This is a genomic window from Ureibacillus xyleni, assembly GCF_900217795.1.
GTDB lineage: Bacteria > Bacillota > Bacilli > Bacillales_A > Planococcaceae > Ureibacillus > Ureibacillus xyleni.
The window spans coordinates 57,672-115,342 of the sequence record NZ_OBMQ01000012.1; the positions used below are offsets into that span (position 1 = coordinate 57,672).

64 protein-coding genes, 1 riboswitch and 1 other annotated feature (2 of these 66 cut by a window edge) are annotated in these 57,671 nt (G+C 33.8%); of the genes, 51 read left to right on the plus strand and 13 right to left on the minus strand.

Going from position 1 to position 57,671, the window contains the following annotated elements:
- Both CRO00_RS15385 and CRO00_RS15390 read left to right on the plus strand, forming a co-directional pair.
- On the plus strand, positions 1–332 hold the final stretch of the coding sequence (locus tag CRO00_RS15385; RefSeq protein WP_097074551.1) for a Nif3-like dinuclear metal center hexameric protein. Its footprint begins 790 nt before the window's first position; 332 of the gene's 1,122 nt are visible here — the last part of the coding sequence; its start codon lies beyond the left edge, outside the window; its stop codon occupies positions 330–332.
- A gap of 26 nt (positions 333–358) precedes the next feature.
- Complete coding sequence (locus CRO00_RS15390) at positions 359–562, plus strand: hypothetical protein (RefSeq protein WP_097074552.1); 204 nt, start codon at positions 359–361, stop codon at positions 560–562.
- A 77-nt stretch (positions 563–639) separates the two neighbouring features.
- Here the strand turns inward: CRO00_RS15390 and CRO00_RS15395 are convergent, their stop codons facing one another.
- Positions 640–1,893, minus strand: a complete 1,254-nt coding sequence (locus CRO00_RS15395) for a dicarboxylate/amino acid:cation symporter (protein ID WP_097074553.1) — start codon at positions 1,891–1,893, stop codon at positions 640–642.
- Positions 1,894–2,163: 270 nt separating this feature from the next.
- Complete coding sequence (locus CRO00_RS15400; RefSeq protein WP_097074554.1) at positions 2,164–3,225, minus strand: DctP family TRAP transporter solute-binding subunit; 1,062 nt, start codon at positions 3,223–3,225, stop codon at positions 2,164–2,166.
- 89 nt (positions 3,226–3,314) lie between these two features.
- Here CRO00_RS15400 and CRO00_RS15405 point away from each other — a divergent pair, with 89 nt between their 5' ends.
- The 8 genes from CRO00_RS15405 (at position 3,315) to dacB (CRO00_RS15440) (ending at position 13,022) form a co-directional block, all read left to right on the plus strand.
- Positions 3,315–4,943, plus strand: coding sequence for an ATP-binding protein (locus CRO00_RS15405; protein WP_097074555.1), 1,629 nt, complete (start codon positions 3,315–3,317; stop codon positions 4,941–4,943).
- Between the two features lie 15 nt (positions 4,944–4,958).
- Entirely contained in the window at positions 4,959–5,651 is a 693-nt protein-coding gene (locus CRO00_RS15410; RefSeq protein ID WP_097074556.1) for a response regulator, read from the plus strand.
- 174 nt (positions 5,652–5,825) lie between these two features.
- Positions 5,826–6,407, plus strand: coding sequence for a VrrA/YqfQ family protein (gene vrrA / locus CRO00_RS15415; RefSeq protein ID WP_097074557.1), 582 nt, complete (start codon positions 5,826–5,828; stop codon positions 6,405–6,407).
- Positions 6,408–6,485: 78 nt separating this feature from the next.
- The gene (locus CRO00_RS15420) at positions 6,486–7,454 is read left to right on the plus strand and encodes a 4-hydroxy-3-methylbut-2-enyl diphosphate reductase (RefSeq protein ID WP_097074558.1); all 969 of its coding nucleotides are present in this window, start codon (positions 6,486–6,488) and stop codon (positions 7,452–7,454) included.
- A gap of 234 nt (positions 7,455–7,688) precedes the next feature.
- Complete coding sequence (locus CRO00_RS15425) at positions 7,689–8,987, plus strand: DEAD/DEAH box helicase (RefSeq protein ID WP_097074559.1); 1,299 nt, start codon at positions 7,689–7,691, stop codon at positions 8,985–8,987.
- Between the two features lie 15 nt (positions 8,988–9,002).
- Positions 9,003–9,890, plus strand: a complete 888-nt coding sequence (locus CRO00_RS15430; RefSeq protein ID WP_097074560.1) for a deoxyribonuclease IV — start codon at positions 9,003–9,005, stop codon at positions 9,888–9,890.
- Positions 9,891–9,967: 77 nt separating this feature from the next.
- The gene (gene dacB / locus CRO00_RS15435) at positions 9,968–11,395 is read left to right on the plus strand and encodes a D-alanyl-D-alanine carboxypeptidase/D-alanyl-D-alanine endopeptidase (RefSeq protein WP_097074561.1); all 1,428 of its coding nucleotides are present in this window, start codon (positions 9,968–9,970) and stop codon (positions 11,393–11,395) included.
- A 187-nt stretch (positions 11,396–11,582) separates the two neighbouring features.
- Complete coding sequence (gene dacB / locus CRO00_RS15440; RefSeq protein WP_097074562.1) at positions 11,583–13,022, plus strand: D-alanyl-D-alanine carboxypeptidase/D-alanyl-D-alanine endopeptidase; 1,440 nt, start codon at positions 11,583–11,585, stop codon at positions 13,020–13,022.
- Between the two features lie 32 nt (positions 13,023–13,054).
- On the opposite strand, the gene CRO00_RS15445 is transcribed toward dacB (CRO00_RS15440), so the two are convergent.
- On the minus strand, positions 13,055–13,306 hold the full coding sequence (locus tag CRO00_RS15445) for a DUF2624 family protein (RefSeq protein ID WP_097074563.1): 252 nt from the start codon (positions 13,304–13,306) through the stop codon (positions 13,055–13,057).
- Between the two features lie 129 nt (positions 13,307–13,435).
- Here CRO00_RS15445 and CRO00_RS15450 point away from each other — a divergent pair, with 129 nt between their 5' ends.
- The 11 genes from CRO00_RS15450 (at position 13,436) to CRO00_RS15500 (ending at position 20,631) form a co-directional block, all read left to right on the plus strand.
- Entirely contained in the window at positions 13,436–14,182 is a 747-nt protein-coding gene (locus CRO00_RS15450) for a metal ABC transporter ATP-binding protein (protein WP_097074564.1), read from the plus strand.
- Positions 14,183–14,198: 16 nt separating this feature from the next.
- Entirely contained in the window at positions 14,199–15,050 is an 852-nt protein-coding gene (locus tag CRO00_RS15455; protein WP_097074565.1) for a metal ABC transporter permease, read from the plus strand.
- A gap of 6 nt (positions 15,051–15,056) precedes the next feature.
- Complete coding sequence (locus CRO00_RS15460) at positions 15,057–15,467, plus strand: Fur family transcriptional regulator (RefSeq protein ID WP_097074566.1); 411 nt, start codon at positions 15,057–15,059, stop codon at positions 15,465–15,467.
- Positions 15,468–15,551: 84 nt separating this feature from the next.
- A riboswitch (cobalamin riboswitch) is annotated at positions 15,552–15,728 on the plus strand.
- 137 nt (positions 15,729–15,865) lie between these two features.
- Positions 15,866–16,792 (plus strand): ABC transporter substrate-binding protein, encoded by a 927-nt coding sequence (locus tag CRO00_RS15465; protein WP_097074567.1) that lies wholly within the window; start codon positions 15,866–15,868, stop codon positions 16,790–16,792.
- Between the two features lie 54 nt (positions 16,793–16,846).
- Positions 16,847–17,410 (plus strand): bifunctional adenosylcobinamide kinase/adenosylcobinamide-phosphate guanylyltransferase, encoded by a 564-nt coding sequence (locus CRO00_RS15470; RefSeq protein ID WP_237658441.1) that lies wholly within the window; start codon positions 16,847–16,849, stop codon positions 17,408–17,410.
- 13 nt (positions 17,411–17,423) lie between these two features.
- Positions 17,424–18,191 carry an adenosylcobinamide-GDP ribazoletransferase gene (gene cobS / locus CRO00_RS15475; protein WP_161946707.1) on the plus strand — a complete coding sequence of 256 codons (768 nt, stop codon included), beginning with the start codon at positions 17,424–17,426 and terminating at the stop codon, positions 18,189–18,191.
- On the plus strand, positions 18,164–18,763 hold the full coding sequence (locus CRO00_RS15480; protein ID WP_097074569.1) for a histidine phosphatase family protein: 600 nt from the start codon (positions 18,164–18,166) through the stop codon (positions 18,761–18,763). The genes cobS and CRO00_RS15480 overlap by 28 nt, the downstream gene beginning before the upstream one ends.
- On the plus strand, positions 18,715–19,143 hold the full coding sequence (locus tag CRO00_RS15485; protein ID WP_097074570.1) for a bifunctional adenosylcobinamide kinase/adenosylcobinamide-phosphate guanylyltransferase: 429 nt from the start codon (positions 18,715–18,717) through the stop codon (positions 19,141–19,143). Before CRO00_RS15480 ends, CRO00_RS15485 begins: the two co-directional genes overlap by 49 nt.
- The gene (locus tag CRO00_RS15490; protein ID WP_097074571.1) at positions 19,130–19,624 is read left to right on the plus strand and encodes an ECF transporter S component; all 495 of its coding nucleotides are present in this window, start codon (positions 19,130–19,132) and stop codon (positions 19,622–19,624) included. Before CRO00_RS15485 ends, CRO00_RS15490 begins: the two co-directional genes overlap by 14 nt.
- On the plus strand, positions 19,621–20,295 hold the full coding sequence (locus CRO00_RS15495) for a hypothetical protein (RefSeq protein WP_097074572.1): 675 nt from the start codon (positions 19,621–19,623) through the stop codon (positions 20,293–20,295). The genes CRO00_RS15490 and CRO00_RS15495 overlap by 4 nt, the downstream gene beginning before the upstream one ends.
- An 18-nt stretch (positions 20,296–20,313) precedes the next feature.
- Positions 20,314–20,631 carry a heme oxygenase gene (locus CRO00_RS15500; RefSeq protein ID WP_097074573.1) on the plus strand — a complete coding sequence of 106 codons (318 nt, stop codon included), beginning with the start codon at positions 20,314–20,316 and terminating at the stop codon, positions 20,629–20,631.
- 49 nt (positions 20,632–20,680) lie between these two features.
- Here CRO00_RS15500 and CRO00_RS15505 read toward each other — a convergent pair whose 3' ends face one another.
- Both CRO00_RS15505 and CRO00_RS15510 read right to left on the minus strand, forming a co-directional pair.
- Positions 20,681–21,277, minus strand: coding sequence for a hypothetical protein (locus tag CRO00_RS15505; protein WP_097074574.1), 597 nt, complete (start codon positions 21,275–21,277; stop codon positions 20,681–20,683).
- A gap of 330 nt (positions 21,278–21,607) precedes the next feature.
- Positions 21,608–22,984, minus strand: coding sequence for an L-cystine transporter (locus tag CRO00_RS15510; protein WP_097074575.1), 1,377 nt, complete (start codon positions 22,982–22,984; stop codon positions 21,608–21,610).
- Between the two features lie 199 nt (positions 22,985–23,183).
- Between CRO00_RS15510 and CRO00_RS15515 the strand changes: the two genes are divergently transcribed.
- On the plus strand, positions 23,184–23,819 hold the full coding sequence (locus tag CRO00_RS15515; protein ID WP_097074576.1) for an alpha/beta hydrolase: 636 nt from the start codon (positions 23,184–23,186) through the stop codon (positions 23,817–23,819).
- 51 nt (positions 23,820–23,870) lie between these two features.
- Here CRO00_RS15515 and CRO00_RS15520 read toward each other — a convergent pair whose 3' ends face one another.
- Positions 23,871–26,018: a putative bifunctional diguanylate cyclase/phosphodiesterase gene (locus CRO00_RS15520; protein WP_097074577.1), complete on the minus strand. Its 2,148-nt coding sequence runs from the start codon at positions 26,016–26,018 to the stop codon at positions 23,871–23,873.
- 134 nt (positions 26,019–26,152) lie between these two features.
- The gene (locus CRO00_RS15525; RefSeq protein ID WP_097074578.1) at positions 26,153–26,653 is read right to left on the minus strand and encodes a hypothetical protein; all 501 of its coding nucleotides are present in this window, start codon (positions 26,651–26,653) and stop codon (positions 26,153–26,155) included.
- 152 nt (positions 26,654–26,805) lie between these two features.
- Between CRO00_RS15525 and CRO00_RS20335 the strand changes: the two genes are divergently transcribed.
- Positions 26,806–26,946: a hypothetical protein gene (locus CRO00_RS20335; RefSeq protein ID WP_202615693.1), complete on the plus strand. Its 141-nt coding sequence runs from the start codon at positions 26,806–26,808 to the stop codon at positions 26,944–26,946.
- A gap of 38 nt (positions 26,947–26,984) precedes the next feature.
- Here CRO00_RS20335 and CRO00_RS15530 read toward each other — a convergent pair whose 3' ends face one another.
- From CRO00_RS15530 to CRO00_RS15545, 4 genes are all read right to left on the minus strand, one after another.
- Positions 26,985–27,560 carry a hypothetical protein gene (locus CRO00_RS15530; RefSeq protein ID WP_097074579.1) on the minus strand — a complete coding sequence of 192 codons (576 nt, stop codon included), beginning with the start codon at positions 27,558–27,560 and terminating at the stop codon, positions 26,985–26,987.
- A 37-nt stretch (positions 27,561–27,597) separates the two neighbouring features.
- Positions 27,598–28,680: a flavodoxin-dependent (E)-4-hydroxy-3-methylbut-2-enyl-diphosphate synthase gene (gene ispG, locus CRO00_RS15535; protein ID WP_097074580.1), complete on the minus strand. Its 1,083-nt coding sequence runs from the start codon at positions 28,678–28,680 to the stop codon at positions 27,598–27,600.
- Positions 28,681–28,887: 207 nt separating this feature from the next.
- Positions 28,888–29,226, minus strand: coding sequence for a hypothetical protein (locus tag CRO00_RS15540; RefSeq protein WP_097074581.1), 339 nt, complete (start codon positions 29,224–29,226; stop codon positions 28,888–28,890).
- A gap of 50 nt (positions 29,227–29,276) precedes the next feature.
- Positions 29,277–29,786: a DUF1189 family protein gene (locus CRO00_RS15545; RefSeq protein ID WP_097074582.1), complete on the minus strand. Its 510-nt coding sequence runs from the start codon at positions 29,784–29,786 to the stop codon at positions 29,277–29,279.
- A 122-nt stretch (positions 29,787–29,908) separates the two neighbouring features.
- Between CRO00_RS15545 and CRO00_RS15550 the strand changes: the two genes are divergently transcribed.
- Together CRO00_RS15550 and CRO00_RS15555 are read left to right on the plus strand one after the other, a co-directional pair.
- Complete coding sequence (locus tag CRO00_RS15550) at positions 29,909–30,388, plus strand: DUF456 domain-containing protein (RefSeq protein WP_097074583.1); 480 nt, start codon at positions 29,909–29,911, stop codon at positions 30,386–30,388.
- Positions 30,389–30,595: 207 nt separating this feature from the next.
- Positions 30,596–31,201: a superoxide dismutase gene (locus CRO00_RS15555; RefSeq protein WP_097074584.1), complete on the plus strand. Its 606-nt coding sequence runs from the start codon at positions 30,596–30,598 to the stop codon at positions 31,199–31,201.
- Between the two features lie 102 nt (positions 31,202–31,303).
- Here CRO00_RS15555 and CRO00_RS15560 read toward each other — a convergent pair whose 3' ends face one another.
- A complete protein-coding gene (locus tag CRO00_RS15560) occupies positions 31,304–31,549 on the minus strand; it encodes a YkuS family protein (RefSeq protein WP_097074585.1) in 246 nt (81 codons plus the stop codon).
- Between the two features lie 144 nt (positions 31,550–31,693).
- On the opposite strand from CRO00_RS15560, the gene CRO00_RS20340 reads away from it, so the two are divergent.
- The 7 genes from CRO00_RS20340 to CRO00_RS15590 all read left to right on the plus strand — a co-directional run bounded on the left by CRO00_RS20340 (position 31,694) and on the right by CRO00_RS15590 (position 37,681).
- Positions 31,694–31,867 (plus strand): hypothetical protein, encoded by a 174-nt coding sequence (locus tag CRO00_RS20340; RefSeq protein WP_237658442.1) that lies wholly within the window; start codon positions 31,694–31,696, stop codon positions 31,865–31,867.
- 145 nt (positions 31,868–32,012) lie between these two features.
- On the plus strand, positions 32,013–32,891 hold the full coding sequence (locus CRO00_RS15565; protein ID WP_097074586.1) for a patatin-like phospholipase family protein: 879 nt from the start codon (positions 32,013–32,015) through the stop codon (positions 32,889–32,891).
- 70 nt (positions 32,892–32,961) lie between these two features.
- Positions 32,962–33,381, plus strand: a complete 420-nt coding sequence (locus CRO00_RS15570) for a pyridoxamine 5'-phosphate oxidase family protein (RefSeq protein WP_097074587.1) — start codon at positions 32,962–32,964, stop codon at positions 33,379–33,381.
- A 194-nt stretch (positions 33,382–33,575) separates the two neighbouring features.
- The gene (locus CRO00_RS15575; RefSeq protein ID WP_337189422.1) at positions 33,576–34,802 is read left to right on the plus strand and encodes a M48 family metallopeptidase; all 1,227 of its coding nucleotides are present in this window, start codon (positions 33,576–33,578) and stop codon (positions 34,800–34,802) included.
- A gap of 250 nt (positions 34,803–35,052) precedes the next feature.
- The gene (locus tag CRO00_RS15580) at positions 35,053–35,283 is read left to right on the plus strand and encodes a hypothetical protein (protein WP_097074588.1); all 231 of its coding nucleotides are present in this window, start codon (positions 35,053–35,055) and stop codon (positions 35,281–35,283) included.
- Positions 35,284–35,526: 243 nt separating this feature from the next.
- Positions 35,527–36,624 (plus strand): 5-methyltetrahydropteroyltriglutamate--homocysteine S-methyltransferase, encoded by a 1,098-nt coding sequence (locus tag CRO00_RS15585; RefSeq protein ID WP_097074589.1) that lies wholly within the window; start codon positions 35,527–35,529, stop codon positions 36,622–36,624.
- A gap of 112 nt (positions 36,625–36,736) precedes the next feature.
- Positions 36,737–37,681, plus strand: a complete 945-nt coding sequence (locus CRO00_RS15590) for a hypothetical protein (protein ID WP_097074590.1) — start codon at positions 36,737–36,739, stop codon at positions 37,679–37,681.
- A gap of 41 nt (positions 37,682–37,722) precedes the next feature.
- Here CRO00_RS15590 and CRO00_RS15595 read toward each other — a convergent pair whose 3' ends face one another.
- Complete coding sequence (locus tag CRO00_RS15595; protein ID WP_097074591.1) at positions 37,723–38,328, minus strand: LysE/ArgO family amino acid transporter; 606 nt, start codon at positions 38,326–38,328, stop codon at positions 37,723–37,725.
- A gap of 118 nt (positions 38,329–38,446) precedes the next feature.
- Here CRO00_RS15595 and CRO00_RS15600 point away from each other — a divergent pair, with 118 nt between their 5' ends.
- From CRO00_RS15600 to CRO00_RS15690, 19 genes are all read left to right on the plus strand, one after another.
- Complete coding sequence (locus CRO00_RS15600; RefSeq protein WP_097074592.1) at positions 38,447–39,037, plus strand: histidine phosphatase family protein; 591 nt, start codon at positions 38,447–38,449, stop codon at positions 39,035–39,037.
- Between the two features lie 113 nt (positions 39,038–39,150).
- On the plus strand, positions 39,151–40,191 hold the full coding sequence (locus CRO00_RS15605) for a beta-carotene 15,15'-monooxygenase (RefSeq protein ID WP_097074593.1): 1,041 nt from the start codon (positions 39,151–39,153) through the stop codon (positions 40,189–40,191).
- 241 nt (positions 40,192–40,432) lie between these two features.
- Positions 40,433–41,383 carry a sensor histidine kinase gene (locus tag CRO00_RS15610; RefSeq protein ID WP_161946708.1) on the plus strand — a complete coding sequence of 317 codons (951 nt, stop codon included), beginning with the start codon at positions 40,433–40,435 and terminating at the stop codon, positions 41,381–41,383.
- Positions 41,384–41,393: 10 nt separating this feature from the next.
- Positions 41,394–42,035, plus strand: a complete 642-nt coding sequence (locus tag CRO00_RS15615) for a response regulator (RefSeq protein WP_097074595.1) — start codon at positions 41,394–41,396, stop codon at positions 42,033–42,035.
- A 153-nt stretch (positions 42,036–42,188) separates the two neighbouring features.
- Positions 42,189–43,121, plus strand: coding sequence for an ABC transporter ATP-binding protein (locus CRO00_RS15620; protein ID WP_097074596.1), 933 nt, complete (start codon positions 42,189–42,191; stop codon positions 43,119–43,121).
- An 11-nt stretch (positions 43,122–43,132) separates the two neighbouring features.
- Positions 43,133–44,389 carry an ABC transporter permease gene (locus CRO00_RS15625; protein ID WP_097074597.1) on the plus strand — a complete coding sequence of 419 codons (1,257 nt, stop codon included), beginning with the start codon at positions 43,133–43,135 and terminating at the stop codon, positions 44,387–44,389.
- A complete protein-coding gene (locus tag CRO00_RS15630; RefSeq protein WP_097074598.1) occupies positions 44,386–45,492 on the plus strand; it encodes an ABC transporter permease in 1,107 nt (368 codons plus the stop codon). Before CRO00_RS15625 ends, CRO00_RS15630 begins: the two co-directional genes overlap by 4 nt.
- 157 nt (positions 45,493–45,649) lie before the next feature.
- Positions 45,650–46,189 carry an RNA polymerase sigma factor gene (locus CRO00_RS15635; protein ID WP_237658443.1) on the plus strand — a complete coding sequence of 180 codons (540 nt, stop codon included), beginning with the start codon at positions 45,650–45,652 and terminating at the stop codon, positions 46,187–46,189.
- On the plus strand, positions 46,182–46,934 hold the full coding sequence (locus tag CRO00_RS15640) for a hypothetical protein (RefSeq protein ID WP_097074599.1): 753 nt from the start codon (positions 46,182–46,184) through the stop codon (positions 46,932–46,934). Before CRO00_RS15635 ends, CRO00_RS15640 begins: the two co-directional genes overlap by 8 nt.
- 208 nt (positions 46,935–47,142) lie before the next feature.
- Complete coding sequence (locus tag CRO00_RS15645; RefSeq protein ID WP_097074600.1) at positions 47,143–49,356, plus strand: penicillin-binding transpeptidase domain-containing protein; 2,214 nt, start codon at positions 47,143–47,145, stop codon at positions 49,354–49,356.
- 183 nt (positions 49,357–49,539) lie between these two features.
- Entirely contained in the window at positions 49,540–50,511 is a 972-nt protein-coding gene (locus CRO00_RS15650; RefSeq protein ID WP_097074601.1) for a PstS family phosphate ABC transporter substrate-binding protein, read from the plus strand.
- Positions 50,512–50,635: 124 nt separating this feature from the next.
- On the plus strand, positions 50,636–51,583 hold the full coding sequence (pstC, locus tag CRO00_RS15655; protein ID WP_097074602.1) for a phosphate ABC transporter permease subunit PstC: 948 nt from the start codon (positions 50,636–50,638) through the stop codon (positions 51,581–51,583).
- A gap of 3 nt (positions 51,584–51,586) precedes the next feature.
- Positions 51,587–52,465, plus strand: a complete 879-nt coding sequence (gene pstA, locus CRO00_RS15660; protein WP_097074603.1) for a phosphate ABC transporter permease PstA — start codon at positions 51,587–51,589, stop codon at positions 52,463–52,465.
- A 25-nt stretch (positions 52,466–52,490) separates the two neighbouring features.
- A complete protein-coding gene (gene pstB / locus CRO00_RS15665; protein ID WP_097074604.1) occupies positions 52,491–53,321 on the plus strand; it encodes a phosphate ABC transporter ATP-binding protein PstB in 831 nt (276 codons plus the stop codon).
- Positions 53,322–53,339: 18 nt separating this feature from the next.
- A complete protein-coding gene (gene phoU / locus CRO00_RS15670; RefSeq protein WP_097074605.1) occupies positions 53,340–54,002 on the plus strand; it encodes a phosphate signaling complex protein PhoU in 663 nt (220 codons plus the stop codon).
- A gap of 60 nt (positions 54,003–54,062) precedes the next feature.
- Positions 54,063–54,290 (plus strand) — a binding site (T-box leader).
- Positions 54,291–54,370: 80 nt separating this feature from the next.
- Positions 54,371–55,759, plus strand: a complete 1,389-nt coding sequence (trpE, locus tag CRO00_RS15675) for an anthranilate synthase component I (RefSeq protein ID WP_097074606.1) — start codon at positions 54,371–54,373, stop codon at positions 55,757–55,759.
- Positions 55,756–56,325 carry an anthranilate synthase component II gene (locus tag CRO00_RS15680; protein WP_097074607.1) on the plus strand — a complete coding sequence of 190 codons (570 nt, stop codon included), beginning with the start codon at positions 55,756–55,758 and terminating at the stop codon, positions 56,323–56,325. The genes trpE and CRO00_RS15680 overlap by 4 nt, the downstream gene beginning before the upstream one ends.
- Positions 56,326–56,436: 111 nt before the next feature.
- On the plus strand, positions 56,437–56,958 hold the full coding sequence (locus CRO00_RS15685; RefSeq protein ID WP_237658444.1) for an RNA polymerase sigma factor: 522 nt from the start codon (positions 56,437–56,439) through the stop codon (positions 56,956–56,958).
- Positions 56,945–57,671 carry the 5' portion of a hypothetical protein gene (locus tag CRO00_RS15690; RefSeq protein ID WP_097074608.1) on the plus strand. Its footprint extends 125 nt past the window's final position, so only the first 727 of its 852 coding nucleotides appear in the window; its start codon is at positions 56,945–56,947; the stop codon falls past the right edge of the window. Before CRO00_RS15685 ends, CRO00_RS15690 begins: the two co-directional genes overlap by 14 nt.

Below are 57,671 nucleotides of genomic sequence, written 5' to 3' on the forward strand. Positions count from 1 at the left end.
TTAAAAATAGATTAAATGTACCATGCGTGCGTGTTGTTGGAAATACAGAAGAAACTGTTTCGAAAGTAGCGGTTGTCGGAGGAGACGGCAATAAATATATACACGCTGCAAAAAGAGCAGGTGCTGATGTTTTCGTAACAGGAGATATGTACTTCCACGTTGCTCAAGATGCACAGAGTATTGGATTAAATATAATTGATCCAGGTCATCATGTGGAAAAGGTAATGATAAAAGGTGTTGCCGAAAAGATGGGGCAATTATGCAGTGAAAGGAAACTTGCAGTGCAATTTATTCAATCTGAAATTAATACAGAGCCGTTTATTTTCATATAAATCGGGATTGTTTAGGAAGTGATAAAGTGGGAAATAACGGAAAAGTTTGGGTTATGATTGGTGTTATAATGGTGATTGTTGGAATTGGATTTCAAATTTTCTTCTCCATTGTTTCAGAAAAACAAATTGATCAACTTATTAAAGAGTGTGAAAATGATGGAGGGGAAGCAGTTGTTGAAAAAAACGGCTTCATCATTACAACATCCTATGAATTTAAATGTAATAAATAATAAAAGCAACTTGTCATCCTCTAAAATGACAAGTTGCTTTTTATCTTCTCGAAAGCTGTGCGAACTCTGTTTTTATATTAATGTGCGCGTTCTGCTTTTAATGAATCATATTGCGCTTGATCAAATTCTTTTTCTGATTTTGATACAACAACTGTTGCAAGACCGTTACCGATTAAGTTTGTGACAGCACGAGCCTCTGACATGAAGCGGTCAACACCGATTAATAGTGCGATACCTTCAACCGGAATCATTGGGAATGCTGCTAAAGTTGCTGCTAACGTGATGAAACCTGAACCTGTTACACCTGCTGCCCCTTTAGATGTAATCATTAAAATCCCTAAAAGCGTTAAAATTTGTATCCAAGTTAATTCAACATCATACGCTTGTGCAATGAAAAGTGCTGCCATTGATAAGTAAATAGCTGTTCCATCAAGGTTGAATGAATAACCGGTTGGAACGACTAGACCAACTGTTTGTTTCGAACATCCGAAGCGTTCTAATTTACGCATTAAAGATGGTAATGCTGATTCAGATGAAGATGTTCCTACAACTAGGAAAATTTCATCTTTAATATAAGCGATAAATTTGAAAATATTGACACCGTAATATTTTGCAATTGAACCTAAAACGAACACGATAAATAAGAACATTGTAGTATATACTGCCGCCATTAATAGACCAAGGTTACCTAAAGATTTTAAACCGAAGTTACCAATTGTATATGCCATCGCTCCGAAAGCACCGATTGGAGAGAATTTCATAACCATTCCAACGATTTTGAAGAAAATTTCAGAGACCTGTTCAAAGAATGTAATGACTGGTCTAGACTTTTCACCTAGTGCTGCTGCTGCCATACCGAATAATACTGCTGCAAATAATGTAGGTAATAGTTGTCCATTTGCGAGGGCACCTACAAAATTATCAGGAATAATACTAGCTATGAAAGCACCAATGCTATGGTCTGTTTCAGTAGCTGCAGTTGTGTATTTAGAAATATCTGCATCTCCAGCAGATGATGTATCTAAACCATCACCAGCATTTACAATTAATGCAACTGCAATACCAATTGCAAGTGCGATAGTAGATACGATTTCAAAGTATAGTAAAGCCTTACCACCGATTTTACCGACTTTTTTCATGTCACCCATGCCACCGATACCAATTACAACTGTTAAGAAGATAATAGGTGCAATCAACATTTTAATTAATTTAATAAATAAATCCGCTAATACTTTTAAACCTGCTCCAAACTCTGGCCAAATAGCCCCAACAATAATACCTAAAATAATTGCTACAATAACTTGAAATGTTAAATTTTTTAATAACTTCATATTCTCACATCCTCTTTTTATATAATGTAAGCAATCTATGTTATCGCTTTCACTTGAACCTATCATAACGAAAAGTTTTCTGAAATTGCTGTTTAGTTTTTAAAGAATATATCGTTCATTTTGTTCATTTACTTGTGATTAACATCACAAAGAAGATAACATCAATGTTTTTACTGTTATATTACTGTTCTAGCAATTCTTTTAGTTGTTATAGAACAAGTGAAAAGGAGCTACCTATTTTCATAGATAACTCCTTTTTGTTCGTTTTGTTCATTTTTTGATAATATGTTCTTTATTTAGTTCTTGTAAAAGTTCATGTAGATATTGTTTATTGACTTGATTTTCATAAATTTCATATATAGGTTTGATTTTTTTCTTCCATTGATTTCTATCGGATTCTTGTAATTCGTAAATTTTAACATTATTCATTTGTTTTAGATCGTTTAAATCTTTCTCATTCATTAGTTGAGCCTGATCAAATTGCCAATCTTGAATTTCTTTTAAAGATTCTATAATGATTGTTTGTGTATTCTCATCTAAACTATTCCAAAAACTTTCATTCATCATAACAGCATAGCAAAGTATACCGTGATTTGAGAGAGTAATATGGTTTTCCATCGTGTAAAAACGTTTCGAATAAATATTCGAGATTGTATTTTCCTGTGCGTCTATATGTTTATTTTGCAAATCATAATAAACATTACCAAAGGATGTGGGGATAGGGTCTGCACCTAAAAGTTTAAATTGCTGTTTTAGTATATTACTTGGCATCATACGAACACGTTTTTCGTTAAAATCCTCTACATTTAATATCGGGGAAGTGGAAGCAACTTGTTTAAAACCATTATTCCAAAATGTTAATCCTTTAATTTCAATATTATCTAATTCTTGTAATAATTTGTCACTTAAAGAGCCATTTAAAACTGTTTTTAGTTGTTCATTATTATCAATAATAAAAGGAAGATCGAGTACTTGCCAATTTGGCAATGAAGCAGTCAATTTCGAAAAAGTTGGAGCAATCATTTGAATTTCATTTGCCTGAAGTGCTTCGAGTTCGGTTTCATCGTTGTAAAGCATACCGTTTGGATAAATTTTTACAATAACACGACCATTGCTCTTTTCTTCAACTAGCTGAGCAAATTTCTCTGCCGCCATTCCCTTTGGCGTGTTTTCTGCCACTACATGACTAAAGTGAATAGTAATTTGGTCATCCAATCCTTGCTGTTCATCATCATAGGGCAAGCTAGTAGATGAAAAAATATTTTGACGATATCCAAATAGTACGATTAATATTATGATGGTAACGAAAGAACCAGATAAAAAATATTTCATAATGTTTCACCACTAAATTTTTTTTGTATTTATTTATTATAAACAAAAAAAGAAAGATAGAGACAGATAAAAATACGAGGAGGAGTAAAATGAATAAACGTAAACTATCGATGAATGGAAAAATTATGTTGTTAACGTTTTTCATTATTGCTTTTTCCTTTTTGATCGCTGGAACTTTTGTCATTGGAAGTGTGCTAAAAAAACAGGAGGAAAATATCGGCCAAGAAGCAATGTTAATTGCTCGTACAGTTGCAAATTTACCAGAAGTTAAGAGCAGTTTAGCACATGACAACTTTAAAACTGCATCAACAAAAATTAATGAAGTAGTTGAAGATATACGTTTTATTAATCGAGCTGATTATATTGTTATCATGAATATGGAGCGGAAGAAATTTTCACATCCATCAAAAAGTGAAATTGGTAAAATAAGCAAATCAACCGATCTTGACGCGGCCTTTGCAGAACACTATTACATTTCAAAAGCTAAAGGTGAAGAAGGGACAACATTACGAGCTTTTGTGCCAATAATGAACGAAAAAAATGTCCAAATAGGAGTAGCATTAGTTGGTTTCACAATCCCATCTTTTACAAAATTTATTTTACAATTCCAAAATGAATTACTTATTACAATTGCATTGACGATTGTATTTAGTATTTGGGGAGCTCATACATTAGGTAGGCATATAAAAACGCAAATGTTCGGATTAGAACCACATGAAATTTCAAGGTTATATGTAGAACGTGCTGAAACCTTTAACGCAATGCATGATGGGATTATAGCAGTGGATAAAGATTTAAATATCACTGTCTTTAATAAAAAAGCGAGTGAAATATTAGGCGTTACGGGAGACCCTACTGATAATATCGGGAAAAATATATACGATGTTTTACCTGATACAAGATTACCAGAAATCTTTTTTTCAGGAAAACCTGTATATGACCAAGAACTCTATGTTAATGAACATAGTATTTTGAGTAACCGTGTCCCCATTTTAGTTAATGGGAAAAAAGTAGGAGCAGTTGCAGTATTTAAGGATTTAACGGCTGTTAAACTACTTGCAGAGGAGTTAACGGCTGTTAAACTACTTGCAGAGGAGTTAACGGGTGTTAAAGCATTTGTACAAGCTTTGCGAGTGCAAACTCATGAATATAAAAACAAACTTCACACAATTGCAGGTTTACTTCATTTAGGTCATACAAAACAAGCTTTAGAGTACCTTTCACAAGTAAAAGAAGAGCATGAAAATGTTACAAAATTCTTAAATGAAAGAATTTATAACGAAAATATATCCGGCTTATTATTAAGTAAAATAAGCAGAGGAAAAGAATTAGGGATAACAGTAACTATTGATAAAGAGAGCAGATTTACAAAGTTCCCAGAAAAGCTAGATCACCATGATTTTGTTATACTCTTTGGGAATCTAATAGAAAATGCCTTTGATTCTTTAGTTTTGGTGGACAAAGAGGATAAAGAAATAACAATCTCCATCGATGATAACGATGGGTTATTAGCGATATTAGTAAGCGATAATGGTACGGGTATGCCCGATGAAGTAAAGTTGAAACTATTTGAAAAATGGTTTTCAACTAAAGCGAAAGAAAATCGAGGTATCGGTTTATACTTGGTGAATGAAATCGTCAATAAAGGAAATGGGACGATTGAAGTCATTAGTGAGCTAAATAAAGGTACAACATTCTTAATTACATTTGAACTCTAGGAAGGAGGGAATGCTATGATTAATGTTTTGCTAGTAGAAGACGATCCAATGGTGAGAGAAGTGAATCGTCAATTTATTGAACGGGTTGAAGATTTTAAAGTGATTGCTATGTGTAGCAATGGAGTTGATGGCTATAACAAAATAGTAGAGTTAAAGCCAGACCTCGTCATTATGGATATTTTTATGCCTGAACAAGATGGATTAATTACCTTACGAAAAATTCGTACAGATAATTTTCCAGTTGATGTGATAACCGTTACGGCAGCAAATGATATGCAAACCATTCAACAGATTTTGCATCTAGGCGTGTATGATTACATAATGAAACCTTTTACTTTTGAAAGAATGCAACAAACACTTTTAAATTATAAAAACTTCAAACGGCTAACAACTGGTGCACACGATGTTACTCAAAAAGAACTGGATGAGATGATACATCCATATCGTGATGTAGAAGATACCAATGATAATGAATTAAATATGATGATGGAACTACCAAAGGGTTTTAATCGTTCTACCTTAAACAAAGTTTTAAAATTTATTAAGGATTCAAAGGAAGGTGCTTCTGCAGATGATGTTGCAGCAGCAATTGGTGTAGCGAGGGTAACTGCTAGAAGATATTTAGACTTCCTTGAAAAACAAAACTTTATTAAAGTAGATGTTCATTACGGTGGTGTTGGACGGCCAATTAATCATTACTTTGTTTAAAATTTTCAATACTACGCGATAAAAGTATTCGTACCATTAGTTAAGTGGTTGCGAATACTTTTTTTGACTAGCATTTAATTCATCTCCACCTGAGAAATCCGTACATTTATCAGCCTGCTTGCATATGATAGCTTTTAGAACAACTACGTTTAAGTTGCAAGAAAGGAGATATGTATGCGTCCTTCTAGTTTTAACCATAATATGCCACGTGGTCATAATTTTCCTCCATTCCCTAGACAAGGACCAGCACCAATGCCACGTGGACCGATGCCAAACTTCGGATATCGACCACCAGGACATTTTCAGCCAGGAATGATGCCACCACCAGGATTTCAACCAAGGTCTGGGCCTGGTTTTCAGCAAGGGTTTCAACAAGGTCCACAACAACCACCTTCTCAATCGCCTAAACTAGACTCTTTTATGAATACAGCAAATAAATGGTTAGCAACAGCACAAAGTTTTCAACCATTAATACAACAAGCGACACCGATGCTACAAAATTTACCTGCATTGTGGAAATTATATAAAGGGTTCCAATCCACACCGAAAAATACAGAAGAAGAGATTTTTGATGATGAATTAGACGATGAGCCATACTACGAACCTGAACCTGAAAAACCGAAAAGAAGAAGAGAACGACCGTCTCAGCGTGTGCGTTCCGAACAAACAGAACAAAAGCATAAGCCAAAACCGAAACCTATAACTTCACAACCATCTATGCCACGTATATTCCAACCTCCCTACCATTTTGATTAGAAAAATAGAATGATGTTTTGTATTCAACGTGTCACTCCGTTATAATAAATCTATGTAACAACAAAAGGAGTTGGCATGATGCAAGTCATTAAAATAAATCCACGAGGCTATTGCTATGGTGTTGTCGATGCTATGGTGATCGCACGTAATGCCTCATTAGATAAAACACTACCGAGACCAATATATATACTAGGAATGATCGTTCATAATAAACATGTAACAGATGCTTTTGAAAAAGAAGGTATAATCACATTAGATGGTGACAATCGCAAAGATATTATTGAACAAGTTGAACAGGGGACGGTTATTTTTACGGCTCACGGTGTTTCTCCAGAAATTCGTGAAATTGCTAGAAAGAAAGGCCTTGTTGCAATTGACGCAACTTGTCCTGACGTTACGGTAACCCACGATTTAATTCGTGAAAAGTCTGCTGAAGGCTATGATATTATCTACATTGGTAAAAAAGGGCATCCCGAACCTGAAGGAGCTATCGGAGTTGCACCTGACCATGTTCACTTAGTTCAAAATGTTGAAGATGTTCATGTGCTAGATTTAAAGAATGAAAAATTATTAGTTACAAACCAAACGACGATGAGTCAATGGGATGTAAAACATTTAATGGATTTACTAAAAGACAAATTTCCACACATAGAAGTTCATGAGGAAATTTGCCAAGCAACACAAGTACGTCAAGAAGCGGTTGCTGACCAAGCTGGGCAAGCCGATTTATTGATTGTAGTAGGTGACCCACGCTCGAACAATTCCAATCGATTAACACAAGTGTCGGAGGAAATTGCTGGCACGCCATCATATCGAATTGCCGATTTATCTGAGCTGAAAATCGAATGGTTAGATGGAATTAATACTGTAGCTGTTACTGCGGGTGCTTCTACGCCAACGCCAATTGTGAAGGAAGTTATTACGTTTTTAGAAAAATTTAATCCTAAAGATCCGTCTACTCATGAAATTAACCGAACAGTTACTTTGGATAAAATTTTACCTAAAATTAAAGAACCGAAGCCTGTTGAAAAAATATTACCATTTTAATCAATTTAAAATTTACCAGGATGAATTTTATCCTGGTTTTTTTCTTTTCTTTAAAAAGGGGATAACTGTCCATGACACATTATTTTAATGAAGAACTTTTTAACTTTTTCAACTATTGATGTATTGTTTTGTGAATTTTCTAAAACCCTTGATATAAGTGGGCCATTCAGGTGGATTGTTGTGCTTTATATTTCCATAATGGTACAATATGAAACATATTAGGAGGTACGAAATATGTCGAAGTATACGGATTATGATTTTAAGCCATTTTTAAGACAGGCAGTTGAAAAACTTGGCTTTGTTGAACCAACACCTATTCAAAAGGAAATGATTCCTTTAATTTTGAAAGGTAAAAGTGCGATTGGACAAGCACATACGGGTACAGGGAAAACGCATAGTTTTTTATTACCAATTGTGCAAAGAATCGTTGAAGAGAAACAAGAAGTTCAAGCAGTGATCACTTCACCAACACGTGAATTAGCTCAACAAATTTTTGATGCATTAAACCAGCTTATTGAAGAAACTTCTATTCAATCGAAATTATTTATCGGGGGGACAGATAAGCAACGTACAATAGATAAATTAAAAACTCAACCACAAATTGTTGTTGGAACGCCAGGACGTATTCGTGATCTAGTGAAAGAAGGGGCATTACTAGTCCATACTGCATCCATTTTAGTTGTTGATGAGGCAGATTTAGCTTTTGATATGGGATTTATTGAAGATATAGATGGATTTGCTTCGGTTATGCCAGAAAATCTAGAAATGTATGTGTTCTCAGCAACTATTCCAGTAAAACTACAACCGTTTCTAAAAAAATATATGGAATCGCCAATCCATATTCAAATGAATGATAAACGTCCAGTGGCAGAAAATATTGAGTTTGTTTTAGTGCCAGTACGTTCAAAATCGCGTAATAAACGACTATTAGAAGTGATTGAAGCGATTAATCCATTTTTAGCTGTTATTTTTTGTAACACAAGAAAAAATGCAGAGGCCGTTGCTGCATTTTTAGCAGAAGAAGGAATTCGTGCTGGTCAAATTCATGGCGACCTTAGCCCACGAGATCGTAAAAAAATGATGAAACAAATTCGCGATTTAGAATTCCAATATATCGTTGCAACTGATTTAGCTGCACGTGGTATTGATATTCAAGGAATTTCCCATGTAATTAACTATGAAATTCCTGAAGACCTTGAATTTTTCATTCACCGTGTAGGTCGTACTGCACGCGCGGGAAATAAAGGAGTAGCAATCACTTTATTTGAACCAGAAGATGAAGATGCAATTGTTCGTATTGAAAAGATGGGCATTCCTTTTGAACAAAAAGATGTAAAAAAAGGCGAATGGATCGAACTAAAAGAACGTCATGCCCGCCAAAAACGAGTAAAGCACGAAAATGAAATTGACAAAATCGCAAAAGTCCGTGTTCATAAACCGAAAAAAGTAAAACCTGGCTATAAACGAGCGATGAAATGGGAAATGGAAAAAATTAAAAAGAAAGAACGCAGAAAACGTAATCGCACGAAGTAATAGGGGGAAAAGAGAATGTTGATTGGTTCACACGTTTCGATGAGTGGGAAAGAAATGCTTCTTGGTTCAAGTAAAGAAGCAACTTCCTATGGTGCATCCACTTTTATGATTTATACTGGTGCACCTCAAAACACTCGCCGTAAACCAATAGAAGACCTTAATATCGAAGCTGGTCTATCTCATATGAAGGAAAATGGTTTATCAAATATAGTGGTACATGCTCCATATATTATTAATATTGCAAACACAACAAAGCCTGAAACTTTCGCTTTAGGTGTAGAGTTCTTACAAAAAGAAATTGAACGTACTGCAAGCATTGGAGCTACGCAGATCGTGTTACATCCCGGTGCTCATGTCGGTGCAGGAGTAGAAGCTGGAATTGCCAAAATTATCGAAGGATTAAATGAAGTGTTAACGACGGAGCATCCAGTTCAAATTGCGTTAGAAACAATGGCTGGAAAAGGCACTGAAATTGGTAGAACTTTTGAAGAACTTGCTCAAATTATTCATGGTGTTACACATAATGAACGTTTATCCGTTTGTTTCGATACGTGTCATACTCATGATGCAGGTTATGATATTGTTAACGATTTTGATGGAGTTTTAGAGCAATTCGATAAAATTATCGGGTTAGACCGCATTAAAGTCGTACATGTCAATGATAGTAAAAATGTTTGTGGCGCAGGAAAAGACCGTCACGAAAACATCGGATTTGGCCATATCGGATTTGAAGCTCTGCACAGTATCGTTCACCATGAAGTACTGATAGATATTCCAAAGATATTAGAAACACCATGGGTCGGGTCTGATGCAAAAAATAAAAAAGCACCATATAAATATGAAATCGAAATGCTGCGAACTGGCCAATATAAACCAGAAGAAATTCAAAGCTTAAATGATTAATAACCAAATGCACTGAGCACATTAAGCTTAGTGCATTTTTTATTTTCAATTTTTTTAGTTGGACATTGGAGGTATAGATGAAAAAGAACATTATCATATTTTTCTTTTTACTATTTATGACTGTACCGATAAGTCAGCCACGTGCATCACTTAATCTAGAAAATGTTGTTCAAAATCGATTAGGAAATGACAATATAAGTGTTTCAGTACGAGACGTGGTAACAGGTGAAATTCTTTACGAAAAAAATGGAGAAATAGCAATGAAGCCTGCATCCACCTTAAAGCTACTTACTGCTGCAGCAGCGTTAGACATTCTCGGTTCAAATTTTCGTTTTCATACAAAGCTTTATATTGATGGAGATATTGAAGGACAAATTTTAGATGGGGATATTTACATTAAGGGTGAAGGAGATCCAACCCTACAAAAACGCAATTTTGAAGCCTTTGCAGATGCACTAAAACATTATGGTATTCAAAGTGTAACAGGAAACCTTTATGGTGATGATACGGTCTTTACTGGGTCTCAATTAACTCCAGGGGTTGCAACCTCAGATGAAAGTTATTATTATGCAGCGCGGACTACTGCCTTAACGATGTCTCCCGATAACGACTATGATGCTGGTTCAATAATTATTCATGTCACTCCATCTTCCATTGGGAAAGCACCAATAATTCAGGCTGACCCAAGTTTAAGTGGAATGACGGTTATAAATCAAGCCAAAACTGTAGCAGCACGTGAAGAGACGACAATCGAAATTGAAAGGCAACATCGATCAGATACAATTGTTATCACAGGCAATGTCCCAGTAGGAGAACCTTTTAAAGATTGGGTAACGTTATATGACCCAACAATCAACACGCTACATGCGGTTAAAGAAACCTTTGAAGATTCTGGAATATCTTTTGCTACTAAGAGTGAAATAAAAAGGAAAAAAGTACCCATAGACGCTCAAATGATTTATGCGAAACACTCGGTACCATTAAAAAACTTAATTGTACCATTTCTTAAGCTTAGTAATAATAGCATTGCAGATATACTTGTAAAAACAATTGGTAAAGAAACATATGGAAAAGGACGAACAGATTATGGTGTAAAGGCTTTAACATCATACGGTACGGCGATTGGACTTAAAATGGATCAATGGAACTTAGAAGATGGCTCCGGAATATCTCATGAAAATAGGGTAACAGCTAATGAACTTTCACACTTACTAATAAAAGTAAAGTATGAACCGAATTTTAAAATCTTTTATGAAAGCTTACCTATAGGAGGGAGAAAGGACCGTTTAATTGGTGGTTCTTTAAGAAAGAGATTCCAAGTCGAGCCATATAAAAATCATGTTGTTGCAAAAACTGGCAGCATATCTGGTGTTTATACATTAGCCGGATATGTGAAATCAAATAGTGGGAAAACATACGCTTTTACTATCATGACGCAAAATCAATCTATCCCTGCACTTAACTCTATTGATGAAGTTGTTAAAAATATCATTTCTAAATACTAATAGGCCTAAAGATTGTCTAAAATGCAATCTTTTAGGTCCTTTTTTATACCTTTTTTGCAATGGGAATTTATAGTCTATTAATTATGTTAATATTATGCTATAAAAATAATGGGATCGTTCTTATTAATAGAAGAGAAATTGTTTAAGAATTTGTCAGGATTCTACTATTAATTGATTGGAGGTAACTATGAAAAAGAAACTTACCATATACATACTAATTTTCGCGCTCTTTTTAAGTAACGTATTATTCGTCAATAATGCGAAAGCCGCATCTAGTTTAGACGCTACCGTTCAAAACTCGTTAGGAAACTCAAATATTAGTGTTTCTTTACGTTCATTGCAAACAGGGAAAGTGTTGTATGAAAGAAATGGAGAAATTGGTCGAAAGCCCGCATCCACAATGAAGCTTTTAACTGCCTCAGCTGCACTTCATACATTGGGACCCGATTTTCGGTTTAAAACGGAACTCTATATTGATGGTGAAGTAAAAAATAACGTTCTAAATGGTGATGTATACATAAAAGGTGGAGGCGACCCTACCTTAAATAAAAAAGATTTCTCAAGTTTTGCGGTTGCCCTTAAACGCCAAGGTATTCGAACGATAAATGGTAACGTTTATGGAGATGACACACTATTTTCAGGATCTCAACTTACTCCAGGTGTTGTACCTGAAGATGAAACATATTATTATGGAGCTCGTACATCAGCTTTAACAATGTCTCCAAATAGCGATTATGATTCTGGTACAATCATTGTTAACGTAAAACCATCTAGTGTTGGCCGTGCTCCAAACGTTACAGCAGAGCCAAATCTAAGTGGGATGCAAATTTTAAATAAAGCAAAAACTGTAAGAAAAGGTCAAAGAAATACGGTAAAAGTTATTCGCAAATATCGAACAAACCAAATCGTTATTACTGGTAATCTTCCTGTTGCTAGCTCTACAAAAGAATGGATTACACTACAAGATCCAACCATTAATACACTTCACGCAACAAAAATTACTTTAGAAAGTACGGGATTAAAATTTTCAAAGACTAGTAAAGTAACGAGAAAGGCAGTTCCGGAAAGTGCTACTTTACTTTATACGAAAAGTTCTATTCCACTAAAAACGTTAATGAATCCATTTTTGAAGCTAAGTAATAACAGTATTGCTGATATCTTAGTGAAAACAATGGGGAATGAAGTATATGGGAAAGGTCATATAAGCTTTGGCTTAAAAGTATTAAATGACTACGGAAGTTCGATTGGCTTAAATATGAATAATTGGAAATTTGAAGACGGCTCCGGCATGTCCCATCAAAATCGTATTTCAACGAATGAATTATCGTTATTGTTACTCAATGTTCGTAATGAACAAAACTATAATTTACTCTACAATGCATTACCTGTGGGTGGACAAAAGGATCGTTTAGTTGGAGGTACTTTACGAAAACGTTTTACGCAAGCACCTTATCTGAATCAAGTTCATGCCAAAACAGGTAGTCTTACAGGCGTCTATACTTTAGCTGGATATATTACTGCAAAAAGTGGACGTACATTTGCCTTTGCTGTTATGACTCAAAATCAATCTTCAAATCAAATAGACGAGATTGATGCAGTAGTAAGGAAGATCTACCAACTCTATTAAACAAAGTTGAGGTTTACCAATTTAGGTAAACCTCAATTTTGTTTGTAAAGGTCATAATATTGCAGAAGTTTTTTTAATTTTTTCTTTCCGATAATTTTCTCAACTTCTTTTAAAAAGGCTTTTGGAATTCCTGTAATAATCCAGGTAATGTTTGCTTTATTTACTAATGGACGTAATCTAACAACTTCTTCAATCGTCAATTCTACATCATATTGCCTAGCAAACTTTACAATCTCTTTATCAGACATTGATAAAAAAGCTTCAATTAATTCAAATTGCTTCACACTTTCATCCTTTCAAAATTAGCAATAGTCACAACAATTCCAAGGTTCTACTCTTTACTTTTACTCTATAATCAACTATACTATCAAAATGTAAATCGTAATGATTATGAATTAGAAAGAAGAGATCACATGAGCAAAACAATTATTGAAATGAAAAATGTATCTTTTCAATATGAATATACGCAAGTTTTAAACAATATTTCTTTCAAGGTGAATGAAGGGGATTTTCTTGCCATTTTAGGGCCAAATGGTTCAGGAAAATCAACACTATTAAAAATTTTACTAGGATTATTAAAACCACTTGCAGGCGAAATTAAACTTTTTGGTCAACCAAACGATACGTTCCGTCATAGAGAATGGATTGGTTATGTTTCACAAAAATCCAATGCATTTAATTCTGGTTTTCCTGCTACCGTTGAAGAAGTTGTTAAAAGTGGCCTAGCCAAAAAAGTTGGGTTGTTTAAACGTATGCCGAATGATGCTGCGAAACAAGTACAAGATGCATTAAAAGCTGTTGGCATGGAAAGTTTCCGTGGAAAAAATATTGGAGAGCTATCAGGTGGTCAGCAACAGCGTGTGTTTATAGCAAGAGCCCTAATTGCGAAGCCGAAAGTATTAGTATTGGATGAACCGACAGTAGGAATTGACCATGAAAATGTCCAATCGTTTTATGATATGTTGGTTTCATTAAACAAGGAACAAAATATTACAATTATTTTAGTTACCCATGATGTAGATACAGTTTCTAATCGAATTAGTCATGTTGCCTGTCTTAATCAGACAATTCACTTCCATGGGTATAAACAAGAGTTTGATGAAATTTCTCAAGAACAGCTAGACAAGTGGCAAGGTCATGCAGTAAGAAAGATTCATTAAAGAGGAGAAGGTAAAAATGATTGAAGCAATATTACAATATGAATTTTTACAAAATGCCTTTTTCTCAGGGCTTATTATTGGGGTCATTGCACCACTTTTAGGAGTGTTCATTGTTGTTCGTAGAATGTCACTCATAGCGGATGCACTATCTCATGTAACATTAGCAGGTATTGCAGGAAGCTTATATTTGAGTCAAACGTTTACAATGTTTTCTCTTCTAAATCCAATTTACCTAGGAATTGTAGCATCCGTAAGTGGATCAATTTTAATTGAAAGACTTCGAACTCTTTATAAACATTATGAAGAGCTTGCAATCCCGATTATTATGTCGGGCGGAATCGGATTAAGTGCAATCTTCATTTCATTAGCAAGTGGATTTAATACCGATATTATGAGTTATTTATTTGGATCGGTTTCGGCAGTCTCAAGGCAGGATTTATGGGTTGTTGTAGCGATTGCTTTCGTTGTTTTTCTTTTTCTTTTTACCTTTTTTAAAGAGATGTTCGTTTTATCCTTTGATGAAGAATTTGCAAAGGCAAGTGGTTTGCCAGCAAAATCGATCCATCTCTTATTTATGGTCGTTGTAGCACTAGTTATTGCAGCAAGTATGCGTATTGTAGGGATTTTGCTCGTTTCTTCCTTAATCACTTTACCAGTAGCAGCTAGTATGCGTGTTGCAAAGGGATTTAAACAAACCATCCTTTTTTCCATCCTTTTTGGTGAGGCTGCAGTGTTAATTGGGTTAGTAAGTGCATTCTACTTAAATCTTGCACCAGGAGGAACAATTGTCGTAACATCGATTGTTATTTTATTAATTGTGATACTTGGCAAGAAATTAGCATTAAAAATAAAAGCAGAAAGGGTCTAATTTACTGTGAATATTACACGGGCGTGGGAGATATTAAAAAATAGCGGGTATAAGAAAACCGACAAAAGAGAACTAATATTAAATATGTTTGACGAGTCCGAAAAGTATTTAACGGCACGCGATTTGTTAACTGTATTAAAAAAAGACTATCCTGGCATGAGTTTTGATACGATTTATCGAAATCTAACGACATTTGTTGAACTAGGGATTTTAGAAGAAACAGAGTTAAACGGTGAAAAAAACTTCCGTATGCAATGTGAATCAGAGCATCATCATCATCATTTTATTTGTATGGATTGTGGGAATGTAAAAGAAATACCAGTTTGCCCTATGGAAATGATGAGCGAAAAATTGCCGGACTATACCATTGAATCCCATAAATTTGAAATTTACGGAAAATGCCCAAACTGCCAATAAATACTCGAAACAACCTAAATACGATTAGTTGTGATAAAAGTATATTATTTTAAAAATTCGTATGTTACATTACTTTATAATTGAATATTCTTGCAGGGAAAAGATGCAAAATGATGCTTAATGGGGAATTCGGTGCGATGCCGAAGCTGTGTCCGCAACTGTATGTGTTTTAATTTGGGAGATGCCACTGTCGATAGGGGTGTAGAAGGTCTCAAAATGATAAACATGAGCCAGAAGACCAATCTTTTTCTTATCGTAACACACCTCTTCGGAAATAAAGAGAATGTACGGCAAATTTTTGAATATAAAATACTATTTAAATATTCCATAAGTTATTGCCATCCATTCTTGGGTGGCTTTTTTATTATTCAATTTTACTAGAAGAAAGAGGAATTATAATGAAAATTTATAAAAAGTGGTTAGCGGCATTCGTTTTTACAATTTTATTAGTAGGATGTAATAGTGAGGACTCGAATAAAGCAAAAAATGACACACCAAACGAAGCTACCTATACTGTAGAAGATGACCGTGGTGTTGAAGTAACGTTTGAGGCTATTCCACAATCTGTTATTTCATTACAACCGAGCAATACAGAAATATTATTTGAACTAGGTGTTGGAGATAAACTAATTGGTGCAACAGAATATGATACATATCCTGAAGAAGCAAAAAAGATTGAACGCGTGTCAGATACAATCACAGTTAATAATGAACGTGTTATAGAATTAAATCCAGATGTTGTTTTTGCCTTTACGATGGGCGATGAAACACAAGTAGAGCAATTAGAAAGTGCTGGCATTAAAGTATTTGTCATTAAATCTGCAGCTTCTATAGAAGATGTTTACGGAGATATTAAACAAATTGCTGAAGTAATGGGTGTAGAGAAGGAAGGACAAAAAGTAGTAGCAAACATCCAATCACAAATTACATCTGTTCAGGAAAAAATTGCTTCATTAGAAAAACAGAAAAAAGTTTATTTTGAAATTTCACCAGCTCCAGATATTTGGTCTGTTGGTTCAGGCACATTCCAACAAGAATTAATATATAGTGCCGGCGTTGAAAACTTATATATTGATCAACAAGGATGGTTTGCTGTAAGTGAAGAAGATTTACTACAACGTAATCCAGAAGCTATTATTACAACAGTTAACTCGGAAGATCCGATTGCTGAAATGTTATCTCGACCAGGTTGGGGTGTATTAACAGCAGTGCAAAATAAAGAAGTGTACCATTTGAATGCCGATATTTTAGATCGTCCAGGTCCTCGTATTGGTGAAGCAGTTGAACTTATAGCAACATCCATTTATCCGGATTTATTTAAATAATAACGTTTGAAGCAAATTCTTCCAAAGGGAATTTGCTTTTTTTAGGAGAATACAATGACAATTATTTTTATAACGGGTGGAGTTAGAAGTGGAAAAAGTGCCTATGCAGAAAAATATGCAATAGAACTTTACAAAAAATACCAACGTTCGTCTTTATACTATTTAGCATCAGGAGTAGCATTTGATGAAGAAATGTTAAAACGGATTGAACGTCACAAAGAGGATCGCTCCAAGTCTAATGTTCAGTGGAAAACTATTGAAGTCCAAGATGATTTTCCAGTTGAAATGTTGGATTTTAATCAATGTGATGTGGTCGTTTGGGATTGCATTACAACTTGGGTGACAAATGTCTTATATAAAACAGAGCAGTATAATATACAAGAACGTCAAACAAAAATTGTGGATTATCTTAATCGATTTAAATCTTTCATCACACAATGGAATGACAAACATTCGATCATCATCATTGTATCTAATGAAGTATTAGATGAACCAAAATCTAATTTTGAAGAAGTGGATTTGTTCCGTAAAATTCTTGGAGAACTTCATCAGTGGTTAGTATCAGTATGTGATGAAGCCTATGAAATGGATTATAGTATTACTAAACGTTGGAAATAAGGTGGTGTCCTCAATGAAAAATAGTTTGATAGGTCTACTACTTGCATTTCAATTTTTCACTTCCATCCCTGTTCGCAAGCAATTACCGATGAATCGCCAAACAGTAACTTCGATGTATTTCTTAATGCCTGTAATTGGTGTTTTGATGGGGGGTACTAGTGTCCTGATAGTGATTTTAAATGAAAGTTATTTTCAATTTTCAGGACTTTTTTTAGCAATTATTCTTGTAGTTGCCAACATTGTCATGACAGGCGGTTTGCATTTAGATGGCTGGATTGACCTTGGTGACGCCTTTTTCTCTTACCAAGATCAAAAACGGAGATTGGAAATTTTAGACGATTCACGAGTAGGGGCTTTTGGAGCAATTTGTTTAGTCGTGTTATTACTGCTTAAAGTAGCCTTTTTATATGAATTTTTTTTAAGAGCAGTTGAAAATCATCTAATCTATTTTGTAGTGATTCCTTTTATAAGTCGACTATCTATTTTGATTTATTTCTTAACAATGAAGAATGTAAAACAAACTGGGTTAGCTGCTTATTTTAAATCACAAGTAAACCATAAACAAGTATGGTTTGGAATTTGTTTATATTCGATCTTTTTAGTTTTTACATCTACGTCAATGTCAAATATCTTTCTGTTATTTTTTTCGATGATTGTTGTTGTTTTCTTTTATCGCTATTGGACATTGAAAAACTTTGGCGGAATGACGGGTGATTTAATGGGTGCATTGTATGAAGGAGTGGAGTTAGTGCTATGGGGGATTCTGTTATTGTTCATTTAATTCGCCATGAGAAAACTGAAGCAAATAGATTAAAAAAATATGTTGGGTGGACGGATGAACCCATTATAAAAAATTCACAGCCATTACAACTACCTTTTCAACCAAACATTGTGTATGGCAGTGATTTAAATAGATGTGCAGAAACTGCAAAACTGTACTTTCCCAATGCGCAATTTAAAGCGCTTTTTCCATTACGGGAGCTTAATTTCGGTGAATTTGAAATGAAAACGTATGAACAGTTAAAAAATCTACCCATATATCGTGAGTGGATCGATTATCCGGAAGAAATCACACCACCAAATGGTGAAAACTTCCGCCATTTTACATATCGAGTAACACAATGTTTTCGTCAAATTGTTGTTAAACCTACTACTTACACTTTTGTCGTACATGGTGGTGTAATTCGACTCCTATTATCCTTATTTGGACCTTCTGAAAAATCATTTCAAGAAATAGCTGTCAATCACCGCACAATTTATACATTAAAATGGCCAGATACTACATCGATAAAAGGGGGGCTACGATGCGAGTCATTATTGGTGGAGCCTATAATGGAAAAAGAGAATATGTAAAAAAATCGTTGTTACATGTAAATCAAAAGTACATTCACTTTTTCGAAGGAGAACTACCATTAAGCAATTTTTCGAAAAAAGACTATGTGATTTTAAGTAACTTTGAAAAAATGATTATGAAAAAACTCGAAGTTGATGAGGATAAAATTGCAAACGAACTAGCAGAGACAATCAAGAGGTTAGATACTCAAACAAACGTTATTTGTATTTGCAATGATCTCGGGCGAGGCATTGTACCAATGGATAAAGAACAACGTAAATTAAGAGATACGTGTGGAAGGCTATACCAAAAATTATTTGAAGAAAGTAGTCTAGTTGTTCGTATATGGTACGGCATTCCGCAAATATTAAAGGGGGACGTAGACAATGATCAATTCTAAATTAAAATTAATGACATTTACTGCTTTAATCGCAGCTCTTTGTGTAATTGGTAGCTTTATAAAAGTACCTGGTTTTATAACAACAGCCGCCTTGGACTCTGCTCCAGCTTTTTTGAGTGTAGCGTTTTTACCACCAATTTACTCTGGTTTTGCAGGAGGGTTAGGGCATCTCGCAACAGCTTACACATCAGGTTTTCCATTTGGGCCATTACATATTTTAATTGCTTTTGAAATGTTTATCATTGTTACTTTATTTAATGTTTTACATAAAAAAGGCTTAACCATACTGAAATGGTTCTTTTTAATTATTGCAAATGGAATACTATCTCCATTGCCATTTTATTTTATCATTTCTCCAGCATTTTATTTTTCAGCACTACCAAGTTTACTTGTTGCAACGGTTATTAATGTTATAATTGGTTTAATGATTATGCCAATTTTAGTTAAAATTTTGAATAGTGGAAAGGTAAAACATATATGAGAAATGCAATTAAAATTGATAAAGATACAATTATAACCATCGATAATTCGGGATGTATTGGTGAAAAAGAACATGACTATGTTAAAGTTTCAAATGAAGTAGCAGCATACTACTCTGCACGTGTGTCAATATTAGAGCAGTGGTGCGCGGGAGCACAGCCAACTCATTTATTTTTAGCTAACTTTACAAGTGAGGAAGCATGGGGGGATTATGAAAAAGGCTTTGCAAAGGTCTTTGAAGAAATAGGAGAAAAAATGCCACCACTTAACGGCTCAACAGAATCTAACTTTACATCTATGCAATCAGGTTTAAGCTTAACAGTAGTAGGGAAAATTGCTTTTGAAGTAAATGAGGAAAATTGTGATTGGTTTATTGTTGGAAAACCGTTAGTAGGGGAAGAAGTTGTGAACAACCTAAATGATGTGGCAAAGTTAAATGAACTCATTCTCCTTATAAAATTAGGTGTTGTTAAACATGTATGGCCTGTTGGTTCTAAAGGAATTAAGGCAGAATGTAAGAAAATCTTTAAAAATAATGAAATAGAATGTGCACTACCGTTAGAAAAATCAGGTGGTCCTTCAACTTGTGTAATTGTTGCAGTTGATCGAGAACAGTTGGAGCAATTTTACGAAATTGTTTCCGTACCAGTTGAACAACTAATTATTAAATAGTTAAAGGGAGAGAATATTATGTATTCAGTTACAAACCGTATCAATGTGAAAAAAGGAATGGCTCATAAAATGGCACCGAACTTCACAAAACCTGGTCCATTACAACAGTTTGATGGATTTATTAAAGTAGAGGTTCATGTAAGTACGCAATTTGAAGAATATGATGAATTGAGTGTTATGATGTTTTGGGAAAATTTGGAAGGTTTTGAAGCTTGGAAAAACAGTGATGCATTTAAACAAGCACATAAGCGTCCGTCAGATGAGCCAAACCCAAATAGTCCAGTTATCAGTAGTCAAGTTATTGTAGCAGAAATTGCTTCTGCTATTTCAAAGTAAGGACAATTAAAAAGGTCGTCTCAATATAATTTGAGGCGACTTTTTACATTTAAATTTTTTGTTTTGCGAAATTTTCTAAAAAAAAGAAATAAGCATCATCACAGCATTTCTTAAGCATTTGTGAGAAAGAATCCGTTTTCAATTCTAAAATCGCTGCTTTTACAAAAAGTGATTGGTCCTTTAAGAAGTCTTGAATTTCGCTTTCTGTTCCTTCTAGAGCATCAAAGTACTTCAATTCTTTGTTCTTCTCTACCATGTAGGATAAATCATATTTATTCATCACAGATAAAATCCAATCATTTAAACCAGATGCAAAAAATAGAGACGCTATGTAGAAAAATTCAGGTGAAGCCACTTTTCGTTGTTTTAAGTTTTGAAAATGATTATCTTTTCTTAACGCGTTGTAAATAATATAGTTTGAACTATAATAAAGAGATTTTTCGACAGATTGAATAATAATGTGATCGTCAGGAAGCAATAATAACCAAGCATTAAAGGCAACAACCCATGCATCCTCTTGAGTCATTCCTCCGTCCTTTACGATATAAGAGTAGTCTTTTAATTTCTCCGCTATTGATAGGAAAGTGTCAACATGATGTTGTTCAATATAAAATAGACTTCTATCAACAGTAATAACGTGATACATCATAAACACCCCTTTAAGTAATTAGTAATATATCTATAAAAATGTAATATTTTAGTATCTACTAAACAGTTTACCTAAACTAGACTATGGTTGACAATCAAAAAAAACAAAATATAGACAAAATAACTAGTTTGAAATTATGAACGATGTAAAATGTATTAAAATTAGTTAAATATAACTATGTGAAGGGTTATAGATAATATTTTTTTATAAAGTGTAATAATCCTTAGTAAAAAAATGCACATTCAACCCTTTTCCAATAAGAATAGGTAATAAAAAAGAGCTGCTCAAAGCCATTTAAGTAATGACGTTTGATGCAGCTTAAGTAATTTATGTTTCTCCAAGGTCCTTTAAGATTGGATCATGATAAACTTCTTTATTTATTTCGCCAGTAATTCGAGACGTTGTGATACCAGCAACCATAGAACCACTTACATTTAACGCAGTTCGGCCCATATCGATTAAAGGTTCAACAGAAATTAACACACCAGCGAGAGCAACAGGTAAATCGAGGGCAGATAGTACGATAATTGCAGCAAAAGTAGCCCCTCCACCTACACCTGCAACACCGAAAGAACTGATAGCAACAATAAAAATTACTGTAATGATAAATGTAGGATTTAGTGGATTTATACCGACTGTTGGTGCAATCATTATCGCTAACATTGCAGGATATACCCCAGCACAACCATTTTGTCCAATTGATAAACCAAATGAACCTGCAAAGTTTGCAATTCCATCGGGCACTCCGAAACGATCCACTTGTGTTTTCAAATTTAATGGTAAACTACCTGCACTTGAGCGTGATGTGAAAGCAAATAATAATGTTTCACCAGCCTTTTTCATATAAATTATTGGACTTAAACCAGATAGTAGAATAATTAAAAGATGTATAATAAAGACAACGATTAGTGCTACATACGAAGCTATAACAAATTTTCCTAAATTATAAATTGCACCAAAATCACTTGTTCCAACTGTGCGTGCCATAATTGCTAAAATTCCATAAGGTGTTAATCGTAAAACAATTGTGACTATCCCCATTACGAGAGAGTAGATTGCCTCAATTCCTTTTTTTATCATTTTAGATGTTTCTTCATCTTTACGTACAACACGTAAATAAGAGAAACCTAAAAATGCAGCAAAAATTACGACCGCAATTGTGGAAGTAGACCGAGCACCTGTTAAATCTAAAAATGGGTTTGCAGGGAATAGTTCAATTATTTGTTCAGGTAAACTTGTGACTTCAGTTGTTTTTTCTTCTAAAGATGCACCGCGTTCTTTCTCCGCTTCTCCTTGTACTAATTGTGATGCATTTAAGTTAAAGAGTGTTGCAGAGGTTATTCCAACTCCTGCTGAAATCGCTGTTGTACCAACTAAAATTAGTAAGATAAGGCCAGCGATTTTCCCTAAATTATTTCCTAATGTTAATTTCGTAAAAGCTGATAAAATTGAAATAAATACTAAAGGCATGGCCACCATTTGAAGCAGTTTTACATATCCTGTTCCTATGATGTTATACCATGCAACAGTATTAGTAATCTCTTCGGAAGTGGCACCATAAATAAGTTGGAGAACTAGACCTAAAACGATTCCCAATAGTAAACCAATAAAAACTCGGTTGGAGAATTTTACATGCTTTTTATTTAAATAGCGTAAAAATACTAATAAAATAAGTAAAATAATTACATTAATAATAGTAATCAATATCTTTTCCCCCTAAAATCAATTTATAATTAATTGGATTATGGTAAGGGATGATCTCTCAACTAATTATTCCTTTTTATATTGAGGAATTCATTGCTTTTTATTCATAATTTAAACTAGTATCTTTTGCGTCGCGCTAAATGAGTAATTTTGTTACAATAATTATTGGTCAAGTAATAAGTGAAAGGAAAGTTCGACAATGAATTCACCGTATACATTTAAACATTTACTACCTGAAAATAATGATGGAAATAGACCTGCTATTTTTTTACTTCATGGATTAGGAAGCAATGAGGAAGATTTGCTCCAATTAGTAGGACAATTTAAGGGGCATTGTCATATATTCAGTTTAAGAGGACCGATTACACATTCTCCTGGTTATGCATTTTATACATTTGCTGAGGAAGGAAAACCAGAAAGAAAAGTGTTTGATCAAATGATCGTTTTTACAAGAGATTTTATTTTAGAAGCGATAAAGGAGTTTAATTTAAATAAAGACAAAATCTACTTAGTAGGATTTAACCAAGGAGCCGTTGTTGCGGAAACTTTATCTGTAGTTATGGGAAATCATATTCGTGGAACAGTTGCACTTAGTGGCTTCATCCCTGATTTTGTAAAGTCTGATTATGTAAAAATGCCGATAGATCAATCAAAAATATTCATTTCTCACGGAGAATATGATTATGTCTATCCAATAGCTTGGGGAGAAGATAGCAAAAACTTTTTTGAAGAACAGAAAGCGGCAGTTACATATAAAACGTATCCGGACGGACATGGTGTTACACCGGATAATATTCAAGACTTAGTATCGTTTATTGCGGAAGATTTATATTAATTCACAAAGAAACCGTAGTGGGCTTGTCTTCTCACTACGGTTTTAAACATATTAAGCATCTAATAGTTTCTCAGCCTCTTCAATTGGCATAGGTTTATGGAAATAATAACCTTGTCCTGTACGACATCCCATTTTTTGCAATAACTTATATTGCTCCGCTGTTTCAATTCCTTCAGCAACTGCATGCATTTTTAAGTTGGAAGCTAGTTGAACAATTGTCTGAACCACAGCATGCATTCCATTATCCTCGATGCCGTTTATAAAACTTCGATCAATTTTTATTTCTGAGAAGGGAAGTTGCTGTAAATAGCTTAAACTTGAAAATCCTACTCCAAAATCATCAATTGAACTTTCATACCCATATTTTTTTAGCTCAATTAAGATTTCTTTTGCTTTCCGATGATCGAATAATTCAACGCTTTCTGTTACTTCAATTTTTATAAATTCCGGGCTTATTTCATATTTGTTTACAAGAGAAATGAAATCATCAACAAATGATTCACGGTAAAAGTGAACAGGTGAAATATTAACCGATATTGGCACCAATTTTAAACCTTTACTTTTCCGTTCATTTTGGAATTTTAGGACTTTCTGTAGAACGACATTATCTACCTGGCTAATTTTCCCTGTTTGTTCAGCGATCGGGATGAACTCAGCAGGAGAAATCGGACCAAGAACAGGAGAATACCATCTTGCTAGAGCCTCAAATCCCTCTATGGCAGCAGTAAGCAGGTTTACTTTTGGTTGCAAATGAATGGTGAATTCATCATTTTGAAGTCCATGTGTTAATTGGTTAACAATTTCAAGTTCTCGTTGAATTTTCTCATCTGTTTCTGCTTCAAAGTAAGAAACAACAGCACCTTTTTGATTACTTGATTTTGTAAGAGCAATATCCGATCTACGAATACTTTCATCGATTGAAATTGTTTCATCAAAATTTGCAATACCGATTTTTAATGAAATAAAAATTTCTCTCTCAGCAATTGAAAAGGGTGTGTTTGTAATTTCAAATAGTTTTTTAATTAAGTTATCAATCTCAAGAGATGGTAATTTCGTTGCAAGGATGAATGTTGAATTTGAAAAGCGTCCATAAATGATGTCGGTATTGAGATCGTAAATACTTTCTAAACGTTCAATTAACTGACCAATTAACTTATCGCCAATTTTTCTACCAAATAAATCAACAATACTTGCATATTCACTTGGTTGGGTTAATAAAATATATCCTTTAATATCTTGTTCTGCCCACTGTTTTAAATTTGTATAAAAATAGTTGTAATTAGGGATGCCAGAAGACAAATCAAAATAGGCTAACCTTTGAAGTTGTTGTTTTTGTTCAGCATATTTTATTGATAATCCTATAATTGGTGAAAGCTTATTTAAAAAATGAATATCAGGTTGCCTAGGTTCAGCATTATTTTTTAAATAAATTGAAACATAACCTATTAGTTGTTGATCGTTATTAAATATTGGCTTTGTCCAACAACTTTTAATAGTTGCATTAATCTTTTGACAAGATTCATGTGATAGCTGTTCAATATATATGGCTCGTTCATTGCATCCTTTTGTCGAATTAATGTCCATTTTATGAATGGCCTTTATCGATTCTAACGAGAGTGAACCACTTGCGATTGGTACAATTTCACTTATACTTTTGACAAAATGTATGGAACAGTAAATATCACGTATATAATAGCGTTCTACTTGTTTTGTAATTAGGTTACAAATATCAACTAACTCTACACCTTTTTCAAGTTCTGAATATACTTCATGTTCTAGTTTTGAAAGCATTTTTCCTAACATTAGTTCTGTAATATCGCTACAATGAAGCATTGCGTATTGTATTTGACCATTGTCATCTTTAATTGGTTCGCAGGAAATATGATTCCAAAAGGCAACTTGATCTTTTCGGTAATGCAATAAATTTAGACGGAAGGGTGTTTTATGTATTAAATGGTATTCAAATTCCTCTTGTGTTTCTTTATTAGTTCTTAGACCCTCTAATATAGTTATATTCCTTCCGATCAATTCATCCTTTTCATAACCAGTTAAGTGCAAAAATGCATCGTTAAGAAAAACGAATGGGTTGTTTGGTTCATTTATATCAACAATAGCTATACCAATATGATATTGTTCACTAATGTTACAGAGGAATGCAAATAATTGTTCCTTTTTTAAGGGCATATCTGAATTACCCATTATTCTTCCCCTCCCGAAAAACAGGTTAAACTATTGTACAGTAAGTATATCAGAAATGTTAATTAGAGAGGAGAATTATTTGAAAATAATTTAAATTTTTATAAAAAATAGAAATATAAAACAGTTAAATTTTATTATTTTGATAAATAAGAGTCATATAATAATTCTAGTGCTTTTATCCCTTTTTCATCCACTAATAGTTCTTTTTCTAATATTAACTTTACAACAGCTGAATCCGATGAAATTTGCTGATCAACTATTTCAAATTCAACTGTAACTTTGCCATTAGTAATTAGTTTAGATTTTTGAGCTTCTGAAAAATGATAACTTTCAAAAAGGCCTTCTTTCCACGTGCCTTTTACTTTTAATTTTTGTAGTTCATCAAAATTTTCATATTCCCACTGTATGTCGCGTAAAATAGATTCAAATAAATCATTGATTGAAAATACTTCATTATTATATTCAATTTCTATCGCACGAATTGTATGTGCATCCTTTGAAATTGCATTAGCAGCCTTACTTGCAGAAGAATCTATTTCTGAAACCGCTTTCTTAATGTCGGTTAGTTGGTCGGTACAGCCTGTTAGTAAAAATAAAAAAATAGATGCTAAAAGTAGTAATGGTAATTTTTGCATAACTAAAACCTCCAATGTATCTCTAGTTAATTTTATCTTATCGGAAATGTCCTTATTAAAAAGAAGCGAATTTACAATGATTATGAATTTTTTGTAACAGCAATTTGGACAAGCTTCAATGATTTCTGGAATGGTTTTGGGGGGAAGATAAAATGAAAATTGATGATGATGTTTTAGAAAGACTAGGTGTTTATTTTGTCTATTTTGATATTTACAACCTTTATGGCATTCCATTTGAAACGTTTGTAGAACGATGGAAGAAAGGGATTTTGGGAGAGTATTTAGAGGTATAGAAAAGGCAACATGTTCACTTTGGACATGTTGCCTTTTTTTAGAAATGTTGTTTGATCCATCTGTTCGCTTCAAGCCAATTATTAACTCGTACGACACTTTTCGGAACAGCTTTTCGATTATATGGTGTATCAAATAAGATGACAGGTATTTTTAACTCTTCTGCTAACATTACAGCATTATCATGTTTGTCTTCAAAAAAAACTTCGACTCCATGATTTTTAGCTGCTTCTAATTTGTCGTGACTACCAATTAAGTCAATGTGATGGAAGGGTACCTGGTTTTCTTCAAACCATTTATGTGTAATCCCATAAACACTTGTATCACGGGCTGAAATATAAATAAGTTCATATTGATGTTGCCATTGTTCTAGAATAGCTTTAGCATCTTTTGCGATATGACTTACAGAGTACATATATCCTTCATTTTCCTTAAACCATTTTGCAAATTCTTTTCGGTCAACAGGATGAGGAAAAGCACTTAAAAAATCATATTCAATCACATCGTCTAACACAATATTTGTATTATATTGTTTGTTAATATGTGGAATAAGTGTATCCGGTGTAGTTACAGTTCCATCAATATCGATGCCAAACCGTGTTTTAACTTGAGACATATTAAAACCTCCTTGTTCAGAGATTTTTCTTCTTCATCTATTTTTCAGCCATTTCTGCAGCTAATTTATCAATTTCTTTTTTCAATTCTTCTACCATTGTTGCTTCAGGAACTTTACGAACGGTTTTACCTTTCATAAATAATAGCCCTTCTCCGCGTGCACCAGCAATACCGATATCCGCTTCACGAGCTTCACCTGGTCCGTTTACTGCACAACCAAGTACAGCAACTTTTAATGGTACATTAAGTTTTGAAATATACTCTTCTACTTCATTAGCGATTGAAATTAAGTCAATTTCAATACGACCACAAGTAGGGCAAGAAATCAAAGTTGCCATATTTGAAGCTAGACCAAATGATTTTAACAGTTCACGTGCAACTTTTACTTCTTCCACTGGATCTGCTGATAGTGAAATACGTAAAGTATTACCAATCCCTTTAGATAAAATAGCACCAAGTCCAGCAGCAGATTTAACAGTACCCGCGAATAATGTTCCTGATTCAGTAATTCCTAAGTGTAGAGGATAATCAAACGCTTGAGCTGCTTTTTCATAAGCTTCAATTGCTAAGTTAACATCGGAAGCTTTCATTGATACTATAATATCGTGGAAATCTAAGTCTTCTAATATTTTAATATGGTGTAGTGCCGATTCTACCATTCCATCAGCAGTAGGGTAACCATACTTTTCTAAAATGTGACGCTCTAATGAACCAGCGTTAACACCAATTCGTATTGGAATATTTTTTGCTTTAGCAGCATTTACTACTGCTTCAACTTTTTCACGGCGACCGATATTTCCTGGGTTAATACGTACTTTGTCAATGCCGTTTTCAATCGCTTTTAAAGCTAACTTATAGTCAAAATGAATATCCGCTACTAACGGAATATGGATACGTTTTTTAATATCAGCTATCGCATTTGCAGCACGTTCATCAGGAACAGCTACGCGTACAATTTGACAACCAGCTTCTTCTAATCGAAGAATTTCAGCTACCGTTGCTTCAACGTCATGTGTTTTTGTCGTACACATACTTTGGATGAATAGTTCATTACTACCACCAATCGTTAAATTACCTACACGCACAGGACGCGTTTTTGAACGGTGAATTAGTTCACTCATGAAGATTCTCTCCTTTTATAAAGGTACGTATGTTAAAAATATTTCGTACCACACTCTAGTTATTTTATCAGTGTAGGTAAACAAGGACAAGGAAGAAACGCTTTTTTTTCTCGATGAAGGGGAAGTAATCGAAATTACACTTCACTTTATAACTACTTATAAAGCCAAAATTTAAGATGGTGACGGCATTTGTTAATGAAAGTTTCGTCATTTCGAGCAATGTTGCACAGTTTGTTGATAAATTGGAATTTTAACTAGTTCACCTGGTACCATCGCTTGCTTTTTAAGATGTGGATTTAATTTGTAAAAATGTGCCATTCGTTCAGGAAGTGAAATTTTCACTTCTGTTGGATAAGCAGCAAATAACCCTTGTACGGAATCACCTTCAGTAGTCATTACTGAAATGGATTGAACGGATATTTGGTCATTACATATAAGCTCCTCTGAATCATTAAAGGCTGCAAGAGGAACAGTTCCTTCAGTCAAATCTATTTTAATCACAGCTGCTACTAGAAAGAAAACAACTGTAAATATTAGAAATCTCATAAAATCCCTCCTTTCTCTCACTATATGAAGAGAAGGGGGATTCATGCATACTATTTTTTTGGTATTTTAGGATATTTGGTAGCAGCAATTATTAGTAGAAAAACTGTAATTACAATTCCAATTAAAGTTGGGATTGCACCGGTGAATTGTAATGTTGTAAATACAATTGATAATAATGTAGACCAAGTGACAGCGAAAGTAGCTGTTCGCCACATATGACGATATTCTCCTCGTTTATTCGTTACTTTTAATATGACTACCCCAACTAACGCGTATATACTAATTCGAACAAATAATAGGATGGTAGTAGTTAATATTAATAGTAACAAAGCAAAAGGATAGAGTAACCATTGAATATCTTCTATATATTCTGTTAAACCTTCTATATTATAAGAAACTTCTGAAACACCTGTTAAAAACTGAATAAACGAAAATAGTGTAACAAGTGCAACTAATAGAAAAACATATTGAATGGTTTTACCTATAGACAGTAAACGGTAGCCTGCTAACTTTTTTGGATGTAGTAGACTATCAATGAAAAGTTGTGAATGTTTAACCATAAATTCTCCTCCAAAGAGAAGTGTAACATGAACTTGTGCGATGGTTAAATAATTATTAATTAATGAAACTTTTCATATTTGTTTCCGTAAATAAGTGGAAAATTATAATAGGGGATGTTCTTTTGGAGATTTTAGCATGGAGTTTAATTATTGTTAGTTTCGTAATCGCTTTTGTTGGGTTAATATACCCGATTATACCTTCAGTGTTATTTATTTTATTAGGATTTATCGTATACGGATTGTTTTTCTCATTTACAGAGCTTGGCTGGTTATTTTGGTCAATTGAATTATTATTTGTAATTCTTTTATTTGCAGCAGATTCTATTTCCAATTTAATTGGAGTTAAAAAATTTGGTGGAACAAAAGCTGGGATGTGGGGAAGTACAATAGGATTGTTAGTGGGGCCGTTTATCATCCCAGTTGTAGGTATTTTAATTGGCCCTTTTTTAGGTGCAGTGATCGGGGAATTATTTGTCACAAAATCTGAGTTCAAATCTGCTCTAAAATCAGGAGTAGGATCCCTTGTTGGTTTTCTAACTTCGGTTGTGACAAAGGGAATTATACAAGTAATTATGATTGTCATATTCTTTATTGCAATTTAACGAGTAAAAAAGGTTTAAGTTTAGTGAAATGTGCCTAAATTATGTAGGGATATATCATTCATTGGCGCCACACAGTTAATAGACACCATGTTTTCCGTCAAAAGGCTGATTTGTAAATGTACGGTGTAAAATAATTGAATGGATTACCAAAGTTTGATAACCTAGAAAGGTAATCAACATTGAACTTTTTAAGGGAGGAAATATATTATGGCTTTTGAATTACCACAATTACCTTACGCATACGATGCATTAGAACCACATATCGATGCTAAAACGATGGAGATTCACCATTCAAAACATCACAACACATATGTAACGAACTTAAACGCAGCAGTTGAAGGAACTGAATTTGCTAGTAAAGATTTACTAGACTTAATTTCTAATATTGATGCGCTTCCTGCTGAAAAACAAACAGCAGTTCGTAATAACGGTGGTGGACATGCTAACCACACATTATTCTGGGAAATTCTTGCTCCAGGTGGATCAAACGCACCAACTGGTGAATTAGCTTCTGCAATCGAATCAAAATTCGGTAGTCTTGATGCATTCAAAGATGAATTTGCAAAAGCTGCAACTGGTCGTTTCGGTTCAGGTTGGGCATGGTTAGTAGTAGATGGTGGAGCACTTTCTATCACATCAACTCCAAACCAAGACTCTCCAGTAATGGAAGGGAAAACACCAATCTTAGGATTAGATGTTTGGGAGCATGCTTACTACTTAAACTATCAAAACCGTCGTCCTGACTACATCTCTGCTTTCTGGAATGTAGTAAACTGGGATGTTGTAGCAGAAAAATTTGCTGCTGCGAAATAATAAATAAGATTCAAGAGGCAAAACTTTAATCAAAGGGTTTTGTCTCTTTTATTAGGAACAAAAAATGCTGGCGAAAGTTATGAAACTTTGGCCAGCATTTTTTTAATGAAACATTTTTTCCACGCGTTCACATACCTCATCTGCAGAAAGGCCACGTGCATCGATTACTGAACCTTCAGTGACTACATTACTAATCCCCATCACATTGTGGTCTTGTCCAGAGATTACACAGCAATCACAATTTTTAGCGTCTTCTTCACTACGAAGCGTCTTTACTTCATATCCTTTTGCTTGTAAAGCTGCCTCAACATTTGATAAAGATTCTTCAACACCAATAATTTTAGACATTGTCATCCACCTCCTATAAGTAATGTGTCAAATAGCATTGTTATTTATTCACACTAACTATTATTAATTTGTTTAGGAATTTGGAAAATATCCCTTGCTATAAAATCGCATTTTTTGTGCAAATTATGAATGGAGGTGACCAACATGAATGATAAAAAAGGTAATAAATTAGATCGTGAAGAATATGGTCATGGATACGATTTAAGCCCAGATGATTTTGATGTGATTGGACAAAATAATTTGGCGAAAAAACAAAATAAAAATGAAAACAAAGACAAACCTGATAACAAGCATAATCCATCTAGATTAAATCAGTAACCAACAGAAAGTATTTGGAGGGTTAATTTTCCAAATACTTTTTTTCATATACAGTTTTTTGTTTGGCGAAAGTTTTTTCGACATATGTTCTATTTTACTCCCCTTTTTCTTAAAGTATAACGAGATACAATAAAGGGGAGAAACGATGCAAATTGATGGCGTGTTCTCTGGTGGTGGTATCAAAGGCTTTGCATATGTCGGTGCTTTACAAGTTTTAGAAGAAAAGAATTTTACCTTTAAACGTGTTGCCGGGACGAGTGCAGGAGCAATTTTTGCTTGTTTAATTGCAGCTGGTTACAGTGCTTCAGAAGTTGAAGAAATGCTGGATGACCTTAATTTAAAATCACTCTTAGATCCTCCAAAGCCTGCCCGTACACTCCCTTTTTTAAAATGGATCAATTTGTATTTCCGGATGGGTTTATACAAAGGAAAAGCTTTAGAAAAGTTGTTTTATAGAAAATTAGCAGCAAAAGGGGTCGTTACCTTCAATGATTTACCCCGCGGATCTTTAAAGCTAATTGCGTCTGACTTAACAAATGGGAAAATGGTAGTCATTCCGGATGATTTACAAAAGTATGGTTTTGAATGGCGAAAATTTCCAGTATCAAAAGCATTAAGGATGAGTTGCGGAATCCCTTTTTTCTTTGAACCAATCAAGCTACATGATAATAAAGGCGAATGTGTTTTTGTGGATGGAGGCGTCCTAAGTAATTTTCCACTCTGGGTTTTTCATCAAAATAAGGAACGGCCAATCCTTGGATTTAAGCTTAGTCATCCAGGTGAAGAAATGGAGCCTAGGAAAATTGCGAATGGTTTAGATTTGTTTGATGCCTTATTTAAAACGATGAAAACTGCACATGATGAACGATATATATCGAGAAAACATGAAAAAAGTATCGTTTTTATACCGGTAGAAAATGTTAGTTCTACACAGTTTGATATTGATGAAGAAATGAAACAACAATTAATCGATATTGGTAGAAAGAAAACAATGAAATTTCTAGAAACTTGGGATTGTAGTTAGTTTGTTTTATGGATAAATACAGCATATATCGAAATACTAATCATGAAAATATGTAAAGGAGTAGAGGACAGTGGCAAAAACACCAAGAGAAATAGCGGAGAAAATATTAGACGATAATTTGGTTGGAACAATGGCAACAATCGAAGGAGATAAGCCTCATACTCGATATATGACTTTCTTTAATAATAATTTCACTCTATATACTGTCACAAGTGATCACACACATAAAGTAGAAGAGCTATCAAAAAATCCATATACCCACATTTTAATTGGTTATGATGGGAAAGGTTTTGGTGATGAATTTTTAGAAATTGAAGGGAAAGTAGAAATTTCTTCTGAAGATAGTATGCGGGAGAAAGTTTGGAATAAGATGTTAAAACCTTGGTTTAGCGGTCCAGATGATCCGAAAATGGTTGTGTTAAAGGTAACACCATCGCAAATTCGATTAATGAACACAAAAGGGGAAGACCCGAAACTTGTGGAGTTTTAAAATTTGTCGGCTATCATTGTTAATTAAAGATTGAATTAAGTTGTCCTAAAAGGGCAACTTTTTTAATTGAAAAACGAAAGAAAACATTTGTAATTTAGTTCTATCTTGTCCTTTTTATCTTTAAACTAGAATATAGGAAATGAATCGAGGTGTGGAATTTGAAGAAGTGGGGAATATCGGCAATTGTTTTATTTATGATTTATAGTGTTTTAATGTACTTTTATATTTTCCATTGGAGCACAAATGGAATACCGGATGTCTTAAAGGGGACAGTTGCTGATCCAGCGACATTTATGACAGAACGTGAATTACTCTTAAGTGAAGAATATTCGAAAGTGAAAAATTTTATTTTCTTTATTCTTACCCCTCTAGAATGGCTCGTTTATTTATTTATTTTAGGGACAGGCCTATCGCATATTTTTGAAAAATGGTCAGATATAGGTCTAAAATGGAGAGTCATAAAAAATGGTGCATATGTATTCTTCTTATACTTATTTACAACACTTCTTTTTTACCCGGTTGATTATTATCGTTATAGTTTAAGTAAGAAGAATGGAATAAGTACGCAACACTTTTCTTCATGGATGCGCGACTATGTGATTGATTTTTGGGTAGGTTTTATTACAACCTTAATTATTGTAGTAGTTCTTTATTGGCTAATCCAAATTAGTAAAAAAAGATGGTGGTTGTATGCATGGTTACTTACAATACCGTTTGCCATCTTTATGATGTACATTCAACCAGTCATTATTGATCCACTGTACAATGAGTTTTATCCATTAAAAGATAAAGTATTAGAAGAAAAGATATTAGCCCTTGCAGATCAAGCAAATATACCGTCAGAACATGTTTTTGAAGTGAATATGGCGGAAAAAACAAATGCAATGAATGCCTATGTAACGGGTATTGGAGATAATTCAAGAATCGTGCTCTGGGATACTACGCTGAATCAACTAACGGAAAGTGAAATTTTGTTCATTATGGCACATGAGATGGGACATTATGTGGAAAAACATATTTACATTGGAATGGCTGCATATATACTTTCAACGTTAATCGGATTATGGTTAATTTCAAAAATAATGCCGTGGCTCATCGAACGGTTTGGACATGTACTAAAAATAAAAGATATGAAAGAGATAAACTCGTTACCATTATTTTTACTTCTTCTTTCATTCATGTTATTCATGTCAAATCCAATTTCGAATTTTGTATCGCGTTACCAAGAGAGCCGCGCAGATGAATATGCAATGGAGTTAACGAATAATCCAGAAGCAGCAGTTAGTAGCTTCCAAAAACTTTCAAAGACAGGGTTAAGTGAAGTAAATCCTCCATTTATTGTGAAAGTTTTCCGTTATACCCATCCACCAATGCTTGAAAGAATAAATACAGTAGCCGAATACACAAAAAAAGAAGAATAAAAAATACATGCAATGCCTGACTATTTTGAGTCGGGCATTTTTTGTGTTTACCAAACATTTTTTAAAGTAGACAAGAAAATAATTCATAAAAACTATAATTAATGAAGAAATAATATGTAAATTTCTCTGGATAGAAATGAAAAATCCGAACAAAAGCAGATAGGCACGAATATAATATAGTAAAATAGAAACGATATAATTTACCTATTGACAATTGGTGATACATATCTATAGATAGGTGGTGAGCAAAATGGATTTCTTCTTAGTTGCATTAACGTTCTGGTCACTTGTAATTTTGTCACTACTTCTTTTAATCCATGGATTATGGAAAAAATCATGGCAATCACTAGTTGTTAGTGGCTTTGCATTCCTTCTTCCAATGCTCTATTTTGCAATGGTCGATAAGTTGTTTATCGCCTTCGCACTATTACCTATTGTCCCGTTTATTTTGGCATACCATTTAAAGAAAAAAGAATTATAGTTTGCACGCTAGCATTACGTTGTTGTAATGCTAGTTTTTTTAATTATTGTATGCAGTTAAAAAATAGTAGGATTAAAACAATAAAAATGAAATTATATTAAAAATAAGAGAAAAATGCAATAATGAAAGAATATTGTATTCCGAATACTTCGATTATCGAAAAAACTTATGGTAGAATTATTATATTAAAAAATAAAAAGGTAAGATCTATCACTTACCTTTTACTAAGGGAGTAGTAAAATTATGACAGAACTTAAAGCACCATTTAGATATGACCATGTTGGTAGTTTTTTAAGACCAAAAAAATTAAAAGAAGCCCGCACACAATACCAAAATAACGAAATTACATATGATGAGTTAAAAAAGGTAGAAGATGAAGCGATTATCGATTTGATTAATAAAGAAAAAGAAATTGGCATATTAGCAATTACTGATGGTGAATTTCGTCGTAGCTGGTGGCACTTCGATTTTTTAGGTGCTCTTGTTGGAATGGAATATTATGAAAAAAGTCATGGTTTACAATTTCATAATGTTGAAACAAGTAAGAAAGGTATTCGTGTTGTTGGAAAAATAGATTTTGAAAATCACCCTTTTTTAGACCATTTTAAATTCATCCGAGAACACGTTGGGGATTCTACAGTTAAATTTACAATTCCAAGTCCAAATATGCTTCATGCACGCGCAGACAAAAATACAGAAATATACACTAATGAAAATGAACTTATTGAAGATACAATTAAAGCATATCAAAAAGCAATTCAAGCATTTTACAATGAAGGTTGTCGTTATTTGCAATTAGATGATACATCATGGGCAAGTCTTTTCTCTGAAGAAACACGTGAAAAACTAGTTGCAGAAGGAAAAAACCCTCAGGAATACTTAAAAACATTACAATATGTCATTAATGAATCAATCAAAAATAAGCCTCATGACATGACGATTACAATGCACATTTGTCGCGGCAACTTTAAATCTACTTTCCATTCAAGTGGCGGTTATCATTACGCGGCAGAAGTCATCTTCGGTGGTTTAAATGTTGATGGTCTTTTATTAGAGTTTGATGATGAACGTTCAGGAGGTTTTGAAGTTCTAAAACACGTAAATCGTCCAGATTTAAAGATTGTATTAGGGTTAATTACTTCTAAATTTGGGGAATTAGAAGACAAAGAAGCAATAAAAGCTAGAATACATGAAGCAGCAAAATACGTATCATTAGATCAATTATGTTTAAGTCCCCAATGTGGTTTTTCATCGACAGAAGAAGGAAATATTTTAGAAGAAGAAAACCAATGGCAAAAGCTTACTTTAATTAAAGAAATAGCAGAGGAAGTTTGGGGATAGTACTCTAAAAAAATGCTCTTAATTGGGCATTTTTTTTATGATTTTATTAGACTATGTTGCAACATTTTAATTTATGCTACAATTATATAGATATGGGAAAAGGAGGGTATAGATGAATATTTTCGCCACTCAACAAGTAAATGGAAATCGGGATTTTGGAATTACAACAAGTGTAAAAAATAATAATGGTACGACTTCCTTCAAAGCTGTTTTTGGAGATGAAGCAAGAAAAATTAATCCACTCCACGATGTTAATAATTCACGTAATAATTTAATATACGATGCTATCGAAACAAATGATTGGTCAAAATACTATGCATTTGAGGCAAAACAACAACCTGCATGGTATGAACAAGTAAACGGACAATATGTACCAAATAAAATGTATTATAGTTCATTAATTGAAGCGAATATGAATGCTGTTCAGGAAGCAAAATTAGATGGAGATAAAGAGTTAGCGGCTATTTGGGAGAATAATTTACAACAAATGATTAATAAATTCAACCAAGCTCCAGGAATCGTTCCTTATGTTGTAGGATTAAATCATCGAGAAGATCTTGCGGCACAGTATGGTGTTGCGATGGCAGATAAAAGCTTCTTTGATAGCAAGTACAATTCACAACTAGTAGCTACACAAGGGAAATTTGAACAAAATATGTGGTACGACAATACTTACTTTGCAGAAAATAAAGAACTAAAAGATCATGTTGCAGCATTAGTTTCTGAAAATGTACCGAAAGATTCTATGACGAATTCATCATCTTTAGTTGCAACAAGTGAAGAAATTAAAACTCCAACTTCAATAATTGAAGACTCGGTTTCAGATTCTACCGTTACCAAAAAACAAACAGAGGTTATTCAAAATATTGTCGCAAAAGGTGATATTGACACGGCTTCCATTAACTTAATAGAAGGAATACAAGAAAACCAACAAGATTCTAATGACCAATTAGAAAAAGAGTCAGCTAAAAAACAAGATTTACAAGAGTTGTATTTACATAATCTAAAGTTCGCCTTTCATCCGAACTTTAAATTAGTGAAAGAATCGTATATTTAATGGGTAAACGACGAGTCAACCTCGTCGTTTTTATTTTCGTTTTACTTTAGTAAACCATATACTAAATAAATGGCAGTACACCAAATAAAAATACTTGAGAACTTATTAAAAATGAACATTATTTTGCCTGAACCATCAAGTTTTTTCATCGTAGATCCAGCAACTGTTAACCCGATAAACCAAATCCAGGATACTACTACACATGCACTTGTGAATAAAATTTGGTTACTACCATCGTATTTTAATGCACTCGTACCGATAACCCCAACCGTATCAAGAATCGCATGAGGATTTAAAAGTGAAACGGATAAGGCAAACAAAATTTGCTTTGAACGTGTTAAGTTTTTACCTGTCTCAACAGATGCGGGTTTTGCCTTCCAAATCGAATAACCCATATACAATAGGAATACGACACCAACAATCATTAAACCAATCCGAAGACTTTCAAACTGTAAAACGATAATAGACAGTCCAAATACTGCAAGAATAATAAGAAGAGTGTCGCAGATTGCAGCAGTAATTGCAGCAGGGAACGCATGTAAGATTGAGGGTTGTGTTGCACCTTGTGAAAACACAAAGACATTTTGCACACCTAAAGGTAAAATTAACCCAAATGCTAAAATAATACCATGAATAATTGCTTCCAAATAGAAAACTCCTTTACAAAATCTTTAGCTATTATACAATAAAATGAATCTACTTTAATATGAATATGATTGTAAATAGGAATGATGAAATAGAAAAAAAGAAAGGAATGATAAGAAAATGACTTTAATTTGCTTTGTTCGTCATGGTGAAACAGATTGGAATGCACTAAAGAAAATTCAAGGTAGAGCAGATATTCCTTTAAACAGCAATGGAACGAAACAAGCTGAAGATTGTAAAAAGTATTTTAAAACTAACCAATGGGATGTGTTAGTTACAAGTCCACTAAAACGTGCTTCGCAAACAGCTAAAATTATTAATGAATCATTAAATTTAAATATACATACAATGGATGAATTTATTGAAAGAAATTATGGAGACATCGAAGGATTAACGATAAGTGAGAGAGCGTCTTTATATCCTAATTTAGAATGTCCAAATCAGGAAAGTGTAGAGGAAGTGAAGGAACGGATTTTTAACGGGATTAATCAATTACATCAAGACTTCCCTGATCAAAATATTATAGTTGTTGCCCATGGTGGCGTCATAAACTTAATATTATCAATTCTATCTAAAGGTGAAATAGGGACAGGAAAAACAAGATTAACCAATGGAAGTCTAAGTCAAATCCAATATAAAGATGGTGTCTGGAAAGTGATTGACTATAACCAGGCTCTTCATATTACTAAAAATATAGTGAACAAGTCGTAATATACTCGCAACGTTCGAAATGTTGTAAATGTTTCCTGCAATAAAACAAGTTATAATTAAGGTGATTTGAAACTTCCCTTTTAGGAATAGAAGGGAATCAAGGAGTGTTCACAATGAAGGTGGATGTGCAAAAAAGGCAAAATCTTTGGTTAGGTTTATTGTTATTAGTTCTGTGTAGTAATTTAATGTTATATCGTACAAATTTCGGAAAAGATATACTTGAAATTGGAACAAGTAGTGTTGCGTTAGGCTCATTAATTGATTTAGTCATTGTTGCCCCTATTTTAGTATTGGCTTGGAAAAGACAAAAGAGCATTAAACTATTCCTTCTATTAAGTGCTAGCGGCTTAGTACTATCTAGAATCTTAATACCTATAGAATATTTAAAACCATATGTAGCATTTACATGGGTTGGTATTGCAGTTGAACTAGGATTATTGGCGATAGAACTGTTATTACTTGTAACATTAGTTCGCTACTTACCAAAAATCATTAAAGACACAAAAGAGAGCAATCTACCAATATTATTTTCATTTTCTTCTGCAGTAGATCGTTATGTACAAAAGCATCAATTAATTCATATCGTTTGTTCTGAAATGTTAATGTTCTATTATGCGTTTGCTAGTTGGAGAAAAAAGCCATTATTAAATGCTAACACCGTTACATTACACAAAAAATCGAGTTATATTGCTTTTCAAATTATGCTCATACATGCAGTTGTCATAGAAACATTAGGTATTCATTGGTTCATTCATGAGAAATCTATGATTCTTTCAATTATATTATTAGTGTTAAACATATACACAGTTATTTTCTTCTTAGCAGATATAAGAGTAGTCCAACTAAACCCTGTTTTATTTACGAACGAAAAAATGTTCATTTCTCTTGGATTAATGAAAAGAATGGAAATAAATTGGGCTGATATTGAAGAAGTTATTACAGACCAAAACATATTAAAGCAAAAGCTAACTAAAGATACACTTGATTTTTTAGCTAGGGATTTTGATGAAGTTAAGCCAAATGTAATATTAAAGTTAAAAAAACCGACAGATGCTACATTAGCTTTTGGGATAAAAAAACAATACGAAAAAGTGGCAATTAAATTCGATGATTCACAACGTTTTATCGATGCTTACAACAAATATAATTCGTAAGTTAGTAAAGGGGAAGTTATTCTTCCTCTTTTTTTATTTCATCTATAGGAAACTTTCCCATATAATAATAGAATTAGGGATTGTTTATAGACTTGAGGTGAATGGATTGAAATCGTTTCTATTCCGAATATGTTGCTTAATGGTTAGTTCAGGGTTAATTATTATACATACTGTTACACAAAAAGGTAATATCACTCTAGCAATTTTTATCATAACAGGTGTGTTGTTGCTATATTTCGTTATGCCGCTTGTGAAGATTGCATTATTAAACTATCTATTAATACTATTATTAATTGCATTAACTATTTTCATTTCAAGTGATTTAACCTTTATTTTACCACTACTAGCATTTATTTTGATTGAAAGCGCATTTCGATTAAAGGAACGAAAATATCCCTTATTTATTGCAATTGCCTCAACACTATGTTTTTCTTTCTTTGTTTTCAACATGATTGCTCTTTATAGCTTTTTATTAATGATTGCAATCACTGTTTGTTGCTTCTTCCTTCATCAATATTTATCGCAAGTAGAGATGAAAACCACCCTTTACGAACAGCTTTTATCTCAGTTTCGGAAAATAAAAAGGGATTCGGTTGAACAGGAGGAATTAGTGCGATCAGAAGAGAGAACAAAAATAGCAAGAGATATGCATGATTCTGTTGGCCACAAATTGACATCGTTATTAATGCAGTTGGAAATGCTATCTATAGAAAATCAAACGCATAATTTAATAGAATTAAAACAGTTGGCAAGAGAAAGTTTGGAAGAAACCAGATTTGCTGTACGGCAGTTAAAATCCACTGAAACAACAGGTTTACAATCTGTTATTTTGTTAATAAGAAAGCTTGAAATGGAAAGTCATCTCCATATTCGATTTACAATTGAAAAAGGGGTGCTCTCCATTCCGATTTCAAATGAGCAGAGTGTCGTTCTTTATAGAGTATTACAGGAATGTTTAACAAATGCCATGAAACATAGTCAATCAAAGGAAGTAGAAGTAACTCTAACAGTTGATTCATTACACCATATCCTTTTTGAAGTGAAAAATAAATTAGTTTCAGACTTACCTCTTGTTAAAGGATTCGGATTAACGAATATGGAAGGAAGATTACAAGAAATTCATGGTCAATTACGAGTTTTGAGAGATGGAAAAAATTTTATAGTTAGAGGATCATTTCCTTTAAAACGGTAGGGGGGTTGAAATGAAAGTTCATATATTACTCGTGGAGGATCAAACCATTGTTAGAAATGGATTAAAAATGATTGTTGAGCAAGATGAACAATTTCAAATCGTCGCTGAGGCAAGTAATGGTCTTGAGGCACTCAAAGCACTAGAAAGGTTTCATATTGATCTCATATTGATGGATGTTCGAATGCCGGAGATGAATGGAATTGAAGCAACGAAGCGTATTCGAAATCTATACCCAGAAATGAAAATTCTCATTTTAACTACCTTCGACGACGAAGAATATGCATATCAAACGTTAAAAGATGGAGCAAGTGGATTTTTACTAAAGTCCTCAGAACCAAATAAATTACTTTCATCTATCCATAGTGTAGTAAATGGCGGCCTTGTAATACAAGAAGATGTTGCGGCAAAATTAATGCCAAAACTTTTACAACAACATGTTCCAAAAGAAAATGAAATCACAATAGATTTAACTCAACGTGAATTAGATATTGTCAAGTTGGTTGGGGAAGGAAAGACAAATAAAGAAATCGCTACAGCACTATTTTTATCAGTTGGAACGGTGAAAAATCATATTACACACATTTTACAGCAGTTAGATTTACGTGACCGCACTCAACTAGCCATTTATGCAGTGAAAAATCATTTAGTTTAAGTTGCCTGGTTAGATGGATTCTGGCTAACAGAATTCCATCTGTCCAGGTTTTTTCATTTTTCTTATGACCTGAGTCACTTTGGATTATGACGTCAGCTACTTAGAAAGGGTTTGTAAAATTGGTAAAGTATAGTTGAAAGGAAGGGGAAGTACATGATAGAAGTTGTCAATTTAACGAAAGCTTATAAAAAAGGAACTGCAGTAGATCATATAAATTTTTATATTGAACCGGGTGAAATTGTAGGATTACTCGGACCAAATGGCGCTGGAAAATCTACAACGATTGCAATGCTGTCAACGTTAATACCGCCTACAGATGGTGATGTATTGTTACAACAAAAAAGCGTATTGAAAGACCCGTCCTCTTTACGAAAAGTGCTAGGGGTTGTTCCTCAAGAAATTGCATTATATGGAGATCTTACAGCAAAAGAAAATCTTAATTTTTTCGGAAACCTATACAAGATGCCAAAAACTCAACTTAAGAATCGTGTTGAAGTTGTTCTTCAACAAATTGGGTTGGAGCAGGAATCGAAGAAACTTGTAAAACATTATTCTGGGGGAATGAAAAGACGGCTTAATATTGGGGTTGCTCTTTTGCACGAACCTCAATATTTAATTATGGATGAACCAACAGTAGGTATCGACCCTCAATCACGGAACCATATTCTCGAGACTGTTAAGAAATTAAATGAACATTCAAATACAGCAATTATTTATACAAGTCACTATATGGAAGAAGTGGAGTATTTGTGTGATCGTATCTATATTATGGATCAAGGGCGAATTATAGCATCAGGTACTAAAGAGGAGATAAAAGCAATTCTTTCTTCAGAAAATACGATTGTCGTCAAAGTTGAAAATTATTCAAATGATTTTATGAATGACTTGTTGAAGCAACCATTCCTTTCGAATATCAATTCAAGCGAAGGGGAAGTTGCATTTACCGTTGCAAAAGGAATGAATTTCTTACCTACTTTATTTTCATTATGTGAACATCATCGAGTACTATTAAAAAGTTTTCAAGTAGAAGAACCAACATTAGAAGATGTATTTCTACATTTAACGGGTCGTGCATTACGTAATTAGGGGGGATTAAAGTGTTCTTAGCACTGATACAAAAACAAATTAAATTATTGCTGCGAAGTCCTTCCGAATTGTTAATTTTACTAGTAATGCCTATTGGATTAATTTTTATATTAAGTTATGCGCTTGGTCCTTTAATGGAGGGCGATACAGAAATATCTAAGGTTGAAATTGCCCTCGTACAACATGGAAATCAAGAAGAGCAAGTAGAAGCATTTATTCAGATGGCAAAAGATTTCTTCCCGATTACTGATGAACTAAAGGGACAAATTACAGGGATGCTACCAGTAAAGTTACTAGAAGAACAAATCATGGAAAATGAAGAGTTAAAGGAATTTGTCCATATTACAAAAGTTAGTGAAAGTAAGATTGATGAAACTCGCAATGAAAAAGAGTTTTCAGCAATTATTGAAATTCCAGAAAACTTTACATTTGATTTTTTATCCTACCAATTTTTAAATGGTGAGAAACCATCATTTTCTGTTTACTTAAACGAAGGTGAACAAATTACAGCGAGTATCGTTCAAACGATTATTGATGATTTCCAGCATCAATATACGCTAAATAAAGTTTTAAGTGAAAATGGATTATTGTCACAAGGAATGATTGTTCCAACACCGGAAATCTCATCAACGATTAAAACCATTCAATCCCAAGGTGAGATTACATCGAAAATTTATTATACCTTTAGTATGGCGGTAATGTTTATTTTATTTATTGCAGGGACTATAGCAAGCCAATCATTTTTAGAAAAGGATACGCATATTTTTGACCGCATTTTACTTGCACGCATTCATCCTATCACATATTTATCTAGTATTATCGTATCTACTGTTATTCTCGCAATGTTACAAACAATGATTTTGTTTACCTTTGCTTATTTTATATTTGATATTACTTTTAACCATTTTGATCTGTATCTACTTTTAACTTTCCTATTGGCTATGGTAATCGGAGGTATCGCTGCAGTACTTTCATCCTTGAATTACCGCTATAACTCGGCAAGTGCTTCGAATGTTTTTTCAAATGCACTCGTTGCAATTTTAGCATTACTCGGGGGTAGTTTCTTTAATATAAGTAGTTTATCTCCAGGTATGGCTAAAATCGGTATGTGGACTCCAAATGGTGCTGCTTTAGACGGTTATTTAAAGTTAGCACAACAAGTATCGCTATCGGATCTTTTACCTAACATTACAAATTTAGCTATCTTACTGATTGCATTAATTGTTTTGGCCTTTCTGCTCTTCCCGAAAAGAGGAGGTCTTGAATGATAAATATTTTAAAAACAAAGTTAATATTATTAAAGCGGGAACCATTAAGTTTTATTGTAATAACAATCATTATTTGTTTATTTGCCTATATTTTAGGACTTGGTCAACAAGCAAAATTACCAATTGCTGTTTATTCAAATTTAGATAAAAATTTGACAGAAACGATGCTTCAGGAATTAAAAAAAATGCCAGATGTTGAATATCAACTTTATGATGAAGAAGAGGCATTAAAATTAGTGGAAGAAGGGGACGTAGAATTAGCCGTACATTTACAAGCAAGTAGTTTTGAATTAATTTCATCTCCTAACTTTTTAAATGCACCGTTATTTCAAAACGAGATTTCAACGATTTATCGTGAAGTCATGCAAAACGAAACGATTGTTACGGCTTATCCCGTAGAGCAACAAAAGAATATACAATCTATTCTTAATGAAGTAGAATCCAATGCTAGTTTTAATGTTGAATATACTAACTTTTCCAATGATGGTGATTTTATTTACGATTCTAAACTTCATAGCCTCTTTGGATTCACTCTATTTATGGTAATCTATACAATTGCTAACGGTGTTAACCATCTTGTAATGGAACGAAGAAATCATATTTGGTCGAGATTAACAGTTTCCTCCATTGGAAAGACCCAAATATATATCGCGAATCTGGCTTATAGCTTTTTGTTAGGTTATTTACAAGTAGTGCTAGTACTGTCAATTTTCCACTTTGGAGTAGGTGTGGACTTTTATGGTGGATTTTTCAAAACATTAATTGCAATCATACCATATTTATTCTGTATTGTAGCATTAACGATTTTTGTAGCATCCATCGCCGAAACTCCTGGTAAGTTTAATGCATTTATCGTTGTGTTAGCTGTTCCCTTTGCAATGCTTGGAGGAGCTTATTGGCCAATTGAGATCGTTACTTCCAAAGTTATCTTAACTCTTTCGTATATTTCACCGATTACTTATGGCATGCAAATACTAAATGGGGTAACAATTCATGGAGCTACAATTAATGAACTCTTTCAACCTCTTGGAATGTTACTTCTCATGGCTGTTATCTTAATGGGCATTGGAATTAACGTTTTAGAAAAAAAGGGTCATTCTTAACAAACCAATTGTACAAAATTTGACATGCGCGGCTTACGATTGTAAGCCGCGTTAAAATTTTAATTATGTAAATTTAAAGAAGGATTATGAAATTTTTGAAACTGTTTACGAGCGAGGTCCGTCTAAGGTGTGTAATTAAATATGGGGGTGTATCGTTGTGTTTGCAACTGATTTATTGTCTGAAGAAGACAATGTTTCAGAACTGTTTGAAGAACTTGTTGAAACTTATGCTGAAAGTTTAATTCAAGTGGCATATTCATATGTGAAAAATAAACAGATGGCTGAAGATATTGTACAGGATGTTTTTATTAAAGCATTCGAAAAGAAATCCCAGTTCCGCGGAGATTCTTCATATAAAACGTATTTGTATAAAATGACCATTAATCGAAGCTACGATTATTTAAGAAGTTGGTCGTACCGTAATTATCTATTAACAAATACATTTTCTAATTTGTTCGGAGTTCAAAATTCACTGGATGATTTTCTCGTATTAGAAGATGAACGGGCTATGATTGGAAATGAAGTACTAAAATTAAAACCGAAATATCGTGAAGTAGTCATTTTGTTTTATTTTAAAGAATTAAAAATAGAGGAAATTGCAAGTATCCTTGATTGTTCAATCAATACTGTAAAAACGAGACTTAGTCGTGCAAGAAATATGTTAAAAGAACGATTAGGAGGGAAACTAGATGAGTGAAAATCAAATAAAGAAAAGTATCCAGTATATTTTTACAGAGAATCAAGTATATGATCAAGGTACAAAACGAAGATTAATCAATAATATGGTAAAGCCACCTCAGAAGAAGAGAAATGTTGTATTTATGCCAATAGCGGTAACAATTTGTTTACTTTTAGGTTCAGGTATTTGGATTTCAAGCATTTTGCCTAAGACATCACAACAAGCAAATACGGAACTAGAGGCTCCAAACTTAGAAGAACATCCAGCAATAAGTAATGACAATGAGAAAATTGCAGAGTTAGAATATCAAGTAAGTACCTTTGAGGATGAAAGGGAATATTATCATGAAGTCATTCAACAAATCATGCCAAGTTTAACGGATGATGAAATGCTGCAACTTGCAAAGAGTCACTTTAAGTATGAACTATCCGTCAATCATAAACCGTTACCAACATCAGGGGTCATGGAAGTTGAACCAGGAGAAGTAAATGTGATGCTAACATTCTATATGGCACCCCATTACAATGTCTTAACTGAAGAATGGTACCAAAAGGGAATGATTAGTGGAGATTATTTTTCTCATATTGAAAAAATACAACCAGAAAATGCGGAAGTTATTTATGCTGATGGAGCGAATGTTACTGCTCAAGGATATAAATTTGCCAATCTGGTAGGCGGCTCTAAAATCTCATTAACAATTTCAGACGAACTGAGAGAGAGAATGTCGTTAGAAACAAATGAAATTGAAATATTAGTTAAATAGTGGATTACTGAGGATTCCGTTTCGGGTCCTCTTTTTTAATTAAGAATGTTTTCCCTCTATATGCAACCGTTTTAACGAATTATCCGTCACATCTTTAGAAAGTTTTTCTTTCTGAATGATACTTTTTTGTAAAGGTTTTTAATGTTATACTAGAATGTATGTATTTTATAAAATGAAGAATGCTAAACTTTAAGAAAGGGGAATAATAATGCGAAAAAAGCCAAAAAATAACCGTGCTTCCAGTGTAAAAGCAAAATACCGCGCGAGTCTTTCATTTCGTATGAATATCCTTTTCTTTTCCATCTTTCTATTATTTTCTGCACTTATTTTCCGGCTAGGGTATTTGCAAATTGTAAAAGGTGAAGATTATGTACGTGCGATAGAAAGAACAGAAGAAATTGCCGTGAATACTAGTGTGCCTCGTGGGCGAATTTATGATCGCTATGGAAGAATTTTAGTTGATAATGAGCCTGAAAATGCCATTACATATACGAAAATGCAAACAACGACAACTGAAGAAATGATAAATATTGCAGAACAATTGGCGATGTTAATTGAACAACCAATTGACCGTATTACATTGCGAGATCGCCTAGATTTTTGGATTCTAAAAAATAGAGAAATTGCTTATGAAAAGGTAACTGAAGAAGAAAAGCTAAAAATACAAGCAAACGAAGATTTAGAAGAAAAAGAAAAGCAACAAGAGATTGATCGCTTAGTACGAGAAAGAATAACGGATGAAGAACTAAATGGATTCACACCATTCGAGTTGGAAGTGTTGGCCATCTATCGTGAAATGGCATCAGGTTATAACCTTTCTCCACAGATCATCAAAAATGAAAATGTAACAGATGCAGAATTTGCCCGTGTTTCTGAAAGACTACCAGATTTACCTGGAGTCAATACAACAACAGATTGGAAACGAGTGAAACTTTCTTCTGTTGCTGTACTCGGAAGAACCACTGTACCGAGTAAAGGGATACCAAAAGCAAAACTCGATTTTTATTTAGCAAGAGATTATTCCCGAAATGACCGAGTTGGGGAAAGTTATTTTGAAGCGCAATATGAAGAGTTACTTCAAGGACAAAAATCGGTTGTGAAAAATATTACGAATAAACAAGGGGAAGTCATTGATACAGTAACGACGTATGCAGGTGAACCAGGTAAAGATTTAGTTTCAACGATTGATATCGAACTTCAAACTGAAGCAGAAAAAATTGTTGAACAAAAATTGCTTGAATTAAAATCCATGGGTCAATCTAAATTACTCGATCGTGCTTTCTTTGTGATGATGAATCCTAATACTGGTGAAATCCTATCTGTAGTAGGGAAGAAAATTGAAAAAGATCCGGAAACCGGCAAATCATATATTGTTGATTATTCATATGGTACGTTTACAACAGCTTATGAAGCAGGTTCAACGGTCAAGGCTGCAACCGTTTTAATGGGTTACTCAGAAAATGCTATTGAACCGGGTACAGTATTAATTGACCAGCCAATTAGATTATATGGAACGAAGCCAAAAAGTTCCATCTTTAACCGTAGTGGTGCCGTTGCGATGAATGATTTGAAAGCTTTAGAACGTTCATCCAACTCCTATATGTTCCAAACAGCAATTAGAATTGCTGGATCGAATTATTCGCCAAATATGGTATTTAGAATTAAAAACGATACACTTCAAACGATGCGTAATGGCTATGCCCAATTTGGACTCGGTGTAAATACAGGGGTTGATTTACCAAATGAAACATCAGGTATAAAAGGTGAACTAACAGATACAGGTAAAATTTTAAACTTAGCAATTGGTCAGTTCGATACATATACACCGATGCAACTAGCACAGTATATTTCTACGATTGCTAATGGTGGATACAGAATTCAACCAAGAATGCTAAAGGAGATTCGCAATCCTTCAGAAGATGGGGAAACTTTAGGACCTGTTGTGGAAGAAGTAACACCAAAAATATTGAATCGTATTTCGAACAGTATCGATGAAATTAATCATGTTAAAAAAGGACTTCGACAAGTTTATGTTGGATCACAAGGGTCTGCCTATTCAGCATTTAACGATACGCCTTATACAGCTGCAGGGAAGACAGGAACAGCGGAAGTAGTTTATTATGGTCCATTACGTGAAGAATATGGAACATTTACTGTAAATCTAGCCCATGTTGGTTTTGCACCGTTGGAAAATCCTGAAGTTGCCTATGCTGTAGTAATTCCATGGGCAACAACGAATTTCAATATTCATTTAGGTCACGGTAACCAAATTGCACGTGAAGTTTTAGATGTTTATTTTGAACTAAAGAAAAAATATGAAAAAGAAGGTCTTACATCTAGTTCCGTGAAGCAGCAAATAATGCCACCAACAACAGATGATAAAATTGATGAAGACACGGAAGAACAAAAAATTAATGAATAGCGTAAAAATCTCGTCTATCTATGAATAGGCGAGATTTTTTTATTTCAAGTCACAATTATTACATTTACAAAATACTACAACGTTTACAATCTCTTTACACTTCATTTATATGAAATCAACAAACTACCATTATAGTTTTACCTGTAAGACAAACTTACTATGAATTGATGGAGGAAATAAGAGATGAAAAAGTGGAAGTACTTAACGATGACAGCCGTACTAGGATCAGCATTACTATTAGGGGCATGTGGTTCTGAAACAGAAACTGAAGATGCAGCAACAACTGGAAGTAATGCAGCTGAAACTACAGATTCTGGTGATGCACAATTAACAGGTTCAGTTTCAGGTGACGGTTCGTCGACTGTAGCACCAATTACAGAAGGTCTTGTTGAAGAATATGGAGCAGTTCAACCAGATGTAAAAGTATCGGTTGGTGTATCAGGTACAGGCGGTGGTTTTGAAAAATTCATCGCTGGGGAAACTGACTTTTCTAATGCATCCCGTCCAATTAAAGATGAAGAAAAAGCTGAATTAGAAAAAGCTGGAATAGACTATACAGAATTTCAAGTTGCATTTGACGGTTTAACAGTTGTGATTAACCCCGAAAACGATTGGGCTACTGAATTAACAGTAGATCAGTTAAAACAACTTTGGGTTGAAGATGGTACAACTAAAAAATGGTCGGATATCGATCCATCATGGCCAGATGAAGAAATCGTATTCTATTCACCAGGTACTGACTCAGGAACGTACGATTATTTCGATGAAGTAATTTTAGAAGGTGCAGACCTTGTGAAAGCTGCAACATTATCAGAAGACGATAACGTATTAGTACAAGGTGTATCGGCAGATAAAAATGCGATTGGATTCTTCGGTTATGCTTACTACTTAGAAAATGAAGATAAGTTAACTGCAGTAAGTGTTGATGGTGTAAAACCAACAAATGAATCTATTGAATCTGGAGAATATACTCCTTTATCACGCCCACTATTTGTTTATGCGAAAAACAGTGCATTAAAAGAGAACGAAGCATTTTATGATTTCATGAAATTTACTTTAGAACATGCTGGTGAAATGGCAGAAGCTGTTGGTTATGTAAAATTACCAGATGAAAAATATACTGAAGGTTTAACAGCTTTAGAAGGTTTAAAATAAACATTCTCAATAAAGTGTGTGGGGTTCTCACTACCAAGTTAGTAGAGATTCCTCACACATTTATAAAATCTCTAAATAATCTTAAGAGATTTGTTTTTTTACATAGTTGAAGGGAGTTTACATTATGGCTTCTCAAGGTCTTGAGAAAGAGCAAAGTGTTCAACAGTTAATTGCTCAATCTCGAAACAAAAAAGGCAAAAAAATAGTTGAAAAATTAATGCCTCTCATTTTAATAATTACAGCATTAATTTCAGTCTTAACAACAATTGGGATCGTTTTTACACTTATTTTTGAAACCTTTGAATTTTTTCAGAGAGTATCAATTACCGATTACTTATTCGGAACGGAATGGTTGCCCTTCTCAGGAAGTGAGCCATTATATGGTGTCTTACCATTAGTACTAGGAACTTTAAAAGTATCAGTAATTGCAGCCTGTGTAGCAGTACCACTAGGAATCGCTGCTGCTATCTACTTAAGTGAATACGCATCAGATAAAACTCGTCGAATCGTTAAACCAATCTTAGAGGTTCTAGCTGGTGTCCCAACAATTGTATATGGTTTTTTTGCATTAACATTTGTTACACCATTATTACAACAATTGATACCATCGCTGAAAATATTCAATGCATTAAGTCCAGGAATTGTTGTCGGAATTATGATATTACCGATGATAGCATCATTATCTGAGGACGCCATGAGCTCTGTTCCTAATTCAATTCGTGAAGGTGCGTTAGCGTTAGGGGCAACAAAATTAGAAGTTTCATTAAAAGTTGTATTACCGGCAGCATTATCTGGTATCGTTTCATCTGTCGTATTAGCGGTATCTCGTGCAATAGGGGAGACAATGATCGTTTCACTAGCAGGGGGAGCCACGCCAACATTCGAATTCAATGTAACAGGGTCAATTCAAACCATGACAGCTTATATTGTTCAAGTATCATCCGGTGATGCAGGTTATGGTACAACAATTTACTATTCAATTTATGCAGTTGGTTTTACGTTATTTATCTTTACTTTATTAATGAATTTATTAGCACAATACATTTCAAAACGCTTCAGAGAGGAGTATTAAAGTATGAAATATATTGATGATACTGTTGTAATGAAGCGTATGAAGTCTCGGTTACAGATAAATAAGTTTTGGAAAGCGATCTTCTTTATCGCGACAAGCTTAGCTTTATTCGCTTTAGTCATTCTTTTAGTACGTATTTTGTCACAAGGAACAGGATATCTGAACTGGGATTTTTTCAGTAATTTTGGATCTCGATTTGCCGAAAAAGCAGGAATAAAAGCAGCATTAATAGGATCGATTTATTTAATGCTTGTTATTGCACCTGTTTCGATGATTTTAGGTGTTGGAACGGCTATTTATTTAGAAGAATATGCAAAGAAAAATAAGTTTACAGATTTCATTCAAATGAACATTTCAAACTTAGCGGGTGTTCCTTCCATTGTATTTGGATTATTAGGGTTAACAATCTTTGCACGAATGTTATTTTTAGGAAAAAGTATTTTAGCTGCAGGATTAACAATGAGTTTGTTAATTTTACCAGTAATCATTGTTGCTGCTCAAGAAGCCATTCGTGCTGTTCCAAAAGAGCAACGTGAAGCATCATATGGTATGGGGGCGACGAAATGGCAAACGATTACTCGCGTTGTATTACCAGCCGCAATTCCAGGAATCTTAACAGGTAGTATTTTGGCTTTATCTCGTGCGGTCGGTGAAACTGCTCCACTTGTTGTATTAGGTATCCCGGTAATTTTACAGTTCTTACCTGATAGTTTATTAAGTGAATTTACGACATTACCATTGCAAATTTACGATTGGGCAAAACGACCGCAAGAGGAATTCCAGTATGTTGCAGCTGCAGGGATTATTGTTTTAATGGCACTTCTTGTGATTATGAACTCCATTGCAATTTTTATTCGCAATAAGTTCCAAAAACGATATTAAGGATGTGTGAAAAGTGGTAGATCTTATGATAAAAAATAGTGATGAAACAAAGGTGAAATCCCCAAAACAAGCTGTTAGTAAATTAAAAAATACGATTGAAAAAAAAACAGTTTTTGGTACGAAAAATTTTAATCTTTGGTATGGAAGTCACCATGCATTAAAAGATATTCAACTTGATATTAAAGAAAATGATGTAACAGCAATTATCGGCCCTTCTGGATGCGGAAAATCTACGTATATAAAAGCATTAAATCGCATGGTAGAACTTGTACCAATTGTAAAAACAAGTGGTGAAATTAATTATCGTGGTCGTAATATTTTCGAATCTTCTTATGAAGTAGAAGAACTACGCACTAAAGTAGGAATGGTGTTCCAAAAACCGAATCCATTTCCTAAATCAATTTATGATAATATCGCTTATGGTCCACGAATTCACGGAATTAAGAATAAAAAAATTCTTGATGAGATTGTTGAGAAATCTTTGCGTGGAGCAGCAATTTGGGATGAAGTAAAGGACCGTTTAAATCAAAATGCTTATGGGTTATCCGGAGGTCAGCAGCAACGTATTTGTATCGCTCGATGCCTTGCCATTGAACCAGATGTTATTTTAATGGATGAACCAACATCTGCTCTTGATCCAATTTCTACATTGAAAGTGGAGGAGCTAGTGCAAGAACTAAAAGATAATTATTCGATTATTATTGTGACTCATAACATGCAACAAGCAGCTCGTATATCTGACAAAACAGCCTTCTTCTTAAATGGAGAGGTAGTAGAATTCGATTATACAGATAAAATTTTCTCGACCCCTCGTGACGGACGTACAGAAGATTATATTTCAGGCCGTTTCGGTTAATAAGGAGAGAAAAGAGAAATGAGTAGTGTTCGTGGACGATATGATCATGAAATGAATGAAGTACAACAAGATTTATTACATCTATGTGATCGTAGTATTTTAACATTAGAAGCTTCATTTACTGCATTTATTGAAAAAGATTTAATCAAAGCACAAGAGGTAATTGATAAAGATGTTAAAATTAATCGCTTAGAAGAAGCTATTAACGATCGTGTTATTAAATTATTAACGAGACAACAACCAGTAGCAACTGATTTAAGAAGATTAATTGTATTATTAAAAGCTGCTAGTGATATGGAACGAATTGGTGATTATGCAGTAAATATTGCGAAAGAAACATTGCACATCGGGAAAACTCGCTTTATTACTTCGGTGGAGCTCATTGAAGATATGTACTTCAAAACAACTCTAATGTTACGTCAAATTGTCGAAGCATTTGTTGAAGAAAATACCGCTAAGGCAAAAGAAGTGGCCGAATTGGATGACCAAATTGACGAAATGTATGGTAATATGATTAAACATTTAATGAGATTAAGTGCAGTAGCTCCAGAAAGCGTATCACAAATTACGTATTTATCTTTTATTTGTCGCTATATTGAACGCTGTGCTGACCATGCAACAAATATTGCAGAACATCTTTTATATTTGAAAAAAGGTCAGCATATTGATTTAAACAATTAAATTTTTTTGCAATTTTATTTGAATAGTTTAAAAATTTATAATAAACTATTTATAGATAAATAATGAGCAATGATGAAAAATAGTAGTATTATGGATTGCTTTAGAGAGCTAGCGGTTGGTGAAAGCTAGTGCACGTCATAATATGAATGGGCTTTCTAGCTCCTAGTATTGAACTTTTTAGTAGGTACTAGCGCATGACTTGCGTTACAACAGTTGAGTGGACTATATGCATTTCAAAATTAGTATATAGTCAATAAAGGTGGCACCACGGCTCTTTCCGTCCTTTTTTGTGATGGAAGGGCCTTTTTATGCTGATTAAAAGGTCAGCATGTGCATAGATGAGTAGAGTAGAGAAGGAGAGAGATGAGATGGTAGTTAAAGTTAAGCAGTACGTCATTCACGAAGTACAAGGGGATATGATGACGCCAATTTCCATTTTCACTAGCTTAAAAGGGAAACAAAAGGTGTTATTCGAATCCTCTGCAAAACATGAAGAGAGTGGTAGATATTCATTTATTGCTGTAAACCCTATTGCTGAATTAAAAGGGGGCAATAAGGAATATACATCTCAATTTGCAAACGAAAATCCACAAACGGAAAAAGGGTCAGTTTTACAAAAGTTAAGAGAAATGATGCCAATTCAAAATGTACACTATCCTTTTTCTTTTTTTGGTGGCGCGATTGGTTATTTTGGTTATGATACTGCTTTCTACAACGAAAATATTGGTGAAGCGTTAAAAGATGAATTAACAATGCCAGACGTTCATGTGTTCTTTTATGATACGTTTATAGTGTTTGATCACTTATTACAAAAGATAGCAATCGTGGCTATTGATTTATTCAATAATGGTCGAACTGAAGAAGAGATGCGTAGTACTGTGCAGCAAATTGAAAAAGAGCTCACTCAAAGCATCCCTTTTACTGAAGAGTCAATAACAGCAATTGAATTTCAGCCAACAATCGATAGACATCAGTTTATCGAAATGGTAGAAAAGGCAAAAGAGCATATTGAAAAAGGTGACATCTTTCAAGTAGTATTGTCTCAACGATTTAAAGCTGGCTTTAATGGAAATCCATTTAGTTTATATCGAAAATTGAGAACGTCCAATCCATCACCCTATATGTTTTATCTAGAGTTTGGTGACTATACGATTCTAGGGACTTCACCGGAAAGTTTAGTGAAGGTTCATGATCGAAAGGTTACGACAAATCCAATCGCTGGAACAAAACCTCGAGGAAAAACAAAAGAAGAAGATATCCAAATTGAACAAATGCTATTAAATGACGAAAAAGAAATAGCAGAACATCGGATGCTAGTTGATTTAGGGCGTAATGATATCGGTCGAGTTAGTAAAATTGGGTCTGTTCAAGTAAGTAAATATATGACAATTGAACGCTATAAACATGTAATGCATATTGTCTCAGAAGTTACGGGTGAGTTGCATGATGATGTTCACGTATTAGATGTTTTAACATCATGTTTACCTGCAGGAACTGTATCGGGTGCACCGAAAATTCGAGCAATGCAAATCATTAATTATTTAGAGCAAACCAAACGTGGTGTTTACGCGGGAGCAATCGGGTATATTTCAATGAATGGAAATATGGACTTAGCACTCGCAATTCGAACAATGATTGTAAAAGATCAACAAGCATATGTTCAGGCAGGAGCTGGCGTAGTTTATGATTCCGTTGCACAATCCGAATACGAAGAAACGTTAAATAAAGCAAAAGCTCTTTTGGAGGTGCAACGATGATTTTATTAATCGATAATTATGATTCATTTACGTATAACTTATATCAACAAATTGCTGGATTAGGTAAAGAAGTAAAGGTTGTTCGAAACGATGCATTATCCATAGAAGATATTCGCAATCTGCATCCAGAAGCAATCGTCTTATCGCCGGGACCTGGAACTCCAAGTGAAGCAGGAATTACAGTTGAAGTTGTAAAGGAATTATATAAGGAATATCCTATTTTAGGAATTTGTTTAGGACATCAATCCATTGGAGAAGCCTTTGGAGGTTTAATTATTCGTGCTAGAAATATTATGCACGGTAAGCTATCGACTTTAAATTACGAGCAAAAAGGAATATTTGAACATATCGATGGCGAGTTAGAAGTAATGCGCTATCATTCTCTTGTTATTGAGCCTTCCACAATCCACGAAGATTTTGAAATATTAGCCACTTCATCGGATGACGGGGAAATTATGGCAATTCAACATAAACAATACCCTGTTTTTGGTTTACAGTTCCACCCAGAATCAATTGGTACTGAAACAGGGACGAAAATGGTTGAAGCTTTTTTAGAAAAAGTATAATATGACCACAAGGGGAGCGTCTTAAAAATATTTTTAAGATGTTCCTTTTTTTGCGTCCTAACATGAAAAATATCCGTCTATAAGTTGAAATCTAATGAGAGGAGGTATGTTGTGCGACAATCAATCGAACAAATCGTCGAGACATATAGTGATTACTTACTCCGAGTTGCATATATCTATGTGAAAGATAGACGGTATGCAGAAGAAATTGTACAAGATGTTTTTATGAATTTTTATAAAAAACGAGATCAGTTTCGTGAGCATTCAAGTGTAAAAACATATTTAACAAAAATGACAGTGAATCGTAGTTATGATTATTTGCGGAGTTGGAAAAGTAAAAAAGAAGTGCTTTTTGAAAGAGTGGGTATCAAAGGAACATCAAAAAACTCCGAAAATCTCCTTTTGGAATTGGAAGAAAGAATGGAAATTACAAAAGCTGTTTTGAAGTTGAAGGTAAAATATCGCGAAGTCATTTTACTATACTATTATGCAGATTATTCAATAGAGGAAATTGCAGGGCTACTCAATGCGCCAAAATCTACAATAAAGTCTCGTATTCAAAGGGCAAGAAATATGTTGAAAGACATTTTACAACAAAGTGATTTGGAGGTGTTATTAAATGGAAATGAATGACTTTAAAGAAAAGTGGAAAAAGGAACTTGATTCAAACTTTCAATTTTCGCAAGAAGAAAAATCTCAAATATTAAAAAACGTCATGACAGGGCAAAAACAAAATAATAAAATACATAATCGAAACTGGGCGTATCCCTTTGTTTTAGGTGGCTTTGCGATTATTGGGGCATTTCTTTTATTGGTTACAATTTATAATCATCGTTCCTATTCAGACATGACAACAGTAGCTGATTCGGTACAACTAACGAATGTGGCATTTTCACCAACATTATTCTGGTTTTTAATTATTTACGGTTTAACGGGTTTTGCAATCACGGCACTAATATTTACTATATTAAATACAACTCGTTGGAGAAATTTGAAAAAATACGCACAAATAAAATTTTTACCCTGGTTCATATTTACCTATATCCTTATATCAGTTCCTACTTATTTAATAGTAGATATCCTTCAAATTCTATTTTTAAAGCTATGGGTTGTCCTAATTATTACGGCACTGAATTGTATTTATTTATTATGGTGTATTAGACATCGAAAACAAGCAGCGTGTCCTCACTGTGGAAATCGCTTTACAAGCAAAAAAATCTTTTCAATGTCTTGGAATTCTTATCGTACAAAATGTGAATATTGCAATGAGAGAATTTACCATAGTACTGCTGCTAAAAAGAGCAATTCTGCTATGATTACGGTTCCGTTATTAACCTTCTTTACAT

Excerpts from the sequence above, each read along its gene's own strand:
- CRO00_RS15565 (WP_097074586.1), top strand. The coding sequence starts at position 32,013 with ATGCAAATTGATGGCGTGTTCTCTGGTGGTGGTATCAAAGGCTTTGCA.
- CRO00_RS15490 (WP_097074571.1), top strand. The coding sequence starts at position 19,130 with ATGATCAATTCTAAATTAAAATTAATGACATTTACTGCTTTAATCGCA.
- pstB (WP_097074604.1), top strand. The coding sequence starts at position 52,491 with ATGATAAAAAATAGTGATGAAACAAAGGTGAAATCCCCAAAACAAGCT.
- ispG (WP_097074580.1), bottom strand. The coding sequence starts at position 28,680 with ATGAGTGAACTAATTCACCGTTCAAAAACGCGTCCTGTGCGTGTAGGT.
- CRO00_RS15410 (WP_097074556.1), top strand. The coding sequence starts at position 4,959 with ATGATTAATGTTTTGCTAGTAGAAGACGATCCAATGGTGAGAGAAGTG.
- CRO00_RS20340 (WP_237658442.1), top strand. The coding sequence starts at position 31,694 with ATGAATGATAAAAAAGGTAATAAATTAGATCGTGAAGAATATGGTCAT.
- CRO00_RS15395 (WP_097074553.1), bottom strand. The coding sequence starts at position 1,893 with ATGAAGTTATTAAAAAATTTAACATTTCAAGTTATTGTAGCAATTATT.
- CRO00_RS15645 (WP_097074600.1), top strand. The coding sequence starts at position 47,143 with ATGCGAAAAAAGCCAAAAAATAACCGTGCTTCCAGTGTAAAAGCAAAA.
- CRO00_RS15430 (WP_097074560.1), top strand. The coding sequence starts at position 9,003 with ATGTTGATTGGTTCACACGTTTCGATGAGTGGGAAAGAAATGCTTCTT.
- CRO00_RS15400 (WP_097074554.1), bottom strand. The coding sequence starts at position 3,225 with ATGAAATATTTTTTATCTGGTTCTTTCGTTACCATCATAATATTAATC.
- CRO00_RS15465 (WP_097074567.1), top strand. The coding sequence starts at position 15,866 with ATGAAAATTTATAAAAAGTGGTTAGCGGCATTCGTTTTTACAATTTTA.
- CRO00_RS15425 (WP_097074559.1), top strand. The coding sequence starts at position 7,689 with ATGTCGAAGTATACGGATTATGATTTTAAGCCATTTTTAAGACAGGCA.
- dacB (WP_097074562.1), top strand. The coding sequence starts at position 11,583 with ATGAAAAAGAAACTTACCATATACATACTAATTTTCGCGCTCTTTTTA.
- pstC (WP_097074602.1), top strand. The coding sequence starts at position 50,636 with ATGGCTTCTCAAGGTCTTGAGAAAGAGCAAAGTGTTCAACAGTTAATT.
- CRO00_RS15630 (WP_097074598.1), top strand. The coding sequence starts at position 44,386 with ATGATAAATATTTTAAAAACAAAGTTAATATTATTAAAGCGGGAACCA.
- cobS (WP_161946707.1), top strand. The coding sequence starts at position 17,424 with ATGAAAAATAGTTTGATAGGTCTACTACTTGCATTTCAATTTTTCACT.
- CRO00_RS15680 (WP_097074607.1), top strand. The coding sequence starts at position 55,756 with ATGATTTTATTAATCGATAATTATGATTCATTTACGTATAACTTATAT.
- CRO00_RS15545 (WP_097074582.1), bottom strand. The coding sequence starts at position 29,786 with ATGGTTAAACATTCACAACTTTTCATTGATAGTCTACTACATCCAAAA.
- CRO00_RS15590 (WP_097074590.1), top strand. The coding sequence starts at position 36,737 with ATGAATATTTTCGCCACTCAACAAGTAAATGGAAATCGGGATTTTGGA.
- vrrA (WP_097074557.1), top strand. The coding sequence starts at position 5,826 with ATGCGTCCTTCTAGTTTTAACCATAATATGCCACGTGGTCATAATTTT.
- CRO00_RS15610 (WP_161946708.1), top strand. The coding sequence starts at position 40,433 with ATGCCGCTTGTGAAGATTGCATTATTAAACTATCTATTAATACTATTA.
- pstA (WP_097074603.1), top strand. The coding sequence starts at position 51,587 with ATGAAATATATTGATGATACTGTTGTAATGAAGCGTATGAAGTCTCGG.
- CRO00_RS15480 (WP_097074569.1), top strand. The coding sequence starts at position 18,164 with ATGGGGGATTCTGTTATTGTTCATTTAATTCGCCATGAGAAAACTGAA.
- CRO00_RS15500 (WP_097074573.1), top strand. The coding sequence starts at position 20,314 with ATGTATTCAGTTACAAACCGTATCAATGTGAAAAAAGGAATGGCTCAT.
- CRO00_RS15600 (WP_097074592.1), top strand. The coding sequence starts at position 38,447 with ATGACTTTAATTTGCTTTGTTCGTCATGGTGAAACAGATTGGAATGCA.
- CRO00_RS15560 (WP_097074585.1), bottom strand. The coding sequence starts at position 31,549 with ATGTCTAAAATTATTGGTGTTGAAGAATCTTTATCAAATGTTGAGGCA.
- CRO00_RS15555 (WP_097074584.1), top strand. The coding sequence starts at position 30,596 with ATGGCTTTTGAATTACCACAATTACCTTACGCATACGATGCATTAGAA.
- CRO00_RS15405 (WP_097074555.1), top strand. The coding sequence starts at position 3,315 with ATGAATAAACGTAAACTATCGATGAATGGAAAAATTATGTTGTTAACG.
- CRO00_RS15420 (WP_097074558.1), top strand. The coding sequence starts at position 6,486 with ATGCAAGTCATTAAAATAAATCCACGAGGCTATTGCTATGGTGTTGTC.
- CRO00_RS15575 (WP_337189422.1), top strand. The coding sequence starts at position 33,576 with ATGATTTATAGTGTTTTAATGTACTTTTATATTTTCCATTGGAGCACA.
- CRO00_RS15530 (WP_097074579.1), bottom strand. The coding sequence starts at position 27,560 with ATGTCTCAAGTTAAAACACGGTTTGGCATCGATATTGATGGAACTGTA.
- trpE (WP_097074606.1), top strand. The coding sequence starts at position 54,371 with ATGGTAGTTAAAGTTAAGCAGTACGTCATTCACGAAGTACAAGGGGAT.
- CRO00_RS15580 (WP_097074588.1), top strand. The coding sequence starts at position 35,053 with ATGGATTTCTTCTTAGTTGCATTAACGTTCTGGTCACTTGTAATTTTG.
- CRO00_RS15470 (WP_237658441.1), top strand. The coding sequence starts at position 16,847 with ATGACAATTATTTTTATAACGGGTGGAGTTAGAAGTGGAAAAAGTGCC.
- dacB (WP_097074561.1), top strand. The coding sequence starts at position 9,968 with ATGAAAAAGAACATTATCATATTTTTCTTTTTACTATTTATGACTGTA.
- CRO00_RS15520 (WP_097074577.1), bottom strand. The coding sequence starts at position 26,018 with ATGGGTAATTCAGATATGCCCTTAAAAAAGGAACAATTATTTGCATTC.
- CRO00_RS15450 (WP_097074564.1), top strand. The coding sequence starts at position 13,436 with ATGAGCAAAACAATTATTGAAATGAAAAATGTATCTTTTCAATATGAA.
- CRO00_RS15650 (WP_097074601.1), top strand. The coding sequence starts at position 49,540 with ATGAAAAAGTGGAAGTACTTAACGATGACAGCCGTACTAGGATCAGCA.
- CRO00_RS15615 (WP_097074595.1), top strand. The coding sequence starts at position 41,394 with ATGAAAGTTCATATATTACTCGTGGAGGATCAAACCATTGTTAGAAAT.
- CRO00_RS15485 (WP_097074570.1), top strand. The coding sequence starts at position 18,715 with ATGCGAGTCATTATTGGTGGAGCCTATAATGGAAAAAGAGAATATGTA.
- CRO00_RS15540 (WP_097074581.1), bottom strand. The coding sequence starts at position 29,226 with ATGAGATTTCTAATATTTACAGTTGTTTTCTTTCTAGTAGCAGCTGTG.
- CRO00_RS15640 (WP_097074599.1), top strand. The coding sequence starts at position 46,182 with ATGAGTGAAAATCAAATAAAGAAAAGTATCCAGTATATTTTTACAGAG.
- CRO00_RS15605 (WP_097074593.1), top strand. The coding sequence starts at position 39,151 with ATGAAGGTGGATGTGCAAAAAAGGCAAAATCTTTGGTTAGGTTTATTG.
- CRO00_RS15495 (WP_097074572.1), top strand. The coding sequence starts at position 19,621 with ATGAGAAATGCAATTAAAATTGATAAAGATACAATTATAACCATCGAT.
- CRO00_RS15455 (WP_097074565.1), top strand. The coding sequence starts at position 14,199 with ATGATTGAAGCAATATTACAATATGAATTTTTACAAAATGCCTTTTTC.
- CRO00_RS15525 (WP_097074578.1), bottom strand. The coding sequence starts at position 26,653 with ATGCAAAAATTACCATTACTACTTTTAGCATCTATTTTTTTATTTTTA.
- CRO00_RS15505 (WP_097074574.1), bottom strand. The coding sequence starts at position 21,277 with ATGTATCACGTTATTACTGTTGATAGAAGTCTATTTTATATTGAACAA.
- CRO00_RS20335 (WP_202615693.1), top strand. The coding sequence starts at position 26,806 with ATGAAAATTGATGATGATGTTTTAGAAAGACTAGGTGTTTATTTTGTC.
- CRO00_RS15515 (WP_097074576.1), top strand. The coding sequence starts at position 23,184 with ATGAATTCACCGTATACATTTAAACATTTACTACCTGAAAATAATGAT.
- phoU (WP_097074605.1), top strand. The coding sequence starts at position 53,340 with ATGAGTAGTGTTCGTGGACGATATGATCATGAAATGAATGAAGTACAA.
- CRO00_RS15585 (WP_097074589.1), top strand. The coding sequence starts at position 35,527 with ATGACAGAACTTAAAGCACCATTTAGATATGACCATGTTGGTAGTTTT.
- CRO00_RS15620 (WP_097074596.1), top strand. The coding sequence starts at position 42,189 with ATGATAGAAGTTGTCAATTTAACGAAAGCTTATAAAAAAGGAACTGCA.